Annotated in this window: 53 protein-coding genes, 1 tRNA gene and 6 pseudogenes (2 of these 60 cut by a window edge); 34 read left to right on the top strand and 26 right to left on the bottom strand. The window is 70.2% G+C overall.

The genetic code is table 11. The features are described 5' to 3' along the window. A protein-coding gene (locus AC07AW_RS16915) for a LysE family translocator (RefSeq protein ID WP_478816197.1) crosses the window boundary here: on the bottom strand, positions 1-469 show its 5' portion. 185 nt of this gene lie to the left of the window's left edge; only the first 469 of its 654 coding nucleotides appear in the window; its start codon is at positions 467-469; the stop codon falls past the left edge of the window. A 341-nt stretch (positions 470-810) separates the two neighbouring features. On the opposite strand from AC07AW_RS16915, the gene AC07AW_RS16910 reads away from it, so the two are divergent. Further along, positions 811-1428, top strand: a complete 618-nt coding sequence (locus tag AC07AW_RS16910) for a hypothetical protein (protein ID WP_478816196.1) — start codon at positions 811-813, stop codon at positions 1426-1428. A 343-nt stretch (positions 1429-1771) separates the two neighbouring features. Here AC07AW_RS16910 and AC07AW_RS16905 read toward each other — a convergent pair whose 3' ends face one another. Then, positions 1772-1999 carry a hypothetical protein gene (locus AC07AW_RS16905; protein WP_478816195.1) on the bottom strand — a complete coding sequence of 76 codons (228 nt, stop codon included), beginning with the start codon at positions 1997-1999 and terminating at the stop codon, positions 1772-1774. 382 nt (positions 2000-2381) lie between these two features. Continuing rightward, a complete protein-coding gene (locus AC07AW_RS16900) occupies positions 2382-3038 on the bottom strand; it encodes a class I SAM-dependent methyltransferase (RefSeq protein ID WP_478816194.1) in 657 nt (218 codons plus the stop codon). 561 nt (positions 3039-3599) lie between these two features. Between AC07AW_RS16900 and AC07AW_RS16895 the strand changes: the two genes are divergently transcribed. The 5 genes and pseudogenes from AC07AW_RS16895 to AC07AW_RS16875 form a co-directional block, all read left to right on the top strand. Further along, positions 3600-3956, top strand: a complete 357-nt coding sequence (locus AC07AW_RS16895) for a DUF805 domain-containing protein (RefSeq protein ID WP_478816193.1) — start codon at positions 3600-3602, stop codon at positions 3954-3956. A 406-nt stretch (positions 3957-4362) separates the two neighbouring features. Further along, positions 4363-4815: a hypothetical protein gene (locus tag AC07AW_RS16890; RefSeq protein WP_478816192.1), complete on the top strand. Its 453-nt coding sequence runs from the start codon at positions 4363-4365 to the stop codon at positions 4813-4815. A gap of 102 nt (positions 4816-4917) precedes the next feature. Further along, positions 4918-5076, top strand: a pseudogene (locus tag AC07AW_RS16885) (IS701 family transposase); the annotation flags it as partial. Positions 5077-5159: 83 nt separating this feature from the next. Further along, complete coding sequence (locus tag AC07AW_RS16880; RefSeq protein WP_478816191.1) at positions 5160-5354, top strand: transposase; 195 nt, start codon at positions 5160-5162, stop codon at positions 5352-5354. A gap of 52 nt (positions 5355-5406) precedes the next feature. Next, positions 5407-5704: pseudogene (locus AC07AW_RS16875) on the top strand (transposase); the annotation flags it as partial. A 102-nt stretch (positions 5705-5806) separates the two neighbouring features. Here the strand turns inward: AC07AW_RS16875 and AC07AW_RS16870 are convergent. From AC07AW_RS16870 to AC07AW_RS16835, 8 genes and pseudogenes are all read right to left on the bottom strand, one after another. Then, on the bottom strand, positions 5807-6358 hold the full coding sequence (locus AC07AW_RS16870; RefSeq protein ID WP_478816190.1) for a DinB family protein: 552 nt from the start codon (positions 6356-6358) through the stop codon (positions 5807-5809). 331 nt (positions 6359-6689) lie between these two features. After that, positions 6690-8122 (bottom strand): annotated as a pseudogene (locus AC07AW_RS16865) (RNB domain-containing ribonuclease). 441 nt (positions 8123-8563) lie between these two features. Then, positions 8564-9364, bottom strand: a complete 801-nt coding sequence (locus tag AC07AW_RS16860) for a hypothetical protein (protein ID WP_478816189.1) — start codon at positions 9362-9364, stop codon at positions 8564-8566. 150 nt (positions 9365-9514) lie between these two features. Then, positions 9515-9979 carry a carboxymuconolactone decarboxylase family protein gene (locus AC07AW_RS16855; protein WP_478816188.1) on the bottom strand — a complete coding sequence of 155 codons (465 nt, stop codon included), beginning with the start codon at positions 9977-9979 and terminating at the stop codon, positions 9515-9517. A gap of 337 nt (positions 9980-10316) precedes the next feature. After that, positions 10317-11585 (bottom strand): serine hydrolase domain-containing protein, encoded by a 1269-nt coding sequence (locus AC07AW_RS16850; RefSeq protein WP_478816187.1) that lies wholly within the window; start codon positions 11583-11585, stop codon positions 10317-10319. 22 nt (positions 11586-11607) lie between these two features. Next, positions 11608-12504: an alpha/beta hydrolase gene (locus tag AC07AW_RS16845; RefSeq protein WP_478816186.1), complete on the bottom strand. Its 897-nt coding sequence runs from the start codon at positions 12502-12504 to the stop codon at positions 11608-11610. A gap of 207 nt (positions 12505-12711) precedes the next feature. Further along, on the bottom strand, positions 12712-12927 hold the full coding sequence (locus AC07AW_RS16840) for a hypothetical protein (RefSeq protein ID WP_478816185.1): 216 nt from the start codon (positions 12925-12927) through the stop codon (positions 12712-12714). A gap of 97 nt (positions 12928-13024) precedes the next feature. Continuing rightward, a complete protein-coding gene (locus tag AC07AW_RS16835; RefSeq protein ID WP_478816184.1) occupies positions 13025-13363 on the bottom strand; it encodes a thioredoxin family protein in 339 nt (112 codons plus the stop codon). A 175-nt stretch (positions 13364-13538) separates the two neighbouring features. On the opposite strand from AC07AW_RS16835, the gene AC07AW_RS16830 reads away from it, so the two are divergent. The 5 genes from AC07AW_RS16830 to AC07AW_RS16810 all read left to right on the top strand — a co-directional run bounded on the left by AC07AW_RS16830 (position 13539) and on the right by AC07AW_RS16810 (position 17270). Next, the gene (locus AC07AW_RS16830; RefSeq protein WP_478816183.1) at positions 13539-14291 is read left to right on the top strand and encodes a class I SAM-dependent DNA methyltransferase; all 753 of its coding nucleotides are present in this window, start codon (positions 13539-13541) and stop codon (positions 14289-14291) included. A 99-nt stretch (positions 14292-14390) separates the two neighbouring features. Further along, positions 14391-15089 carry a nucleotidyltransferase domain-containing protein gene (locus tag AC07AW_RS16825; protein ID WP_478816182.1) on the top strand — a complete coding sequence of 233 codons (699 nt, stop codon included), beginning with the start codon at positions 14391-14393 and terminating at the stop codon, positions 15087-15089. Between the two features lie 93 nt (positions 15090-15182). Further along, complete coding sequence (locus AC07AW_RS16820; protein ID WP_478816181.1) at positions 15183-15692, top strand: hypothetical protein; 510 nt, start codon at positions 15183-15185, stop codon at positions 15690-15692. A gap of 158 nt (positions 15693-15850) precedes the next feature. Continuing rightward, positions 15851-16228, top strand: coding sequence for an FKBP-type peptidyl-prolyl cis-trans isomerase (locus tag AC07AW_RS16815; RefSeq protein WP_478816180.1), 378 nt, complete (start codon positions 15851-15853; stop codon positions 16226-16228). A 148-nt stretch (positions 16229-16376) separates the two neighbouring features. Beyond that, the gene (locus AC07AW_RS16810; protein WP_478816179.1) at positions 16377-17270 is read left to right on the top strand and encodes an AraC family transcriptional regulator; all 894 of its coding nucleotides are present in this window, start codon (positions 16377-16379) and stop codon (positions 17268-17270) included. A 232-nt stretch (positions 17271-17502) separates the two neighbouring features. On the opposite strand, the gene AC07AW_RS16805 is transcribed toward AC07AW_RS16810, so the two are convergent. Next, complete coding sequence (locus AC07AW_RS16805) at positions 17503-17961, bottom strand: group II truncated hemoglobin (RefSeq protein WP_478816178.1); 459 nt, start codon at positions 17959-17961, stop codon at positions 17503-17505. Between the two features lie 285 nt (positions 17962-18246). On the opposite strand from AC07AW_RS16805, the gene AC07AW_RS16800 reads away from it, so the two are divergent. From AC07AW_RS16800 to AC07AW_RS16790, 3 genes and pseudogenes are all read left to right on the top strand, one after another. After that, entirely contained in the window at positions 18247-19128 is an 882-nt protein-coding gene (locus AC07AW_RS16800; RefSeq protein ID WP_478816177.1) for an alkaline phosphatase family protein, read from the top strand. Between the two features lies 1 nt (position 19129). After that, a pseudogene (locus tag AC07AW_RS16795) lies at positions 19130-20401 on the top strand (MFS transporter); the annotation flags it as partial. A gap of 233 nt (positions 20402-20634) precedes the next feature. Beyond that, positions 20635-21669, top strand: a complete 1035-nt coding sequence (locus AC07AW_RS16790; RefSeq protein WP_478816176.1) for a TolB-like translocation protein — start codon at positions 20635-20637, stop codon at positions 21667-21669. Positions 21670-21767: 98 nt separating this feature from the next. On the opposite strand, the gene AC07AW_RS16785 is transcribed toward AC07AW_RS16790, so the two are convergent. The 4 genes from AC07AW_RS16785 to AC07AW_RS16770 form a co-directional block, all read right to left on the bottom strand. Next, positions 21768-22013: a hypothetical protein gene (locus AC07AW_RS16785; RefSeq protein ID WP_478816175.1), complete on the bottom strand. Its 246-nt coding sequence runs from the start codon at positions 22011-22013 to the stop codon at positions 21768-21770. Between the two features lie 411 nt (positions 22014-22424). After that, a complete protein-coding gene (locus AC07AW_RS16780) occupies positions 22425-22958 on the bottom strand; it encodes a TetR/AcrR family transcriptional regulator (protein WP_478816267.1) in 534 nt (177 codons plus the stop codon). A 131-nt stretch (positions 22959-23089) separates the two neighbouring features. Further along, positions 23090-24565: a hypothetical protein gene (locus AC07AW_RS16775; RefSeq protein WP_478816174.1), complete on the bottom strand. Its 1476-nt coding sequence runs from the start codon at positions 24563-24565 to the stop codon at positions 23090-23092. A gap of 302 nt (positions 24566-24867) precedes the next feature. Continuing rightward, positions 24868-25650, bottom strand: a complete 783-nt coding sequence (locus AC07AW_RS16770; RefSeq protein WP_478816173.1) for an SAM-dependent methyltransferase — start codon at positions 25648-25650, stop codon at positions 24868-24870. Positions 25651-26011: 361 nt separating this feature from the next. Here AC07AW_RS16770 and AC07AW_RS16765 point away from each other — a divergent pair, with 361 nt between their 5' ends. Next, positions 26012-26575, top strand: coding sequence for a dihydrofolate reductase family protein (locus AC07AW_RS16765; protein WP_478816172.1), 564 nt, complete (start codon positions 26012-26014; stop codon positions 26573-26575). A 181-nt stretch (positions 26576-26756) separates the two neighbouring features. Here AC07AW_RS16765 and AC07AW_RS16760 read toward each other — a convergent pair whose 3' ends face one another. Continuing rightward, positions 26757-27218 (bottom strand): hypothetical protein, encoded by a 462-nt coding sequence (locus AC07AW_RS16760; protein ID WP_478816171.1) that lies wholly within the window; start codon positions 27216-27218, stop codon positions 26757-26759. Positions 27219-27650: 432 nt separating this feature from the next. Here AC07AW_RS16760 and AC07AW_RS16755 point away from each other — a divergent pair, with 432 nt between their 5' ends. From AC07AW_RS16755 to AC07AW_RS16735, 5 genes and pseudogenes are all read left to right on the top strand, one after another. Next, positions 27651-28463, top strand: a complete 813-nt coding sequence (locus AC07AW_RS16755; RefSeq protein WP_478816170.1) for a hypothetical protein — start codon at positions 27651-27653, stop codon at positions 28461-28463. Positions 28464-28546: 83 nt separating this feature from the next. Then, a pseudogene (locus AC07AW_RS16750) lies at positions 28547-29626 on the top strand (IS630 family transposase). Positions 29627-29883: 257 nt separating this feature from the next. Further along, a complete protein-coding gene (locus AC07AW_RS16745; protein WP_478816169.1) occupies positions 29884-30717 on the top strand; it encodes a class I SAM-dependent methyltransferase in 834 nt (277 codons plus the stop codon). Between the two features lie 276 nt (positions 30718-30993). After that, positions 30994-32205 carry a methyltransferase domain-containing protein gene (locus AC07AW_RS16740; protein ID WP_478816168.1) on the top strand — a complete coding sequence of 404 codons (1212 nt, stop codon included), beginning with the start codon at positions 30994-30996 and terminating at the stop codon, positions 32203-32205. Between the two features lie 263 nt (positions 32206-32468). Further along, on the top strand, positions 32469-33053 hold the full coding sequence (locus tag AC07AW_RS16735; RefSeq protein ID WP_478816167.1) for an NUDIX hydrolase: 585 nt from the start codon (positions 32469-32471) through the stop codon (positions 33051-33053). Between the two features lie 409 nt (positions 33054-33462). Here the strand turns inward: AC07AW_RS16735 and AC07AW_RS16730 are convergent, their stop codons facing one another. Beyond that, positions 33463-33984 (bottom strand): NUDIX hydrolase, encoded by a 522-nt coding sequence (locus AC07AW_RS16730; protein ID WP_478816166.1) that lies wholly within the window; start codon positions 33982-33984, stop codon positions 33463-33465. A gap of 33 nt (positions 33985-34017) precedes the next feature. On the opposite strand from AC07AW_RS16730, the gene AC07AW_RS16725 reads away from it, so the two are divergent. The 5 genes from AC07AW_RS16725 to AC07AW_RS16705 all read left to right on the top strand — a co-directional run bounded on the left by AC07AW_RS16725 (position 34018) and on the right by AC07AW_RS16705 (position 36757). Then, entirely contained in the window at positions 34018-34596 is a 579-nt protein-coding gene (locus AC07AW_RS16725) for a phosphotransferase family protein (RefSeq protein WP_478816165.1), read from the top strand. Further along, entirely contained in the window at positions 34593-35108 is a 516-nt protein-coding gene (locus tag AC07AW_RS16720; protein WP_478816164.1) for a GNAT family N-acetyltransferase, read from the top strand. Before AC07AW_RS16725 ends, AC07AW_RS16720 begins: the two co-directional genes overlap by 4 nt. A 131-nt stretch (positions 35109-35239) precedes the next feature. Continuing rightward, on the top strand, positions 35240-36007 hold the full coding sequence (locus tag AC07AW_RS16715) for an NUDIX domain-containing protein (RefSeq protein ID WP_478816163.1): 768 nt from the start codon (positions 35240-35242) through the stop codon (positions 36005-36007). Positions 36008-36124: 117 nt separating this feature from the next. Further along, positions 36125-36373, top strand: coding sequence for an antitoxin MazE7 (locus tag AC07AW_RS16710; RefSeq protein WP_392160495.1), 249 nt, complete (start codon positions 36125-36127; stop codon positions 36371-36373). A gap of 3 nt (positions 36374-36376) precedes the next feature. Beyond that, entirely contained in the window at positions 36377-36757 is a 381-nt protein-coding gene (locus AC07AW_RS16705) for a toxin Doc (RefSeq protein ID WP_478816162.1), read from the top strand. A 116-nt stretch (positions 36758-36873) separates the two neighbouring features. Here AC07AW_RS16705 and AC07AW_RS16700 read toward each other — a convergent pair. Beyond that, positions 36874-36948 (bottom strand) — tRNA-Trp (locus AC07AW_RS16700). Between the two features lie 141 nt (positions 36949-37089). Further along, entirely contained in the window at positions 37090-37497 is a 408-nt protein-coding gene (locus AC07AW_RS16695) for a DUF6193 family natural product biosynthesis protein (RefSeq protein ID WP_478816161.1), read from the bottom strand. A gap of 437 nt (positions 37498-37934) precedes the next feature. Between AC07AW_RS16695 and AC07AW_RS16690 the strand changes: the two genes are divergently transcribed. The 7 genes and pseudogenes from AC07AW_RS16690 (at position 37935) to AC07AW_RS16660 (ending at position 46568) form a co-directional block, all read left to right on the top strand. Then, positions 37935-39209 carry an extracellular solute-binding protein gene (locus AC07AW_RS16690; RefSeq protein ID WP_478816160.1) on the top strand — a complete coding sequence of 425 codons (1275 nt, stop codon included), beginning with the start codon at positions 37935-37937 and terminating at the stop codon, positions 39207-39209. A 147-nt stretch (positions 39210-39356) separates the two neighbouring features. Beyond that, positions 39357-39955: pseudogene (locus AC07AW_RS16685) on the top strand (hypothetical protein); the annotation flags it as partial. A gap of 500 nt (positions 39956-40455) precedes the next feature. Further along, positions 40456-42831 carry a SpoIIE family protein phosphatase gene (locus tag AC07AW_RS16680; protein WP_478816159.1) on the top strand — a complete coding sequence of 792 codons (2376 nt, stop codon included), beginning with the start codon at positions 40456-40458 and terminating at the stop codon, positions 42829-42831. 331 nt (positions 42832-43162) lie between these two features. Further along, complete coding sequence (locus tag AC07AW_RS16675; RefSeq protein WP_478816158.1) at positions 43163-43999, top strand: SAM hydroxide adenosyltransferase; 837 nt, start codon at positions 43163-43165, stop codon at positions 43997-43999. A 52-nt stretch (positions 44000-44051) separates the two neighbouring features. After that, the gene (locus AC07AW_RS16670) at positions 44052-44930 is read left to right on the top strand and encodes an ABC transporter substrate-binding protein (protein WP_478816157.1); all 879 of its coding nucleotides are present in this window, start codon (positions 44052-44054) and stop codon (positions 44928-44930) included. A 58-nt stretch (positions 44931-44988) separates the two neighbouring features. After that, a complete protein-coding gene (locus tag AC07AW_RS16665; protein ID WP_478816266.1) occupies positions 44989-45828 on the top strand; it encodes an amino acid ABC transporter permease in 840 nt (279 codons plus the stop codon). After that, positions 45825-46568, top strand: coding sequence for an amino acid ABC transporter ATP-binding protein (locus AC07AW_RS16660; RefSeq protein ID WP_478816156.1), 744 nt, complete (start codon positions 45825-45827; stop codon positions 46566-46568). Before AC07AW_RS16665 ends, AC07AW_RS16660 begins: the two co-directional genes overlap by 4 nt. A gap of 29 nt (positions 46569-46597) precedes the next feature. Here AC07AW_RS16660 and AC07AW_RS16655 read toward each other — a convergent pair whose 3' ends face one another. From AC07AW_RS16655 to AC07AW_RS16630, 6 genes are all read right to left on the bottom strand, one after another. Beyond that, on the bottom strand, positions 46598-47623 hold the full coding sequence (locus tag AC07AW_RS16655; RefSeq protein WP_478816155.1) for a LacI family DNA-binding transcriptional regulator: 1026 nt from the start codon (positions 47621-47623) through the stop codon (positions 46598-46600). An 85-nt stretch (positions 47624-47708) separates the two neighbouring features. After that, positions 47709-48029 carry an L-rhamnose mutarotase gene (locus AC07AW_RS16650; RefSeq protein ID WP_478816154.1) on the bottom strand — a complete coding sequence of 107 codons (321 nt, stop codon included), beginning with the start codon at positions 48027-48029 and terminating at the stop codon, positions 47709-47711. Positions 48030-48099: 70 nt separating this feature from the next. Continuing rightward, a complete protein-coding gene (gene rhaS, locus AC07AW_RS16645) occupies positions 48100-49185 on the bottom strand; it encodes a rhamnose ABC transporter substrate-binding protein (RefSeq protein ID WP_478816153.1) in 1086 nt (361 codons plus the stop codon). Positions 49186-49280: 95 nt separating this feature from the next. Continuing rightward, the gene (locus AC07AW_RS16640; protein ID WP_478816152.1) at positions 49281-50318 is read right to left on the bottom strand and encodes an ABC transporter permease; all 1038 of its coding nucleotides are present in this window, start codon (positions 50316-50318) and stop codon (positions 49281-49283) included. Further along, a complete protein-coding gene (locus tag AC07AW_RS16635; RefSeq protein ID WP_478816151.1) occupies positions 50311-51366 on the bottom strand; it encodes an ABC transporter permease in 1056 nt (351 codons plus the stop codon). Before AC07AW_RS16635 ends, AC07AW_RS16640 begins: the two co-directional genes overlap by 8 nt. After that, positions 51363-52892: a sugar ABC transporter ATP-binding protein gene (locus tag AC07AW_RS16630; RefSeq protein WP_478816150.1), complete on the bottom strand. Its 1530-nt coding sequence runs from the start codon at positions 52890-52892 to the stop codon at positions 51363-51365. Before AC07AW_RS16630 ends, AC07AW_RS16635 begins: the two co-directional genes overlap by 4 nt. A gap of 304 nt (positions 52893-53196) precedes the next feature. On the opposite strand from AC07AW_RS16630, the gene rhaI reads away from it, so the two are divergent. Beyond that, entirely contained in the window at positions 53197-54363 is a 1167-nt protein-coding gene (gene rhaI / locus AC07AW_RS16625; RefSeq protein ID WP_478816149.1) for an L-rhamnose isomerase, read from the top strand. Between the two features lie 87 nt (positions 54364-54450). Next, a protein-coding gene (locus AC07AW_RS16620) for a bifunctional aldolase/short-chain dehydrogenase (protein ID WP_478816148.1) crosses the window boundary here: on the top strand, positions 54451-56135 show its 5' portion. 355 nt of this gene lie beyond the right edge of the window; the window shows 1685 of its 2040 coding nt (coding positions 1-1685); its start codon is at positions 54451-54453; its stop codon lies beyond the right edge, outside the window.

Genomic DNA, 56135 nt, shown 5'->3' with positions numbered 1-56135 from the left:
GCAGATGCGGGGCTTCGCTCGGGATGAACTGAGGCAGCATCGCCATGTAGAACACGCCGTTCTTCGGGTTCAGCAGGCTGGTCCCCAGCCCGCGCGCCCAGGACCGTGCCCACGTCGCCTCCGCGGTCGTGGCTCCCACTCCGTCCGCCGCATCCCCCGAACCGGGCCGGCCGCGCTCCTTGATCGTCCGGCGCAGCATGCTGATACCCAGCCACGCCAGGTACCCGGCACCGGCCACCCGCATTGCGTCGTACAGCAGGTGGGATGCCGTGAGCACCGCCGAGGCACCGGCCGCAGCTACCACGCCCCACACGAGCACGCCGGACAGGATCCCCAGCGCGGTCGCGAAGGCCCGGCGCCTGCCCAGGGTGATGGCGGAGCGCAGCACCAGAGCGGTGTCCAGTCCCGGCATGATGGTGAGCATGCCTGCCACTACGGCGAAGGAGGCTATGGAAGAGGAAACGGTCATGCGGCCATCCTGAAGCCGCTGCCGCGATCACGTCCAATGCGGTCTGCTTCACTGCGCATCAGCAGGACTGATACGTGGGCCTTCGGTACGCTCCGTCAGCACCACTCGCCTCGCCGCATCACGCGCACCGACACATCCGCCTTCAGGATGTCCTCCCGCGCGGAGCGTACGACAACACGGTGGCCTGCCGGCACGGGGAGCAGTGCTCGGCCCTGGGACAGATGTCTCCCGTACGGGTGAGGAGCAGGCCCCGTCGAGCGGCCATATGGCTAGAGCGATCCTGATGGGGCCTCCACAGGAAATAGATCTTCGTCCGCTGTCGGCCGTGGCAAGGTGCTCGCATGTCCAACCCCATCGCGTACCCGATCTTCCGCACCACCGACCGGTCACTGGCTCTGCGCGTGGCGCGTGAGCTTGTGGCAGTGGGTGACCGGCAGTACGCGGAGGTGTCAGTGGACGTCGAGCTGTGCACCGTCCCGGAAGTGTTGCGGATACGCGAGGTGCTGCCGGATGCCTGGTTCCGGAAAGAGGATGTCGAGGACTGGGCGCGGGATCCTTCCGACCCGACGGGTTTGCACGGTGGAGTCCACGCGCCCGAGCTTTCCAGCGATCCGGACTTCCTCTCCTCTCACCTACCGCTCTGGGCGTCGATGGAATACCGGCCCGTGGGCAGCATCGAGGAGCACTTCGCTGCCGTGGTGGGCACGAACATCGGCGAGATCTGGTGGTCCAGCTTGATCTGGCCCGATGTACCAGACCGTGACATCCACGGCGAAGCCAACAACGCCCGGGTCTCTTTGCTGTTCAACTGCCGAACCCAAGGCCTCGACCAGCGCTCCGATGACCACACCGTGCTCGTCCACGTGCGCCGCAGGAATCGCGACGGGTCCGAGGAACGGCACGCCTCCTGGTTGGCAGAGCAGATCGGTCAGTCCGTCATCGGCCCACCCCAGGATTGATCACCGATCGGCCCCAGCCACTCCAGGTCGATCACGTGACTCCTCCGGCCACGCTTCGCTTCAGGTGGACGCGAGGCGGGGCGAACTGAGTAATGCAGAGTGGGAACGGCTGCGGCCGTTCCTGCCGGTACGTCGTAGGCATGGCCCGTGGACCGGCAACACTCACCAGACCTCACACGACTCAGCGGCCAAAGCGACCGGAACCCCGGCCATCCCCGCGCGACCGCGCGATCAGGCCCGCTCCCCCGTCCCCGGCGGAGCCCGTACGCGCAGCAGGCGGCGAACCGGAGGCACGTACAGCCGCGCCTGATGGAACCTTGATCAAAGTGGGTCGCGTGTCCGCTCAGGTGGCTGCCCACAGTTCGGTGCGCAAGGTCGTCAGCTCTTTGTCCAGCCATTCCTCGACGGTCCGCCGCCAGGGGTCGGTGGGGTCACTCTCGAGGCTGTCGGCCCCAGCGTCCTCCGCGAGGTGCGGGTCGACGACAGGAGTGTCGAAGTAGGCGTCGACGTCGTCAGCCGCTTGGTAGAAGGCCCCCTCAGGCAGGTATCCGGGGAAAGGGGTGCCCCTCACGAAGGCATACAGCTTTCCGTGGGTGGACGAGTTCCGGTCCGGGAGGAGAGTGTCGCCGGCGCCGTTGCGGGCGATCGGAAGACGGCGCTGAGTGAGACCTCAAATGTCCGAGGCGAGTCTCCCCGTACGTCGCCTCCAGGAAGGACCGGAAGGAAGACGGCAGGGGCAGTCCGATCTCCCCCTAGCGCGCGTCGACCTCACCCCGTCTCGAACGGCTTGAATGGGGCTCCCCGACAAGCCAGGCCGATCCCCACGCGACAACTCCTCAGGCACAGCCGGGATTTGTGACACCCCGCCACCTCCGGAACCCTCCGCACCCGCGGCAGCGGACACCAGGCCAGAACGGCCGACCCCATGAAGATCCTGCTCCGTCACCGGCTACTCAAGACTGCTTCCATACAAGCGTATAGCGCCAGAACAGCCGTCGTCGCAAGCGTGCGCCAGGAAGGACCTCCCCGGCTTCACGGACGATGTCGCCAAAGGACATGTCCGCTGAGCGAGTGGCAGCCATCATGGAAACGGGCCGCCGTGAGGGACGGCCCTTGTTCTTCAACCAGCCCATGACGGCATTCGCCGGGATGGCGATGGCGCCGAGCAGGTGGTCCACCGGCGTCTGGGCGCGGGACAGGCCGACGATCACCAGGGTCCCTCCCGGCGCCAGATGACGGCGGCAACGGGCCAGCGTCTGGGCGAACGGCAGGTGATGGATCGTGGCGACGCACGTGATCACGTCGTACAAGCCGGCGGGAAACTCGGCCGTCGCATCCGCGACGATGAGAGTGACGGGAAGCGCCGAAGGGGTCAGCTTTCGGGCCTGCGCGGTGATCAGCGGATCGGAATCGACGGCCCGTACAGCGTCGGCCCGTCCGGCCAAGAGCCTTGCAAGATCGCCACTGCCGGAACCGACATCCAGGGCATGGTGGAATCGCCGGGGCAACTGCCGCAGGATCCAGCGGTGGTAGTGGGCGTTGTGATCCCAGGGATAAGTGGCATTGAACCGTTCAAGGGCACGTAGTACACGCGGTGACAAGATCTTCACGGCCCCAGTCCATCAAAGTCCCCGCGGCATGCACACCCCGGCAACACTCACCACGCCCGGCACAACACAGTGACTCCAGCGACCCGAGCACGGACGACCATCCCCACGAACACGGGGAGCAACAGTGGCCGGGGCCAGAGCCCTTGCCGAGTCCAGCCGCCGCGGCCATCCCCTCACAAGCGGGGAGCAGATCGACCAGCCGGCGACAGCTGGACCTACATCTCCGCCGACTGCTGGTCCACTGCCGAGAGCAACGGCCACGGCGGCGAACTCGTCCCCTCACCGCACCCGTCCACGACGAACGGTTCGCCGCTCTCCTCGCACACGAACACGAACACGGCCACGATGCCCTTGAACTGCTCATCGACAGGCGCGTGATCGCACAGACCAGAGCAGCCGTGGTCGCAACACAGCGACCGGAACACAGATCACGGCCTCGTGGGTACGCGAGACGACCCCACCGGGATTCTCAGAAGCGAAAGCAATCTGATCGATCCTGCGCAAAGCTTGCCCCACAGGGAGCCAGACTCCCGCTCGCAAGACCTAGCCATTAGGGGAAAAGTGAACTGGTACCTCGAAGTTCTCAAGAAGTACTTAGTGTTCAGTGGCCGTGCGCGCCGCAAGGAGCACTGGATGTTCTTCCTGTTCAACATCGTCGCGGTGATCGTCGTCGCGACGATCGACCTCGCGATCGGCACCTTCCCGCTGCTGTACCCGATCTACTTCCTGGCCGTGCTCCTGCCACACCTGGGCGTGACCGTCCGCCGCCTGCACGACACCGGCCGCTCCGGCTGGTTCATCCTCTTCGGCCTGATTCCCCTGGTCGGCTGCATCATCCTGATCGTTTTCCTCGCCAGCGAGGGCGAACAGCGCCCGAACGCCTACGGCCCGAACCCGAAGGCCGCCGCGGCCTACTGACGGTCCGCGTCCCCGCGCCGCAACCCCGAAGGTCCCCTTTCCTCGGGTTTCGGCGCGGGGAGAGAGCCCACACGGAGCGATGGGCGGCGGGGCGCACCGCCGAAGTTCACAGGACCGCGCAGGGACCAACCCTTGCGAGTGCAGAGCCGCTCCCCCGGTACCGTGGCGCGAATTCAGTAGAGGCTGTTGTCAGTACCCGGCTCGGTGATCCGGCCTCTCGGCTCTCGTCTCGACACAGCGCTGAGGTCAGGTGGCCTCTACGCCATGCTCGACGTGGCGGAGGAGTCCACACCGGCGGCAGATGACAGCAGATGACACCGTTCATGCCGTGGGGGAAGCGCTGCTGAGCGAACTGCCGGCCCCGACCGCCGCCTCGGGCATGGTCGCTCGTCGGTAGCCTGCGTCTGTGGTTGAGACCAGGGACGAAGTGCAGCTCATCGCGGACGGCTTTGAGCGCGTGCACGTCGAGCTGGAGTGGTACAGCGGACCGCGCGCCGGCCTCGCAGATGTCGACGGCCAGCCTCACTACTTCCAGAGCAACGACTGGGATGACGCTGACGAAGCCGACGAGTACATCGTCTGGCCCGCGAGCAACGCGGCAGTGGAGTTGGAGCGCGAACAGTGGGCGATCTTCGCACGGTGGAACGCGCGCTGTGAGGCGGGGACGGTGGGGCGGGAGACCCATCCCGGCCAGGGCGGGGTTGACGCCCGCTACGACGAGCTGGCCCTGCTGCTGGCGCCGTACCCGCGGGTTCCTGACCACGTGAGGCGGCTGGTGGGCGAGGTGCGGTTCGACGCCGGAGCCCGTTACCGGGTCGAAGGCCTGGACTACTGGTTCCGGTGGCGTCCAAGCCGGTGAGGCCGCTGTTGACCATGAGGTGTTGTGTGAACAATCAATGATCACGCGGCGACCTCGGACGCGAGCGTAGTGCCTGCCCACTGGCAGGAGGCATTCGAGGCTCTGACGAGCCGGATCGCGGGCCGTTTCTCCCAGGTTGAACCCCGCCGCCGGGCGCGGCAGTTGGTCTCCGGGCTGCTGTCGGACCTGCCGCGGAAGAACTGCTGGACCCTGGCCGAGCACGTGGGCGACGCCACTCCGGACGGCATGCAGCACCTCCTCGTGTACTTCTGCCGCCGGATCTACGGCTGGGGTACTAGGCCGTGCATCGAAAGTGGATCTTGAGCGATGAATGATCTCGGTTCATGGGGCGGGGAGATGTCACGGACGAGCAGCGGGTGGTGTTGGAGCCGTTGTTGCCGAGGAGCACGAGGGCGTGGCGGCCGCCAGCCCGGCCTCGGCGGCGGTTGATCGACGGCATACGGCTCCGGTTCCGGGTCCGGACCGGTGTTCCGTGGCGGGACGTGCCCGCAGAGTACGGGCCGTGGGGCCGGGTCTAAGACCTGTTCCGCCGGTGGCAGCGGAACGGCACCTAGCAGCGGATCCTCACCCGTCTCCAGCAAGCTGCACCTGGCCGTCGAGCAGGGACAGAAAGCCCATGTCGGTCGTAGTGACGGCCGGACAGCGCGGGGACTCGCCGCAGTTCGAGCCCGTGCTGGGGAAGGTCCGCGTGCCCCGCATCGGGCCAGGCCGGCCACGCGTTCGTCCCGATCGGGTGCGGGCCGACATGACGTACGCCTCCCGCAGGAACCGAGCCTACCTGCGCCGCCGCGGGATCCGCTGCACCATCCCGGACAAGGCCGACCAGGCACGCAACCGCCAGAAGCTCGGCTCCCGCGGCGGCCGGCCGCCGCGCCGTCGATCCGGTCGACTATGGCGAGCGTCATGCGGTCGAGTGCGGGATCGGGTGAGCATGATGAAGGCCGACCATTCCTCCACGGCGTACTTCAGTTCACCTCGGCGGGTCCTCGCCTGTGAGCCCGTCGACGGATTCACGGATGAGGTCGGCGTGACCGGCGTGGCGGGCGTACTCCTCGATGAGGTCAAGGAGGATGCGGCGGAGGTTGGGGCGTTCGCCGCTACGGGTGGTGTAGGCGCCCAGCTGGTCCAGCCCGCCAGTGCTGAGCGCCTTGTCGACGATGGCACGGGAGCGGGCGACTGATTCCTGCCAGAGAGCGCGCAGTTGCTCGGGGGTGTCCTGCGCAGCGGAACGGTAGTCCCAGTCGGGGGTGCGGTCCCAGTCGACGCTGTCCCAGGGAGCCCCGACGGGGGAGCCGAGCCACAGCCGGGCGAAGTGGCTGTCCTCTACGTGCGCCAGGTGCTTGAGGAGGCCGCCCAGAGTGACGGTGGACGTGCCGAGTGTGGCGCGAAGCCCGGCGGCGTCCAGGCCGGAGCACTTCCAGGCCAGAGTGGCCCGCTGCCGTTCGAGGGCGCCGAGGACGGCTGCTGCCTCGGTGCCGGCGAGAGGAGGTTCCGGCCAAGCTTCTGTTGTGCTCTCAGTCATGGCCGCAGACCTTAGCGAACGAAGCTGACAGTGCCGCCGACGGGTGAACCGCAACGAACCGATCACCCAGAACCACAAGATCCGCCGGACAGGCTGTAAGCCTCTTCGGTAACGCCGCACCGAAACAACGTCGGCGCGGCACGGGAGGCGGGCCGTGTTCGTGGGCGGGCGCTTCGCTTGTGTCGTTCTTGTAGCCCTGGGCCTTCCAATGGGAGTCGCTGGGCGTGGCCGCCACGGGCATGACCGTACTGCTTCCGCGCCGAGGGCTTGGCGGCCCTCGGCGCTGCAATGCTCGCCTCGTGACCGCGGGGCCGCGTGAGGCGACGGGTCACTACACCGTGTTGAAGAGGATCTTGTGCTTGGTGGAGAAGAGGGGGTCGGCCCGGATGAGCTTGGCCCGGACGCTCGCGCCCAGGTTGAGATCGGCGCCGGACGTGATCCTGCCCATCACAGCGGGTTCCGCCAAGTGCACCGTGCCCTCCTTGGGCTTGCCGTCCTCTGCGTCGGTGTTGACAACCGTGCCGCCGAAGACCTCGCCCACCCGGTTCTTCAGCACCGCGGCCTCCACCAGGTCCACCGTGCGCCGGTCCGCCACTCTCCCCTTCCCCCGCGCCATGTCGCACGGCAGGCAGTTCAAGGCGTCGAGCACCCAGTTCGGCGGGGCCTGGTCGGCGCACGCGGCCACGCACAGCTCCCCGGTGTACCGGTCGATCAGGCGCCGCAGCGGGGCCGTGCAGTTGGCGTACGGGGCCACGAACGCCGCGTGGCCTGTGTGCTCAGGGATGTGGCGGTCACGGAAGGTGGTGTACTTCGCCTTGAGCAACATGGCCGTGGCCTCGCTGAGGAAGGCCATGTGCTTCTGGTCAGCCGGGTTGAGGGAGTTGACCGGCGCGGCGTACGAGACGCCGGGCTTCCAGTCGATGCCCAGGAGCTTCGCGATGTCGTGCACGCGCTGGACCACCTGCTGGTCGGTCTGCTCCGGCTGGGTCCGCAGGATCCCCGTACCGCTGTCCAGCATGATCTGGGCCGCGGCCATTCCGGTCATGAGGGAGATCTGCTCGTTCCAGCACTCCACGGGCAGTATCGCCACGTAGCGCAGTCGGAACGTTCCGTCGTCCAGGGTGACGACCTCCTGGTCCGGCAGGTTCACCGAGATCCCGCCGCGCGCGGCCTCGACGGCCTCCCGCAGCGTGCCGATCTCGCGCAGCCGGGCGACGGACGCCTCCGCCGTGCCGGCGTCGATGTCCTGCTGGACACCCTGGTAGTTGAGCTTGGCCCGGCTGCGGACCTTGGCCCGCTCACGGTCGAGTCGGTCACGTTGCCGTCAGCGTCGAGGTCGTGCTGCCACAGCAGGGCGGGGACGACCTGGTCCGGGAGCAGGCTGGCCGGGCCCTCGGAGATCGAGGGCGGGTGCAGGGGCACCTTGAGGTCAGGGAAGTACAACGTCTCGATCCTGTCGTGGGCCTCGGCGTCCAGCGGGCTCCCCGCTTTGACGAAGGCCGCCACGTCGGCGATGGCGTAGTGCACGCGCTACCCGCCGCCGGGCCGCCGCTCCAGGAACATGGCCTGGTCGAAGTCCTTCGACGTCGGCGGTTCGATGGTGAACAACGGCAGATGGGAGGCGTCCTTGTCGGGCAGCCGGAGCCCGGCTTTGGCTGCCTCCGCCGCTTCGAGCACATGCGCGGGAAATTCCGCGGAGGCCTTCAGCTCTGCCCGGAGCTGCTGCATTGCCTGGAGCAGGGCGTCCTGGGCCTCGCGGGACATGCGCATCTGGGGGGCGTCGCATGTCCCGAGCGGAGGGCGGCGACCACGCTGCGGCGCTGTGAGAGGGTCCGGGCGGGGGAGGTGGGGACGACCGAGGGTGTCGGGCGGGCATGGGGCTGGGGTGAGATGGCCGGGCCTGGTCTCGTGGCTACGTCGGGCTGCATAGGGCAGTACGCAGTTGCCGTCCGCCTCAGTCGGGGCGTCGGGACCGGCGGCCCCCGGCGCTTCCTGGAGTACCAGGGCCCGGGTCCTGGCCGAGATCGGCGACGAGCGAAACCGTTTCGCGACCGCTGGTTCGACATATTCCTACGCCAGCAGTGCACCAGTCGCCCAGTAAGCGGAAAAGTTCTGGTCAGCGCGATGGCAGGCGCCCCTCAGGCATGCGCGAACCATCCCCGTGCGAACAGGCCCGCTCCCCCGGAGCGGGGGAGCAGGTCTCCGTCAGTGCGCCCAGGGCAGTCGCACCGCCTCGATTTCTACGTCGTTCAGCAACGCCTCGATGAGGGCCGGGGGCCCGGCGACCTTTGTGGCCCACAGGTCGTAGTCGGTGCACAGGACCCAGGAGCGGTCATCGGCCCAGAGGTTGGACGGGCTGAAGTCGGCCTCGGAGTGGTCGTAGAGGAACTCGGCGTCGCCGAGCCGTCCCGCACGCACGTGCGGACGGTCGAAGTCGGTCGCTCCGAGCATCAGCGGGTTGTAGTAGGCCAGGCAGCGGGTTCCCGGGCCTGCCGGGCTGTACTGGGTGAGGACGGCGATCAGCCGGTTCCAGGTCTCGCGGTCCAGGCTCCCCTCGGTCGGCGCGACCATGCCGAGCGGCCAGCTGCCCTCCTTCTTGGCCGAGGGAAAGCAACGGTAGGAGGGCATCAACCCGTCGGGCACGACCGGGTCGCCGGTCCTCCCGGCAAGCTCGGCCCAGCGGAGCCGTAGCCAGCCGGGGCCCGGATGCTCGGCACGGCCCAGCCGTCCACCCGTGACGACACCCACGGCATCGAGGTCGATGCCCGCGACGACACGGGGCGAGGCGCTTCCGTCTGCCAGACGTGCCCGGCGGTACTCGTGGTACGACACATCCGCCGGCCCCTGCTCATGCTCGTACATGGCGTTCAGCACCCACACCGCGTCGGGCATCGCCGGTGGCATGAAACCGGTGATGCCGTCGCCGCACAGCTCCAGCAGCCACTCGGCCGCCCCGGACGGCGCGAGCGGCCACAGGGTTGACAGCAGGTTCGGCTCCTCGGACATGCGCTCATACTCCCAGGCCCGAACCGGCCCTCCCGCGAGCGGTAGCGTGCCGCCTCCCGAGCACCTCCGTGTACGTCACCGGGAGGCGAGGCGCAGCTCAGGAAGCGGCGAGCCGGCCACCGAGAAGCGGTCCACGCCCTCACACAGTGGTCAGTCCCACTGCTGGGCGGCGAGGGACTCGACCGGCTGGGGCTTGCCGATCACCGCCAGGGCGATGAAGAAGTTGATCTGCCCGATCGCGATGGTCAGCGTGGCCAGCGCCTTCTGGTCGTAGTGCCGGGCCGCCTCCGCGTACACCTCGTCCGTCACACGCTCACGTCCGTGCGGGGCGGGCTGCAGCGTCGCCTCCACCAGCGCGAGAGCCGCCCGCTCAGCCGGGGTGAAGTACGGGGCGTCCTGCCAGGACGCGACCGCGGTGATCCGCTCCTCCGACTCCCCCGTCTTCCGCAGGAAGCTCGTGTTCAGCACGGTCAGGTACGTGTTGTGCACGATCTGTCCCGCCCGCAGATGCACCAGGTTGATGGTCGTACGCGGGACGGACTGGTTACCGGTCGCGCGGAAGAGCGCGGCACTGACATCGGCCAGCTCGGGCACGAACTCGCCCGGGTTCGGCATGCGGGAGATCGAAGCAGCAGCATTGTTCGACATAGCGGGTTCTCCATCGTCCGGTCGATCCGTGGCACCGGCGCTCTCGCCGGCGTCTTCACAGCACTGACGGAACGGCCGACGGGAACGTGACAGCCTCCGAGGAGAAAGTTCTGCCGCCGGGGCAACAGGTGGGCGCGGTTCTTGCCGGGCTTGGTGAGGCGTCGCTCATCCCGCAGCCGTCCCCTCGATGCTCGTCAGCCGGGTGGTCTCACTGTCGTACGAGTGGGCCCGCCCGGGGTGTCGGATCCGAGCGGGCCTCGTCCTCACATGCCGGACGGTCCGAGGGTACGAGCAGGTGTCGCCGTCACCCGCACATCGCCTCCTGCTGCCACTCCTTCAGCGCGCCGTCGATCGGATGAGGCTGCGGATTCCCCTGCCCGTCCGGCTTGCTCCACCTCATCAGGTTGAGCGCCATCGACATCTGACGGCCGCCGTCGGAGCGGGTCCAGGACATCGTTCCGGCGCCCCAGACGGTCCCCGTGTTGCCCCAGAAGGTGCCGCAGCCCGGGATGTCGACCTTCTCCAGCCCCAGGCCGTAGGCGGACGTCGAGCCGTCCAGTTCGATCACGGGAGTCGTGCGCTGCATCTCCTTCAGCGACGCGCGGCTCACGATCCGTCCGTCCAGCAGTTTGCCGAAGAACCGGTTGAGGTCGTTCATGGTGGACACCAGGTCGGCCGTGCCGGCCACCCACGACATGTTGTAGACGCTGTAGTCACGCGGCGGGTCGATCAGGCCCCACAGCGACTCGTACATCCGGGCGTGCGGTCCCTTGATCTGCGTACCCGTCGGGAAGTAGGTGTGCTTCAGGCCCGCCCGCAGGATCACGTTCCTCGTGATGTAGTCCTCGGCCCGCTCACCGGTCACCTTCTCCAACAGCTCGCACAGGATGAGGTAGTTGGTGTTCGAGTACACCCCGGGCACGGTGCCCGGCTCGGCCACCGGTGGTGCCGACACGCCCAGTTCGATCAGCTCGGCCCGGCTGAACTGCCGGAACCGGTTGTCGTCCAGGCTCTTGGGCGAGGGCACCTGGAGCGACGGGAAGGCGTACCGGATGTGGTCGGGGATGCCGCTGGTGTGGTTCAGCAGCATGCGGACCGTGATCTTCCGGCCGCGTTCGCCGGGGACCAGGTCGGGGAGGTAGTCGGCTATCGGTGCGTCGAGGCGGATCCTGCCCTGTTCCGTCTGCTGCAGGATCGCCGCTGCCGTGAGGGTCTTGGTGATGCTGCCCACGCGTTGCAGCATGTCCGGGGTGACCGGGCGGCCGGTGGCCGCATCCGCGACCCCCGACGCACCGCGCCATGTCCGACCGGAGTCCCGCACCTCCGCGAACACTCCTGGCACGCCCGCCTCATGGACGCCCGCCAGGGCGGACCGCAAGCCCGCCGCCTCGGCCGAGGTGGTGTGCGGCGGAGCCGTCTCGTCCGCGGTGCTCTGCAGCAGAGCCGCCTCGTCAGCGATGCTCTGCTGCAGAGCCGCCTCGTCCGCGATGCTCTGCGGCGGAGCCGCCGCCAACGTTCCCGCCCCGAGTGTCAGCGCGGCGATGCCCCCGCACAAGGCCCTTCGGATCTTCATGACTGTCGTCCCTTCTTCCTCATCAGTCGGTCAGCGCGCGCCGCAGCGCGTCCGCGATCGCCGCCATCTGTCGCTGCGAGACCTCGGCGGAGAGAATCGCCTGCGAGCCGTGGAAGGTGCCCGGCCACTGGTGCAGTTCCACCGACACCCCCGCCTGCAGGAGCCGCAGCGCGTACGCGATGTCGTCGTCGCGGTTCGGGTCGTACTCCGCCGTGGCGACGTAGGCCGGCGGCAGGCCCGACAGGTCCTCCGCCCGCCCGACCGCCGCGTACGGCGTCGCGGTCGCCGAGCCCAGGTAGTGGCGCCACGACTGGGTGGCGATGTCCCGCGTGACCCACGGCGTCTCCGTGAAGTTCCGCTGCGACCAGGTCTCCTGGCGGTCGTCGAGCTGAGCCTCGTTGAGCAGCTGGAAACAGATCCGCGGGCCCTGCTCGTCCCGTGCCCGCAGGGCGACGGCCGCCGCGAGACCTCCGCCCGCGCTGTGCCCGGCGACCGCGAGCCGTTCGGGGTCGAATCCGAGTTCGGCGGCGTGTCCGGCGGCCCAGAGCAGCACCGCGTACACGTCGTCCAACGCGGCGGGGAACGGGTCCTCGGGGGCCGTCCGGTAGCCCACGGAGATCACCACCGCGCCGGACCCCTGAGCCACCCGGGCGGCCCAGGCGTGCTCGGTGTCCACGTCGCCGACGACGTATCCGCCGCCGTGGAGCCAGATGACCGCGCCGCTCGCCGCGCGCGGACGGTAGATCCGCACCGGCACGTCGGGATCGGCGGGCACCACGCGGTCCTCGACCTGGAGGTCCGTGGTGTCCGGGGCGGGCCGGGCGGCGGCCAGCTCGGCGTACTGCTTGCGTTCGGCGACCGGGTCGGTCAGGTCCGCCTTGGGGAACAGGGGGACGAATGCTTGGAGTTCGGGATCCATGACGGCCATCCTGGCGGCCGCCCGTCGGCGAATCATCCGCCATCCGTCGCGCAAACCGGCCCGATCGCGCGCCACCCGGCGCGCACCCGTCCGTCCCCTGTACGAGAGGGCCGAGCCCCTCCTCAGGTCGTCGGCCTGTAGGGGCTATCCCCGCGCAGGCGGGGCGCCGAGCCCCCGTTGGTGCCGTCCCCGCGGGGCGGGGCGCAGTCAGCCTTGCGCTTGCTGAAGGCGGGTGACCTGCTCGCTGATGAGCGCGGGCGGGAAGGCACGTACGTCGCGGCCGGCGATCGACAGTTTGCTGACGTTCACCACCGTGTTCGCGGCCCGCACCACGGTGCACTCGGTCACGGCCGGGCCCAGCTTCACCGAGGCGGCGATCTCGAAACGTACGGCCCCCTCACCGACCCTCGAAGCAGCAAGCACAGTGACGGTTCCCCTGTACGTACGTGCCGGCCGGGCTCTGCCGCTCGAAGGACCTGCAGGTCTTCAGGCCGGTTCGCCCGCGTGCCGCGGCGGCCGCTCAGAGGTGGCCCTCGAGGAACTCCCGTACCTCGGTGACGGTCATGGGCCCCGCGCCGTGCGCCACCGTCTCTCCCTCCTTCAGCAGCACGTAGGACGGGGCTCCGGTGACCTCGTATCGCTTGGTTGCGGCCGGACAGCGCGTGATGTCGGTGCGGACGACCGCCAGGCGGCCCGTGTATTCCTCGGCGATGCCACCCACGACGAGGTCCATCGCCCGACAGGGTTCGATCGCCTTCGGCCATGTCCCGGTGAAGTACGCGAGGACCGGGACCCTGCTCATCCGGAGGATGAAATCGAACTCCGCGTCCTCACGGGGTTGGTGAAACCGCTTCGCCATGGAAGCTCCTGATCTCGCGTTCCGTCGTCTACGTCCCCATCTTCCCCCGCTGGACGAGCCTGGGTGCGACCGGAGCAGGCGCCCGTGCAGCCTCGAACGGCACCGTGAGTGTGGCCGGAAGCGGTGGAAGTAAATCCGTCGACAGACCCGTCGGCACCCGGCAGAGTGGCCGCCCGTGACGAGCAGTGAACTGTGGACCCGTGCGACCGCCGACCGCTACGACGCCGAGGAGACCGAGATGTCCTCGGCCGCCGTCCTCGGACCGACCCTCGCGTTCCTCGCCGACCTTGCCGGAGACGGCCGGGCACTGGAGTTCGCCATCGGGACCGGACGAGTGGGTGTCCCGCTCCGGGAACGCGGCGTGCCGGTCGTGGGCATCGAGCTGTCCGAGCACATGGCGGCGGTGCTGCGGCGCAAGGTCGACGAGGAGACTCTCCCGGTCGCCATCGGGGACATGGCCACCACCTTCGTCCCCGGCCGGTTCGCCCTCGTCTATCTCGTCTACAACACGATCACGAACCTGCTCACGCAGGACGAGCAGGTCGAGTGCTTCCGCAACGCCGCACGTCATCTGGAGCCCGGCGGCCGATTCGTCATCGAGCTGGGCGTGCCGCCCCTCCGGTTCCTGCCGCCCGGTCAGGTCGCGGTGCCGTTCGACGTCTCCGAGCGGCATCTCGGCTTCGACACCTTCGACCTCGTCGAGCAGATTCTCGTCTCGCATCACCTCACCCGCGAGGACGACGGCGAGGGTGGCGACGGCCGCTACCGCCGCGACGCCTCCCGGCACCGGTACGCCTGGCCGGCGGAGCTCGACCTGATGGCACGGATCGCTGGTCTCGAGCTGGAACGTCGCGTGGCGGACTGGGACGGGGCGCCGTTCACCCAGGACTCCGCGAAGCACATCTCCGTGTGGCGCAAGCCGGCCTGAGTCCGGCAGCGGATGCGCAGGCGGCCGCCGGAGCCGTACGCAGCCGTACCCTGTGCACCAGCCCTCCCGCGAGACCCACGCGGCACGTACGCTGCGATCATGAACAACCCCGTCCTCACCGCCCGCGAACTCGTGCGGGACCGATTCCCCACCGCCCGGGCGGCCTTCCTTGCCGGCAGCGTGCTGACCGACCGCCGGACGCCCACATCCGATCTGGACCTGGTGGTCCTCCTGGACGGGCCGCCCGCGCCGTACCGGGAGAACCTCGAGTACCGCGGCTGGCCGGTGGAGCTGTTCGTACAGACGGAGGCCGCATGGCACAGCTTCGTCGACCAGGAGACCGCGAAGCGGAGATCGCCCCTGCTCGCCATGTGTGCTGACGGCATGCTCCTGGTGGACACCGACGGGCTGGGCGCCTCGCTCCAGGCTGAGGCTCGCAAGCGCCGGGCCGCGGGCCCGCCGCCGCTGTCGGACCATGAGCGTGACTACGAGCGGTACATCCTGACCGACCTGCTCGATGACCTGTATGGCTGCACGGACACCGCGGAGCGGGTGTACCTGGTCTCACACATCCTCCAGCGTGCCTCGGAACTGGTTCTGCTCATCGGCGGGCATTGGCTCGGTGCGGGCAAGTGGCTGTCACGTCGCCTGGCCGAGGCCGAGCCGGCGACGCACCGCGCGTTGTCCGAAGCCGCCCCGCAGGCGATCGCCGGGGACACGACGGGTTTCACCGCGGCCGTGACACAGGTACTGGACCTGGCGGGCGGCCCGCTGTGGGACGGGTACGCCATCCGATGACCGATCGCTTCGCGATGAGGCGATCGCCGGCCGTCCGGGGCCCCGGCGGAAATCGGGGTGATCCCTGCGGGCCCGGACTGGGACGCTGTGCGGGTGACTGAGACGACCCCTTACGACGCCGACCGTGCCCGATTCACCCGCCAGGCGCTGGCACGCCTGGTCCTGTGCGATCACGCCGCGGACGTCGCCGATGGCGCGGCGGGACTGGTCGCGACCGGGAACGACCTCGACTCCGGCCCCGGGGGCCGGGTCAGCCAGGCATTCCAGCTCATCGAACTCGCGGAGCGCGCGTTGGTCTCGGCCGTGACCTACGAACGGGAGCGGGGCAGCTCCTGGGCGGAGATCGGCCAGTATCTGGGGATCGGCGCGGCGGAAGCGGAAGAGCGCTTCGCCGCGGACCTGGACGGCTGGAACACAGCCTTCGACGTCCCGTACCGGCTCGACGAAACCGGCCGCACACGCGTACCCCAGCTGCCCACCGCCGCGTACGACCCCGTCTGGGCGTGCGGCCGGCTCGACACCTGGGCACGGAACCGGCTCATCCTCCTCAACGACGAGCACCCGGTCAGCTCGGGCCTCTCCATGGTGACACCGGAGGCGTAGCACGCCCGGTCACGCCGAGCGCCGTGCTCCGTCGGGTTTGATGCACTCATCGGGATCAGCGTTCAGCGTTCTCGGTAGCGTGATCACCTGCCGCATGGAGCGACCATGCGCCCGGCCGGCCCGTACGAGGGCTTCCGGCGGAGAGTAACGAGGCTTCCATGAGTGAACTGACCAAGCCCGAGATCGAGCTTCCGGAGGGTGACGCTCCCACCGAGCTGACCATCCGCGACCTGGTCGTCGGGGACGGGCCCGAGGCGAAGCCGGGCAGGGTTGTCCAGGTTCACTACGTCGGGGTCACCTTCGCGTCCGGAAAGGAGTTCGACGCCTCCTGGGACCGGGGCCAGCCGTTCAAGTTCGCCGTGGGCGGCGGCAGGGTCATCAAGGGATGGGACCGGGGCATCAGGGGGATGAAGGTCGGCGGCCGGCGCGAGATCATCGTTCCCCCGCGCCTCGGCTACGGCAAGCAGTCCCCCTCGCCGTTGATCCCGGCAGGATCGACGCTCGTCTTCGTGGTGGACCTGCTCTCGGTGGTCTGAGGCGGGCCGTCGTAGGCGGGGTGCTCGTACGGAGGGTGCCCGTGGTGACGCAGTCGCTGGTCACCCGATCGTTCCGGGCACAGATCATCGGGCCCTGGAAGGGTGGTGATTCCTACGGTGAAGACATCAGAAGGAAGGACACGCACCCGTGCTGGAGCAGCTCAACCAGGCGCTCGACCACATCGAGCGCTGCCTCGAAGCGGAGGCGGACCGGGAGGTCGACGTCGCCGCAGCCGCCCGGATCGCCATGACGTCGGAGTACCACTTCCGGCGCCTGTTCTCGGCGCTCGCGGGGATGCCGCTCTCCATGTACGTACGGCGCCGGCGCATGACGCTCGCCGGGGCCGAGGTGCTGGGCGGGGAGCGGACGCTGCTCGACGTGGCCGTGCGGTACGGGTACGGCTCGGGCGAGGCGTTCGCCCGGGCGTTCCGGTCGGTGCACGGCATCGGGCCGGGCGAGGCCCGGCGCACGGGTGCGGCGCTCACGGCGCAGCCGCGCATGTCCTTCCGTGTCGTCGTCGAAGGGAGTACGACCATGCGGTACCGGATCGTCGAGAAGGAAGCGTTTCGGGTCGTCGGCAGGAAAGCGCGGGTCCCGCTCGTGCACGAGGGCGTCAACGCGGCGGCCGCGGCACATGTGGAGAGCCTGGACGAGCAGGCGATCGTACGGATGAAGGAGCTGGCCGACGGGGATCCGAACGGGGTCCTGTCCGCGGTGGTGCACCTGACCGACAGTCGGGAGGAGGGCGCCGAGGTGGACTACTGGATCGGTGTGGTCGCCGGCACGGAGGCCGCCGCGGAGGAGCTCGACGCCCTCGACGTTCCGGCCGGGACGTGGGCGGTCTTCGACAACCACGGCCCCTATCCCAGCGCCCTCCAGGAGCTGTGGCGGGACGTGTTCACCCAGTGGTTCCCCTCCAACCCGTACGCGAGCCGTCCCGGTCCGGAGCTGCTTCGGACGCAGCCGGTGGAGATCGGCACTGAGACCGATTCCCAGCTGTGGATCCCGGTCGAGCGGATCAGCGGCGACGCCGAGGCCTGACCTACCGGCTCCTGGTGGCGCCTTCCGCCCGGAAGGCGCCACCAGGAGCACAAGCACCAGCAAGAGCACGGACGCCGGAACCCGGGGGCTCCGGGTCTCGTGGCGGGTCAGGCAAGGCCGTCCTAGCGGCTAGCCGTCCCGTGCCGGGTCAGGCGAGGCCGTCCCAGCCCCAGCGCCGAGCCGTGCCGGGTCAAGCGAGGCCGTCCCAGCCCCAGCGCCGAGCCGTGCCGGGTCAGGCGAGGCCGTCCCAGCCCCAGCGTGGGGTGGGCCCGGGCTCGCCGAGGTCCGTCCCCGGGGCCGAGGCCGAGACGTCCTTGGCGATCCGCGTGCCCCAGTCGAAGTACTCCACCACCCGGCGACGCAGCAGGGCGTCGTCCGGCAGCTCCTTCTCCACGGCCGCCGTCATCAGCTCCATCCAGCGCAGCCGCTGTTCCTCCGTGATGCCGAGCCCGAGATGGGCACGGAGCAGGGCCTGGTGCCCGCCGAGCTCCGCCGTGAACTCCGCCGGTCCCGAGAACACCTCCGCCAGCCACACGGCCACATGCTCCACATGGGTGGCGGTGAAGTCGGCGAAGACGGGCGCGAGGAGCGGGTCCGCCAGGACGGCCTCGTAGAACGTCCCGGAGAGCCGGCGCAGCGCGTCGGCACCGCCCACAGCCTCGTACAGAGTGTTCGCGTGCTCGGCACTCATGGAAGCCCTCCAGTGATCCAGGTTGTGTCCTCCCACCTTCACACAACACAGCCCGGATCCGGGCATGTTCACTCTCGCTGTGCGGCTGGGGCCGGACGGACGGACACTGGTGGAGAGGGCAACCGGGGAGAACGGAGGGCGGCGAGGAGGCAGGCGCGTGTGTCCGTGTCATGGCGGCAAACGTTTGCCGGGTCTTCACGCGGAAGACCTTCCAGGTTGACATGCCCACTTCTAGCCTGCCGGTTGCACCGCTCCCGTAGTCAATACCCTCAACCGGAGGTAGTCGTGTCCGGCGCGCCCAGAAAACGCCGCACCGCCCTTCTGTCCGCCCTCGGTCTCGCGGCCGCGTCGATCGGCCTGTGGGCCGGATTCGGCGGCACGTCGCAGGCCCAGGCCGCAGCGACCGTCCCCACCCCCGACCACGTGGTCGTCGTGGTCTTCGAGAACCACGCGTACAACCAGATCATCGGCAGCTCCAGCGCCCCGTACATCAACTCGCTGAAGGCCGGCGGCGCCAACCTCACCCAGTCGTACGCCGAGACCCACCCCAGCCAGCCCAACTACTTCGCGCTGTTCTCCGGCTCCACCCAGGGCATCACGGACGACAGCTGCTACACGCCCGGCTTCTCGTCCGCGCCCAACCTGGCCTCCGAGCTGATCGCCGCGGGCAAGACCTGGAAGAGCTACAACGAGACGCTCCCCAGCCAGGGTTCGACCACGTGCAGCAGCGGCAAGTACGCGCGCAAGCACAACCCGTGGTTCGGCTTCTCGAACGTCCCGACCTCGTCGGCGTACACCTTCGCGCAGTTCCCGACCGACTACACCACGCTGCCGCAGGTGTCCTTCGTGGTCCCGAACCTGTGCAGCGACATGCACGACTGCTCCGTCAGCACCGGTGACACCTGGTTGAAGAACAACCTGGGCGCCTACGCCACCTGGGCGAAGACCCACAACAGCCTGCTCGTCGTGACCTTCGACGAGGACAACCGGCTCGCCGGCAACAAGATCGCGACCGTCCTCTACGGCCAGCAGGTGGTCCCGGGCTCGACGTCCGCGACCACGTACAACCACTACAACCTGCTGCGCACGATCGAGGACATGCACGGCACCACGCACGCCGGCCAGGCCGCCAACGCGACCCCGATCACCGGCATCTGGACGCCCTGACGTGTACGTAGCGGACAGTCGCAGCACCCCCGCGACGGCCGCGACGGCCGCCGCCCGGGACCTCGGTCCCGGGCGGCGCACCGCCGTCGCACCCACCGTGCTCGCGCTCGGCACGGTCAGCCTCGTCACGGACGTGTCCTCGGAGATGGTCACGGCGGTGCTGCCGCTCTACCTGGTCGCGGGGCTCGGCCTCTCGCCGCTCGGCTTCGGCCTGCTCGACGGGGTGTACAACGGTTTCAGCGCGCTCGTACGGCTCGTCGGCGGCCATCTCGCGGACCGCGGCGGCCGGCACAAGACGGTCGCGGCGCTCGGCTACGGGCTCTCCGCGCTGTGCAAGCCCCTGCTTCTGGTGGCCGGCTCGCTGCCGCTGATCGGCGCCGTGCTCGCCGCGGACCGCACCGGCAAGGGTTTGCGGACCGCGCCGCGCGACGCGCTGATCTCGCTGGCGTCGCCGCAGGAGTCACGCGGCCGGGCCTTCGGAGTGCACCGGGCGATGGACACCGCGGGGGCTCTGATCGGCCCGCTCGTCGCCTTTCTGATTCTCCGTCAGACAGTGGACGGCTACGACGCGGTGTTCACGGTCAGCTTCTGCGTGGCCGCGGTCGGCGTGCTCGTCCTGCTGCTCTTCGTACCCTCACGCCCTCGCCCCCTGGCGGCCCCGGCGTCCGACGGCGCGCCGCGCGCCTCCCTCAAGGCCGCGCTGGCCCTGCTCCGCGTGCCCGATGTACGCCGACTCGCCCTGTGCGCCCTGCTGTTGGGGCTCGCGACGGTCAGCGACTCCTTCGTCTATCTGCTGCTGCAGCGGCGGCTCGGCGTCGCCGACCGCTGGTTCGCGCTGCTGCCGATCGGCACCGCCGCCGCCTTCCTGCTGCTCGCCGTCCCGCTGGGGCGGCTGGCCGACCGGGTCGGCCGCTGGCGGGTGTTCCTCGGCGGCCACGTCGCCCTGCTGCTCGTGTACGGGGCCCTGCTCAGCGGCTGGCAGAGCCCGGCGCTCCCCTGGCTGGTCCTCGCCCTGCACGGCGGCTTCTACGCGGCGACGGACGGCGTACTGATGGCCGCGGCGGCCGGATTCGTACCGCCCGAACTGCGGTCTTCCGGACTCGCGTTGATCCAGACGGGCCAGGCGCTCGCCCGGTTCGCCTGCTCGATCGCCTTCGGCGCGGCGTGGACCGCGTGGGGAGACCGCTGGGCGGTCGGCGCGGCGACGGCCGCGCTCGCGGTGTGCGCGACGGCGGCGTTCGCACTGCGGCCCGCGGCCGAGGGCGCGACGCCGGGGACGGGGGCGGACGCGATCCCGGGCGGGGGTACGACGCCGGGTACGGCCACGGCCACGGGGAAGGGGAAGGGTACGACCCCGGGCATGGGTGAGCCCTCGCCCACCGCGACGACCACGACCACGGCCACGGGTCCGGACCCGGACCCGGACACGGGCACGACGGACGCGGACACGGCTTCGGCCACGACCACGGACACGGACACGGACACGGCTTCGGAGGATAGGCCCGCATGACCCCGCTCACCCTGCGCGGCAAACTGCTCGTCCTGCTCGCTGCGCTCGCCGTACTCGGCGGTGTGGCCGCCGCGTCACTGCTGCACGCGGCCGACCGGGCTGCCGAGAAGGACCGGCCGCAGGCGGGCGGCCCGGCGATCGAATCCGGGCGGGTCTCGCTCACGGCCGGCACCGACCGCCGGATCGTCTTCCGCAACATGGCCTGGGGCCCGCACCGCGACGAGCTGGTCACCGTGCCGGCGGGCGCCCCCGCCGGTCCGCGGACCGCGTCCGGGGTGAAGTGCCTGCGCTTCTACGCGGCCGGCGGCACCGGCATCTGCCTGCAGGCCGTACGCGGCACGGTGGAAGACGCCTACCGGGCGGTCGTCCTGGACTCTGCGCTCAAGGAGCGGGCCCACTACCCGCTCCCCGGCATCCCGACCCGCGCCCGGGTCTCGCCGTCGGGTCGGCTGGTCGCGTGGACGGTGTTCGTCGGCGGCGACTCGTACGCCAGCGCGACCTTCTCCACACGTACCGCCGTCCTGGACACCGCGACAGGCCGGCTCACCACGTCTCTGGAGGAGTTCCGGGTCGTCAAGGACGGCAAGGACTACCACGCCGCCGACACCAACTTCTGGGGTGTCACCTTCTCCCGCGACGACCGGCACTTCTACGCCACCATGGCGACCGCAGGCCAGACCTACCTGGTGCGCGGCGACCTGACAGCCCGTACCGTCACCACTGTCCACCAGAACGTCGAATGCCCGTCCCTCTCCCCCGACGAGACCAGGGTCGTCTACAAGAAGCGCGTCGCGGGCGCCCCCGCCGACGCGCCGTGGCACGAGTACGCCCTGGACCTCGCCACTCTGCGGGAGACCGCGCTGGCCGAGCCCCGCAGCGTCGACGACCAGGCCGTCTGGCTCGACGACCACACGGTCTCCTACTCCCTGCCGGGCGACTACGGCGCCGACCTCTACACCGTCCCGGCCGACGGCTCGGGCGCCCCGAAGCGCCTGATGACGGCGGCACTGGCACCGGCATTCCTGGAGTGACGCCCCGGCCCCGGCGGCCGCCGTCCGGCCCACGCGCCGCCTCCCCGATCGTCGTACGCGGAACGACGGCCGCACCCATAAATCGGGTCGGGGAAAATTCAGGCGCGGCGCACGAGGGCGGCGCCGAGTGCGGCGATCCAGACGAGCAGCAAGGGCAGCGAAAGGAATGCCGTCGGGGTCAAGGTGGCGGACAGCAGCAGGTAACCGATGCCGGACGCTGTGATCGTGGCGGCGAGGGCCCAGCCGACGACGACCTCCCAGGGCCGCAGCAGTGTGCCGCGGCGGGAGGCTGCGCAGGCAGCGGCCGCGAGTACCGCGAGCGCGAGGATCTTGACACCGTCCACACGCTGGACCACCTCGAACAGGGTGCCGCTCCTGCCTGGTGACGCCGGATCAGCTCCCAGGATCGCGATCAGTTCCAGGACGAGTTGCAGGCCCGCGAGCGCGCCCGCGACTCTCCCGGCCCATCCGGCCAGGCGAGCCGCGGCGTTGCCGGTAAGTACGGCGGGCCCGGTCGAGCAGTCCGGATCCGACGACCACAAGGCAGACGCCTGCCACTCCGTGAACGAGCAGCGACTGGGTCAGCGCCTGGACCGGCCGCTCGGCGTACGCAGTCGTGATCGCGGCGTGTGTGTCACCGACTTCGGGCGTGGCTCCCCATGCGGCGGCGAGCCCGAGTATCCATGCCCCGGCGTGTACGTATCCCGCGGCGCGGGCGACGCCGATGCCGCCGACTGGCTCCTTGGCGATGACGCTCATGCGATGCCTTCCGCCACCTTGTTCCGGTTGTTCCGGATCGTCTGGGCGAACGCCTCGCAGCCGGTGCGCCATGCGGCGTCCAGGTCAGCGCCGGGCGGGAATCGGCCGTCGAGTTCGAGCACGACCATGCCGTGCGCGAAGGCCCAGAACGAGCGCGCGACGTCGATGTCGCCGTGGACCGCGTGGGCCAGCGGCGTGGCTGCGCGTTCTTCGAGCCCCTCGGGGAGTGCGCTGCGGGCCAGCGGCCGACTGTGGGTGATGCGGTAGAGGTGCGGACTGGCGAGAGCGTGCCGGCGGTAGGCGCGGGCGAGCACCAGCAAGGGCGGTTCGACGCCGATCTCCGCCTCGGCGGCCTCCAGCTCCTCCGCCAACCGGGTCATCCCCTGGGCCTGGAGCCCAGCCTCGACAGCGGCCTTGTCGGGGAAGTGCTTGTACAGGGAAGGCGCCCGGATGCCGACGCGCTCGGCGATGCGCCGCATCGACAGCGCCTCCGGCCCTTCGGTATCGAGCAGTTCCCGGGCAGCGGCCATGATCTGCTGCGCCCGGTCAGCCACGGCGTACGACCTGGGCGAGCGCGATGCCGGCGCACCGTCCGGATCCAGAAGCGTGCATGATCCGGCCGGCCTAGTCTGAACGTACAGTCCCGGGGGGTCAGTGAGGGTCAGTCCCCAACGGGCCGGAGGAATTCGGCGCCGATGGACCGGGCCGTCTCCTCGACCGCCTCCCGGTTCTTGTCCTCCGCCGTGAACAGGACCATGCCGATGCTGCCCTTGTCGGCCCACACGCACATGGCCCGGAGCGTGCCGCTGGCCACCTCGGTGTACCGGAGGCAGCGCATCCAGCCCTGGTACGGGCCGGCCCCGGCGCGCCAGGTGTCGTGGATGATGCCGACCCCGTCCGTGTTGGTGGGCACGAGTCCGTTGGCGTCGTACACGTACGACTCGCCCAGCTGGTGGAAGTCTCCGGTCATGACGGCCACCAGGTACTCGGCGGCGGCATCCGGGGCGGCGTCCTCGGCGACGTACACCCGTGCCGTCGACGCCTGCTGCTCACTGTCGGGCACGGAGCCGAACGGATCGAACTCCTCACTGAGGTCGAAGCCCTTCATGCCCCGGAAGGTGTCGTGGCTGACGATGTCGTAGCGGGGGTACGCGAGGGAGGAGCCGTACGCAGCGACGCCGACCACCAGCAGGAGGGCGAGGCCGGCCCCGGCAAAGGCGTACTCGCGCGGGGTGACGCGAGGCACGGGCGGCAGCTCCGGCGGCCCGAACCCGTCGCCCCCGGCGTCGGCTTCGCTCTCCGGACCGGTTTCGGCCACGGCCGCGACCATCCGCTCGCCAGCCCGCGTACGGGCGGCCCGCAGCTGCTTGCGGAGGCCGAGGAAGGGCAGCCCCAGCAGCAGCCCCACCCCCGTCGCCACGCCGTACGGCACCTCCGGCAGGACGGTGAGGCGCAGGACGACGAGCAGAGCGACGACCACACCGACGACGAAGCGGTACTCGAGACCCCGGCGCAACAGCAGGCGCGACCAGCGGCGGCCGGGGGCGGCGAGCGCGGCGGTCGTCTCGGCAAGGACGGCGAGGCGCAGGTCGCGCGGGGCTGCGGCGGCCCACTGGCCGGCCTGGGCGGCGGCGTCCTGGGGCGCGGGCGCGTCGACGAAGACACGGGCCGCGTCGAACGACTGCACCCGGCGCACCGAGGCGCTGTCCTTTGCGCCTGCAGAGACGGAGCTCCCCGCGGTCTCGGCGCGCTGCAGCTCCAGGGAGTGCGGAGCGAGCTCACGCAGACGGGCGATGAGCACGGGACCCTGCGCGTGCCGCCCCGGTCGGTCCATGGCGTCGGTGCGGACGCAGAGCTCCGCGTACCCGGCGAGCAGACCGATGTCGTCCGGAAAGGCGTCCAGGCCCTCGCGAAAAACCCGCTCGGCAGCGTCGTCGTGGTCGTCGTCGTCCTCGGCCGTGTGCGCGCGGGCGAGCGCGAGGAGGAGTCCGGCGTCGGGCCCGTCCGCGTCGAGCGCGCGCCGCGCTGCTGCTCGCGCCTCGGCCGGACGGCCGGCGGCGACAAGAGCGTCGACCCGCTCTCTCGGGCCGACACGCATGTGGTCGTTGTTGTCGTTGTTGTCGTTGTTGTCGTTCAAGAGTCCCCACCCCTGGTGCAGCACGCCGGACGAACGCAGCGGCGAGCGTCACTATCACCGGTACCGGAACCCTCGTCAACCCAGCGATCTACCCTCTGACCTCACGCCTTGTCGCACAACGGGGTGCAACCGGACGTAACACGGACACCTCCCAGGAGGCTTGGTCTCCTTCCCTTTGAAGCAACCGCGGACCCGTGGGCTGGCATCGGGTCGCCGACCAAGCCCGACATCGGCAAACTCGCCGTCGTCGACCTCAGCCGGACAGCGCCCGGGCGGTCAAGCATCGGTTCAGGAGCCCGCCGTCACTTGCGGCCGACGCCCGCGTACATCGCGACGTCCGGCGTCGGCGTCTCCGGCCGCCACGCGGAGCAGGACACCACTCCGGGCTCGATCAGCTCCAGGCCGTCGAAGTAGCGGGCGACGGCAGCCGGGGTGCGCTGCGTGAGCTTCGGGGTGCCGTGCTCGTTCCAGAACGCCACCGCCGCGTCGACGTCGGGCATGTCGGGATGGGTGACCGTGTGGGACAGGACGAGGTGGCTGCCGGGGGCGAGCGCGTCCATGAGCCGGCGGACGATCGCGTACGACTCCTCGTCGTCCTCGATGAAGATGACGACCCCGAGCAGCATCAGCGCGACCGGCTGCGAGAGGTCGAGCGTCTTCGCCGCGGCGGCCAGGATCGTGTCGACGTCCCGCAGATCGGCGTCCAGGTAGTCGGTGCGACCCTCGGGCGTCCCGACCAGCAGGGCACGCGCGTGCGCAAGGACGAGCGGGTCGTTGTCCACGTACACGACACGCGCATCGGGAGCGACGCGCTGGGCGACCTCATGCGTGTTGTCGGCGCTGGGCAGCCCCGTGCCGATGTCGAGGAACTGCCGGATGCCCTCCTGCTCCGCCAGGTACCGCACCGCCCGCCCCAGGAACAGCCGGTCCGCCTTCGCGTACTCCCCGATCCCGGGATGCAGCTCACGGATCCGGTCGCCGGCCTCGCGATCGACCGGGTAATTGTCCTTACCACCGGTCCAGTAGTTCCATATCCGGGCGGTGTGCGGCCGGGACGTGTCAATGCGCGATTCGATGTCGGTCACGTCTCCAACGTATCGCAGCACTCCTGCAACTCCCTTACGGCCATGGCGCATTGACCACGCCCGCGACAGATCACGGGTCGGCTCAGGTGACCGGTCTCCCCTGTCAGTGGTCGCCGCAAGCGAGAACGCACGCGGTGAGAACCCCGTCGATCCGTCTCCCCGACCGATGCCGGGCCAGCCCCCAGGTCGACCGCGCACATCAGCAGGGTCAGCAGGGTCAGCCCGCAAGAGACATCGTTCACGTCAGCTGCCTCAACGAAATGCTGCTGTGAGGTGACTCGGTCCAGGGGCCCCGCGAGCCGCGATGAGTCCCGCGGTCAGGCGGTCGTACTGTCGAAGCCGTCACCGAGGAGGACTTCTGATGCGCAGCGTGACCTATTCGATGAGCATGTCTCTTGACGGCTACATCGTCGGGCCGGACGGCGAGTTCAACTGGACCACGCCCGACGAGGAGGTCTTTCGCTTCTGGATCGACGACATTCGAAACGTCGACGTCCACCTGTTGGGACGACGGCTGTACGAGACGATGCTGTACTGGGAGACCGCCGACCAGGACCCATCGCTGGACGACTCCATGCGCGAGTGGACCGCGCTCTGGAAGCCGCTCCCCAAGGTGGTCTTCTCCACCACCCTGTCGGAGGTGCAGGGCAATGCCCGCCTGGCTTCCGGCAGCGTTGCGGAGGAGATCGCCCGGTTTCGAGCCGAGCCGGGTGAGGGCGAGATCGCGATCGGCGGCGCGACGCTGGCTGCCGAGGCGGCCGCGTCGGGTCTGATCGACGAGTACCGGGCCATGGTCTGTCCCGTGCTGGTCGGCGGTGGCACTTCGTTCTTCCCCCAGCACGAGCGCCGGGTGGATCTCGAACTCGTCGAGACCCGCACTTTCAGCTCGAAGGTGGTCTACCTCCGCTACCGCGTGGTGCGTTAGCCGACTGGTACGCCCACCCCTGAAACGAGCCCGTCGAGCGCAGAGGGCGCGCCGGCGACGGCGAGGAATCCCCCAGCTGTAGCGCGTCCAGGGCTCGGCGGAGATCGTCATGTCAAGGCCGCCGAGGGCGTCGTGCGCCGTGATCGACGCCGCCCTGGCGGCCGCAGGATGGGACCGGCCGTCACTTGAGGGTGAGGCAGGTGGACGTCCGCTCGTCCTTGTACTGGGTGCAGACCTGAGTGCCCTTGGGGACCTGCGGTCCGGTGTGTCCACCACGCCCCCACCAGACGGCGGCGAAGAAGCCGCTCGAGCCCTTGGTGAGGTTGGCCTTCTTCCAGCCGCCGCCGTTCTTCCACGCCTGGCCAGGAGCCTTGTACGTCCAGCGCGCGTAGTAGACGGTGCCCTTGCGCGCCGGCTTCTTCGACGCGTACACCCAGCCGATACCCCGCTGCGAAGCACCCTCCTTGTGCCAGTACTCCACCACGATGCTCCGCTTGCACCCCCCGCCGGGATACGCGACGCAGTTGCGGGCGCGCAGGTCTGTGGAGGGGGAGGCGGTCGCTGCCGGGACCGTGGCCATGAGCGCCGCCGTGGCCGCGGCAGTCAGGACGGTCGCGCGGGCTCGGTTCGGTGAAGTGATCATGCGGGGTACAACGACTGCTCACGTACGGCGTTCCGGCCGGGGGCGGTACTGAGATCGTTTTCCACCCCGCAAGCGGCCGTGCCTCCTCCGCTGTCAGATACAGGGGCAAGGATGGACTGCATGACGAAGACCGGAGCGGACTACGCATGGTTCGAGGACGAGATTGAACGCGTGGTGTCGTGCGGTTGCTCGCCGATGTCGACGAGAGCGGGGCGCTCGCCTTCGCGGGAGTCGTCACCGCCGCCCTTCTCGACACCTCGGCGCCCGACGGCTCCGCACTCGTCACGACCAGCGCGCCCCGAGCCCCGGAGCCACGCCGGAGCCGCCGGCCGGGCATCGCGGCGGCCCTCGCCGCCCTCCGCCCCCGGAAGGCCGGACGAGCGAGGACCCGAGGGGCTGACCGGGACGGCACCCCGCTCTACGATCATGCCCATGTCGACCTCCATTTCCTCCCTCCCGGTGCTCCGAGGCCGGGGCGGGGCCGTCCTGTCCGCCGAGGACATCGGACTGGTCCTCGACCTCCCGCCCGAGCAGGTCACCTTCACCCCCGACGGGCTGGGCCGGATACGCGCCGAGGGCCACTCGGTCCTCATCGAACTCCGGGCGAGGGCCGGGACGACGCCGCGCGTCCACCGCATCGACGACGTGGACGAGGCGGCGGCCATCGCCTTCGCCGACGGGGTCAACGCGATCCTGGCGAACCGGACGGACAGCGACGACGTCGACGGGGCCCCGTTCGCCGTGGTCCGCTCGCTCGCCCCCACCTGGCGGACGAGGTTCCACCGCCGGATCCTGCGGGGCACGCTGTGGCACCTGCTGGCGCTCATCGTCCTCTGCGTGGTGGCCGGCTCGCTGGGCAGGTGGGACCTGGTACTCCTCACGGTCCCGATCGGCGGCCTCGCCTGGCTGGGCCTGTGGCTGGGCCTGTACGGGGTGATCCGCGCGCGGCGGGAACGCTGGCTGTACCGGCACGGCGTCGTGGTGACCGCCACCCGGGCCACGATGTCCCGCGGCGCGTACATCTACCCGGACGCGACCGGGACGTACCACGGCTTCCTGCACGGCGAGGCCGGCCCCACGATCACGGTGGCCCACCCCCCGGAGGACCCGGCGGACGTGCTGGTGCCGGCGTCGCCGTTCACGCACCTGGTGAACACCTACGCAGGCGCCGTCCTGGTCTTCGGCTGCAGCGCCATGATCGTCCTCCACGCCGTGATGGCGGTGAACTTCCTCCTCGACGGCTGACGAGCTCGTGCATGGTTGTCGAGGCTCGACTCGTGGTGTCACAGGGGCTGACGGCTGCTCGTCCTCTGCGACACCGCCGGGGCATGCGGTATCCACAAGGAGGCGTCTGACCGCCGAACGACAGCAGTTCCGTGAGGGGTTACGGCTGCGAGCTGCGGAACGGTTCGCCCTGGGCGAGGCCAGCGCGGCGATCGCCGAGGACCGGCGGGGCAGCGTCCGGTGGTGGCGGGTGTGGAACAACGGCGGTCGGAGAGCTCTGCGGCCGCAGGGGCCTGCGTCACTAACGCGACTGAGTCACAGGCAGTTCGCACAGCTGGAGGCGGAGCTGGCCAACAGGCCAGCCGCGCACGGCTGGGAGGACCAGCGGTGGACCCTGATTCGTGTGAAGACGGTGATCGGCCGGCGCTTCCACCCGACCTACGCCGGCGCTTCCACCCGACCTACACGGTCCAGGGCATGCGCAAGCTCCTGGTTCGCAACGGCTGGCCCTGCCAGGTGCCAGCCCGACGCGCCATGGAGCGGGACGACGACACGGTGGCTGGATGGGTGAAGGAGGTGTGGCCCTCCTCGGAAGGCTCGCGGCGGCCCGTGCAGCCTGGCTGGTCTTCGAAGACGAGGCCGGATTCTCCATGACGCCGCCGCAGGCGAGGACCTGGTCGCAGCGCGGCAGGACCCCGGTGGTGAGGGTCCGTGGCTGATCCCGCAGACGGTTATCCATCGCAGCGCTGACCTGCTACAAACCCGGCCACCGCTCCAGGCTGGTCTACCGGCCACGCCGCGACGACGGCCGGCGCGACGGGCGCAAGAGCGTCTCCTGGCGCGACGACCGAGACCTGCTGATCGCCGCATATCAGCAGCTCGGCGGCCCGATCGTGCTCGTCTGGGACAACCTCAATGTCCACAAAGCAGCTGACCTCCGAGGATGCGCGAAAGCCCGGGACGACTGGCTGACCATCTCCTACCTGCCGCCCTACGCACCCGACCTCAACCCCGTCGAGGGAATCTGGTCCCTCCCGCGACACGGCCGGCTCTCCAACGTCGCCTTCAGCATCCCCGAACACCTCGTCCAGCGCTTCCGACGCGGTCTACGGCACATCCAGTACCGCAGCCACCTCGTAGACGGCTGCCTTGCCGAGACCAGCCTGGCCATCAGACCCGCCTGAGCAAACGCACGACAGCACGAGTTCAATCTCAATAGGCCCAGAGGCGGTCCGCCGAGTTCGAGTGCACAGCCGTCGGCGTTTCGGCCAACCCCCAGGGCCTGCACATCTGTTGTGAGGGCTGGGTCCATGCATTCCCCATCCTTCGAAACGCGCTCTATCTCGGGGTTCAGGGACCGACCGAAATACATGTGTTCGATATCCCGGTCCGGTCGTTGAGCTTCACGAGCAGGCCCGACGACCGGCAAGGGGGACCCACATTGACCTCGGATGCATCGAACCAACAGCAGGCCGTCGCACCCGACGAGGTGGCGACATCGAGCGACTTCGCCGACGTCGGTGCCGCCTACGACACGCACTCGCGCAGTGCGCGGGGCCGTCTGCGTCACGACCTCGTCGAACGCCGGCTGCGGGCGGAGCTCCCCGGCCGTCCGCTCCGGGTCCTGGACGCCGGATGCGGTACCGGCGAGACGACCCTGCGGCTTGCCTTGGCCGGACACCTGGTGACCGCGGTGGACGCGTCCGACGGCATGCTCGCTGCCGTGGTCGACCGGCTGGCCGCCCACCCCGATCTGGAGGCACGGGTCCGCCTCCTCCAGGCGGACGTCGAGGACCTGGACATCGACGAGCGGTTCGACCTGGTGTGCTGCCACGGCGTGCTGATGTACCTGGCCCGACCGGACCAGGCGATCGCGCGGCTGGCGGGCCTCGTGGCGGACCACGGTCTGCTGAGCATCCTGACGAAGAACCGGCAGGCAATTGGCGTTCGAGAGGCCCTCCGGGGCGAGCATGCGACGGCGCGCAAGCTCATCGAGTCCGGTACGGGCGTGACCGTCGGCAACCTCGGCGTCCGCACCCGCGGGGACACGGCCGAGGATGTGGACCGACTCGCGGCCGCCCACGGGCTGTTGCCCCTTCCGTGGCAGGGAGTGCGCATCCTCAACGATCACCGCGTCGACTGGGCGCCGGAAGACGAGGAGTACGCCTTGGCGCGGGAGGCGGAGTGGGCGGCTTCTACGCGCGACCCGTACCGGCAACTCGCCCCGCTCGTACACACCCTCGCCCGCCGCGTACCGGCGCGGAGCACCCGGTGACGGCCCCCAGCGTCACCGAGGCCGTTGGGACATCGACTGCGGTGGCGCACGCCGTGCGCGCACTGTGGTGGCACGCGACCTCCTGCCTGGTGAGCTTTTGCGGCTGACGGGCCCGGCCCAGCTCCCCTACCGCGCGTAACAAGCCTCCGCGTACCTCGTGGCCGGCGGGCGTCCGTCCGGCGCCCTGACCGCTACCCGATCCCTCTCGAGCTGCTGTCCGCTACATGCCGCTCCGCCGACTCACCACCACGCCGACGCCCCAGGAAGGCGGCACCCATGTCCCCCGACCTCGACATCACCACGACCGAGCGGCGCGCCGAGATGGTGCACCGCCTCGAGACCGCAGGTGTCCTCACCGACTCCCGGCTGCGCGAGGCGCTGCTCTTGATGCGCCGGGAGGTCCTTCTCCCCCACGCGTACGTGCGGGTCAGCGGTCCGGGCGCGGATCCGATCGACTGGCGCCTCCTCGACGGCTCGCATCCGGACGACCGGGAGGAGTGGCTCGCCCTGATCCACAGCGACGAGTCGATCCTGCTCCAGCGGGACGGCGAGCCCCTTGACGCTCCCCCCCGTGGTCCCGTGACCGGCGGCCACATGACCTCCATGTCCACTTTCACCCCCGCTACCGTCGAAGCCCTCCAGGAGCTCGGGCTCGCGCCGGGCCTGCGGTACCTGGAGCTCGGTCCCGGGCCGGGGGTCTCCCTCGCTCTGGCCGCCGCCATCACCGGCGTCGGACTCGCGACCGGCGTGGAGCGGGACGGGCATATGGCGGCCTTCGCGCAGCGGCACCTCGACCGCCTCGGCGTCGGCGCTGCGGTGGTCGTGGGTGACGCGCTCCGAGGGCATGCGGCCCGGGCTCCATACGACCGGATCCACTCCGGAATCGGTGTGCCGTGCGTTCCGTCGGCGTGGGTCGAGCAGCTCGCGCCCGGTGGGCGGTTGCTGACCACGCTCACGACCCGGACGCCCAGCTGGCCCGGACAGCTGCTCGTGACCCGCGCCCGCACCGGCCGGGTCGAAGCCGTCCTGCGGGGCAGGCCGCGCGGGTACCGGCCGATGCTCGGCTACACATGGCTCAGCGCCGTGGATCACCGCGTACGGATCAAAGCCGATCCCGGCACGGCGCGGCCCACCCGGCTCGCACCGCCGGCGGACGACGCCTACGGATTCTGGATCGCCGCCGCCCACCTCGCGCCGGGCCTCGTACGGGACTTCCAGGCGGAGACGATGACGATCGTCGCCCCCGATGACGACTCCTGGGCCGTGGTCGGCCCCGGTGAGGGCACCGTCCGCGTCCACGGACCGCGGGACGTGTGGGCCGAGCTCGAGGACCTGTACAGCCACTGGGTGCGGGCCGGCTGCCCGGAGGCGTACCGCGTCTGCCTCTCCGACAACACCGGCATCCAGCCGGTAACCTCCGGCACCGGGCCCACGGCGCTGAGCTGGTCGCTGCCGGCACTCGCCGCCGTCCCCCGGCAGATGCCGTGACCACGCACCCGCAGGGCGGACATCGACGAGGCGGGGATCGTCCGCGCGGTCGCGTGCCGCCTCGGCAGGTTGTCCGGCGAGGCCGGTCGTCTACGAGCACAGCCGCCGACTCTGACAGCCCTCTGCATCACTCACCCACACCAGCTGCCTTACCTCAGACAGGAGTTATTCGTGCCCCAGCCGCAGACCCCTCTTCGTCCTCGTGTCGACAGCCACGTCACGGTGTGCAGGACAGCGCTCTCCCGGCGGTCGGGAGGAGGCGCGTGAGCGGCGGGCGGCACACCGTGCCGGTGGACGTACATCTGATCGCCGTACGCGACGGCGAGCAGGGGCCGGAGGTACTGCTGTCCCGGCGGGCCGGCGACGTCTACGCCTCGGGCCTGTGGCACGCGCCGTCGGGCCACCTGGAGCGGGAGACCGTCGTGGACGCCGTCGTGCGCGAGACGCTGGAAGAGACCGGCCTCGTCGTGGAGCCGGCGGACGTACGCGCGGCTGTCACGGTGCACCACCGGCCGCCGGGCGGGAAGGAACGGGTCGGGTTCTTCTTCGAGGTCCGCCGGTGGCAGGGCACCGCGCAGGTCATGGAGCGGGACAAGTGCGACGCGATGCGGTGGTTCCCGCTCGACCGGCTGCCGGAGCCGATGGTCGCCTACTGCCGGGCCGGCCTCGACGCCTACCGGGCCGGTGTGCCGGTCGCACTGCACTTCCAGGGCCCTGACGACCCGATCGCCTACGACCCGCAGGTCGACCGCCTCCGTCTCGTACGCGGCCCGGGGCCTGCGGACCCGGGGCCGGAGCCCGCCGTGCGCGACTTCGCCGAGCGTGCCGTCGGCCGCATCACCACATGAACGGACGTGTCCTGGGCCCGGGAGACCAGCCGTGTGTGGCGCGTGCGTGGGGCGGCGGGTGGCGAGTGGCGAGTGGTTCGTGAAGGTTAACCAGAACGTTTTACCGAACGCGCCTTGGTTGTCCGCGTCATTCGTAGGCAGGGGCTTCGGCGTCTTCGCATGTCCCTTTACCGACCGGCCTGGTTGTTGCTTTCACGTACATCGGCGTGGAGGTAGCGGAGTGCGAAGTGTGATGGTGCTGGAGGACTTTCGGGTTCAGCAGATGCCGAGGGCTGGAGGCGGGTGGTCGTACACGATCTGGCGTGCCGATGGCGGGGTGGAGGAGGAGTCGGATCGCTTCCTGCGGTTGTCGAGCTTCAGCACCACGCCCACTCCGTCCCCAGGACCATCGAGTGACGGGTGCTTCGTATCAGCGGCCGGAGACCTCACGCAGCCATCGCGCATGCTGGCGGACCCGCGATGCGTCCTCGGGGAAGTAGCTGGCCCAGTCCTCGTTCAGGGACGTCCAGGCCGCCGGCTGTCCACTCTCTGTGACCAGAGGCGTTGCCGCACTCGCAATCGCGACGAACGACAGCCCAAGAGTCGCCGGCCAGTCCCGGCGATAGGAGCGCACCGTGGCCGCGGCTGGTTCCGGCAGCAACTCGGCCTTGACGCCGGTCTCCTCGAAGAGCTCACGACGTGCTCCCTCTCGGGGCGTTTCCCCCGGCTCGACGCGTCCTCCCGGTGGGACCAAGCCCCGCCACCGGTGATGAACGAGCAGCACCCGAGCGAGATCCTCATCGAAGACCCACACCTCTGCGGCAAGCGGCTCCGAAGGCCCCTGGCGGGCGACGGCCAGCCACTCGCCAGCACCGTCAAACTCCACCTTCGCCAGCCGGACATCGGCGGCTGCGGCCTCTGCCACCCGTTGATCAAGCGCATCGTGAATCACCGGGACAACATAAGGCGAGGGTCTGACAACAGGATGGCACCGGACAACGCCCCGGACACCCACGCGACGCCCCAACGCAGGATCCACGCGAGCGCTCTCCCCGAGGCGCCGGCCGTTGCCGCTCCCCCGGGGCCGTACGACCGGATGGACCGTCACCTGGACTCCGCGCGGCCGCTGCTCGAACCGGGGGACGAGGTGTGCGTCCGCTCGGCCGTCGCCGCTGCCCGCGAGCTCGGGCCGCTCACGCCGGTGGTGACCCACGGCGACTTCCCGCTGCGCAACCTCCTCCTCGGTGACGACGGCACGGTGCTGGTCATCGACTTCGAGCGCAGTGAAGCCCAGCCCTTGGTACGGGACTTCGTCCGCGTCCTGGCACACTTCGAGGGTCGGCCCGACCTGGCGGCAGCATTCTTCGCCGGCTACGGGCGCCCGCTGACCGGCTCGGAGGAGGCGCATCTGATCGCGAGCGCCGCCGTGGACTCGGTCTCCGGCATCGCCTTCGGAACTCGGGCCGGGGAGCCGGAACTCGTTGAGCGCGGACGCCGCACCCTCGCCCTGCTCCGTACCGGAATGACATGGCCATTCCTCCGTCCGCAAGGAGTTCCGCGATGAATCCCGACATCGGCGCGCCCGCTGTCACAGGACCGGTCCTCCCGAGAGCGGCGACGCCGGACGACGCTGCCGAGATCGCCCGGCTGCGCTCCGAATTCGTCCTCTCCGAGCCGCTCGACGCCACCTGGCTGGGCATCTGCCGCGATCAGATCGCCGCCCGACTTGGGCCCGGCGCAGATGCCCGCGCCTACGTGATCGACGCCCCGGCCGGTGGCCTCGCCTCGTGCGCGCTCGCCTTCATTCACCCTGTCCTGCCCGCCCCGAGCTACCCCCGCGGGCTGGCCGCCCGCATCCACGCCGTCGCCACCGAACCCGCGCACCGGCGGCGGGGCCTCGCCCGGGCCGCGCTCGCAGCGCTTCTGAGGCGGCTGGAGGAGGACGGTGTCACCCTCTACGAGCTGCACGCGAGCGAGACCGCCGCACCGCTGTACGAGCAGCTGGGATTCCGGCGCGATGCGGCGCTCATGCGGATGACGAAAGTGCCCTCCGTGGCGGAGACGGCCGCCTCGTGAGTGCCCACCGTGCCCGCGGATCGGGGGCTCAAGGGGTTCCGGCTGCCCGGGGACAGCACCGCGCACGTACTGGAGGCGGTCTGGCCCAGGATCCTCCTGGCGTTGAGCGCCCGTCGCTGGAAGGTGAACGCATGCCCGGCCCACCCGCCGTCGAGTTTCTGGACGACACCGAGATCACGTTCGTCGAGTACCCGCCACCGATTCTCACCTCGCGCGAGAAGAGAGAGGTGGACCGCATCTGGCGGGAGACCCAGGAGCGCAACCCGGCCACGTTCGACGGACCGATCGCAGCCGCTCTCGGAGTCGACCGGCCCCGCAACCGCCCGCTGATGGTGCGGTGGGCGCCGATGACGTACCGAGCCCGGGCCCTTCGGCGGCTCCGCCCGCACCACCAAGTCCCCGGGTCCATGTACGTCACCGTGCTCCTGCCGACCGAGAACGGACTGTTGGTCGGTCGCGGGGCGCCCAGTACCGCGCATCCCGGGTACTGGACCCTGCCCGGCGGAGCCGTCGAGCCACCCCCTCCGGGCAGGGGCCTGGACCTGGCCGCGTTGCGCCGTCACGCCGCCCGGGAACTGGTCGAGGAAACCGGTGTCCGCGTCCCCTCCGAGGAGCTGGAGCTGTGGACGATGACCCGGGGAAGGCGGTACGGCAGTCTCGGGTTCCACTTCACGTCCCTCACCACTTCCAGCGAGCTCGTACGCCGACGCCATGCGGGCCTCCCGCTGGCTGAGTGCGACGACCACGGCATGGGGCCGGAGCTCGACGAGCTCGCCTTCGTCGCCTCGCCGAACGAGCTCGCGGGCTTGGGACCGACAGTGGACTACCTGCCCCAGGTTCTCGGCCGGTACTTCGCCGCGGACCGGTCGGACGTGGGGCATCCGTCGTCGCGCAGCTGATCTCGGGCGTTGGCGCCGTCCGGCTCCTCGCTGCGCGCCGTACCCGTCGCCCCGTCCGGTATGACCGGCAGGACTTGCATCTGGTCACGCCTGCATGCTCTGCTGCATACTTTCCGTATGCCAGACACCAGCGTCAGGATCGACGAGACCACGCGGGACCGGTTCAAGGCCCTCGCCGACGCCGCCGGACTGTCCGTGAAGGACTACCTGGAGCGCGTCGCCGACGAGAAGGAGCGCGAGCAGCTCCTCGACACCGCCACAGCCGCCTTCCGGCGTGCCATCGGCGCCCCTGGCATCGTGAGCCGCTTCGACGCCGACTTCGGCGGGCTGCCGCCGGCCAAGCACGAGACTCCGCGGGCGGCCTGACCCGTGCAGCTGCTCGTCGACGCCCGCTGGCTGCTCGACCGCCAGGAAGACATCCTCCGCAGGGACCTCACGGTCAGCGACTACTCGGTCCTGGCCGGCATGGCCGCCCGCCACCGGGTGAACACGCCGCACATCGACCAGGCCGATCCGGACGCCTTCTGGCGCGCCGCGGTCTTCCTGCAGGAGTGCGTCCTGCTCCGCCCGCTGCCCGCCCGCAATGAGCTGTACGGCTACGGGGTCGCCATCGCCTACCTGGAAGCCTCCGGCCACCGTGTCGACACCTCGTACGAGCCCTGGCGCGACCTCATCCGCGACATTCAGGCCCTGCGGCTCACGAGCTACGACATCGCCGACCGGCTTCGGTCGTTCGGGCAGCAGTCCTAGTTCCGGGCCGGCCGCCCCCGTCGCGCCTCGGGCAGCAGGGACACCGTGCGACCCAAGGTCGTCACGGACGCGGAGGCTCCCCTCCGCTCCTCTGCCCTCCTGGGTCGACCGGTAGGCGGAGCCGGCCGGATTCGAACCGGCGTCCTCGCGATTTTGGAGACCGCGCGCGTCGACCTCTGCGCTACGGCCCCGCCCAGCGGATCGTACGGGACAGCACCAGTACTGCGGCGGTCTTTAGCGCCCGTCTCCAAAGCGGCTGATGGAGCTGGTTTCTGCTTCCGTGAAGAGGCTGATGGAGCTGGTTTCTGCTTCCGTGAAGAGGAAGGCCACTTCTACCTGCCGTCTCGTGCCCTCTCGTAGGCGGCCAGTTCCCCTGCATTGCCGACGAAGGCCGGGCCGCAGTGTGTCGGCAGACGATCCATGACCATCGCTACTGCAGCTTGCGCGCTGTCCGTCTCGGCGATCCGCGGACTGTTCCGGCTCGGCCCTTCGACGTCGTACCGGCCCTCACCCAGTGTGCCGATGTAGGGGAGGTCCCACGTGTAGCGGGCCTCCGTGCATCTGCTGAAGTGCAGCTCCCACATACCGGTCCAGGGGTAGAGCCGGCGAAGCAGCGGCTCGGCATGCGCCACCCGCACCAGCTCGCCGAACGGAGCGAAGAGCGGCCAGTCCTCCCGCCGGCGAGGTTCACCCGCCGTGGTGAGGATCTTGTGCCAGGCTGCTTCGACGGTATGGGTCATACCGTGATTGTGCATGCCCCTGCTGCCCGTCATGGGCCCTCAGCCCATCACGCGGAGGGCTGACCACCAAGCTCCACCTCGCCGGCGACGGCGGAGGCAGGCCCACCGCTTGGTCAGCACGTCCAGCGGTCTGCGCGGGCCGTGGAGAACGACTCCGCCGGCGACGGGGCCAGGATCGCCCAGATGCCCGCCGGCGGCTCGGCCGGGCAGGGATCGGCGATCTTCGCCGTGTGATGTCAATGCTCCCCGCCGGAGCCGTTCTGGACATCGCGGAGAGGTCTACGCGCGAGGAAAGAAGTGCCCTTATATCGGAAGGCACCATTCGACAACGTCCTCTTTAGATCTTCGACCACAACCGTTCATCGAGGAGCCCAATCCAGCCCAGGCCGGGAGAGACTTTCGGACGCACTGTCCAGAAAGAACCAAAGGAACGACCCATGCGCCCAAGACCTTTCGGCATGACCGCCTCCCTGGCCGCATTCGGACTACTCGGCTCCCTCGTCACCGCCTGCGGCTCGTCCGAGAGCGACGCGACCACGCTGCGGCTGGTGGTCCCCGAGTACGGCACCAGCCCGGCGACCAGCTCCAAGGCCTACTGGGACAAGCTGACCACCGCCTTCACCGCCGCCCATCCCGACAACAAGGTCGAGGTGACCGTCTACCCGTGGGCCGACGTCGACCACGAGGTCACGCGCATGGTCGAGGCGGACAACGCCCCCGACGTGGCTCTGATGGGCGCGTACTCCGACTTCGCCGCGCAGGGCAGCCTCTACACCGCCGATGAGGTGATGTCGGTCAGATCGGAGGCGAATTTCCTGCGGCCGCTCGCGGACGCGGGCTCGGTCGACGGCAGCCTCTACGGCCTGCCGTTCGTGGCCAGCAGCCGGCTGCTCTTCTACAACGAGGAGCTGTTCGACAAGGCCGGAGCGAAGCCGCCGAAGACCTGGTCGGAGCTGAAGGAAGCGGCCCAGGCGCTGAAGAAGGAGGGCGTGCGCTACCCGTACGCCCTGCCGCTCGGTCCTGAGGAGGCGCACGCCGAGGCCCTGATCTGGGAACTGAGCAACGGCGGCGGGTACACCGACGACAGCGGCGGCTACAACATCGCGTCCGAGCAGAACACGCAGACGTTCCGCTGGATCAAGGAGAACCTGGTCGTGCCGGGGCTCATCGGCCCGGTGGCGCCCGCCAGCCTCAACCGGCAGGACGCTTTCGACGCCTTCCTGCGCGGCGACGTCGGCATGCTCAACGGCTATCCCTCGCTCCTGCACGAGGCGAGGGCCAAGGGCATGAAGGTCGGCACCCTGCGCATGCCTGTCTCGGACTCGCTGGGTACCGAGGAGCCCCCGCCGGCGGCGGGCGTCGCCGACTGGATGATGGCTTTCCGGCACGACGGCAATCGCGAACTGGTGAGCCAGTTCCTGGACTTCGTCTACCAGGACAAGAACCTCAACGAGTTCGCGGGACGCTACCACCTGCTGCCGGCGACGGTGTCGGCCACCGAGGCGTCCCAGTACGCGGCGGACGACCACGGCGCCGAGCAGTTCCTGGCGGCCCTGCGCAGTGCCCAGCTCTACCCGGTCGACGAGCCCTCGTGGCTCGAGATCAGCAACACCATCAAGCGGAACATCGGCAAGGCCGTCGCGCCCTCCGCCGACCCCAAGGCGGTGCTGGAGCAGATCGCCCAGCAGGCCAAGGACGCAACCCAGCGGTAGGAGCGTCTCCGCAGTCCCCGGGCCCATGAAGCCCTTCTCGTCGCTCACGAAGCACCCACAAGGTGCGCGAGCGACGACCATCCGCCTCCCGGCACAGCAGTCCGCGCGTCGCGGAGCCTCCCGTCAAGGTGAGCGCACACCGACGCCCTGCCCGCCCAGGAGGGTTACGAGTACGACCAGCCGGACCTCCGGGTTCTGTTGGTGGTCCACAACGTCACCTCGGCAGGCCGCCTGTTGGACCTGCTTCCGCTCTTCCACGACGACTTCCGTATCCAGACACTGGTGACGTCGACGGGGTCCTCGGCATTCCAGGGCGAAATCCGCGAACTCTTCGCCGAACTGGAGCTTCCCGAGCCGCCTTGGGCGCAGGCTCTTTCGACCCCGGTGGATCTCGCGATTTCCGCGAGCTCCGGCGGAGAACTCACCGCAATTCAGGGTAATTTGTCCGTTCTTTCCCATGGTGCCGGATACACTAAGAAACTCAGCCAGCCGCAAGCCGGGAGCCGACGTTCGGGCTGTCGCCTGAGTGGCTGCTGGCCGACGGGAAGCCGTTCGTCGACGGTCTCGTACTGTCCCACCCCCAGCAGCTGGAGCGGTTGGGGCGGGTCTGCGCGGAGACGGTTCCCTCCGCCGTACTCGGTGGCGATCCCTGCTTCGACCGCATGCTCGCCGCGCGTCCGTACCGGGAGCGGTTCAGGCGAGCCCTGGGGGTGCGCCCCGGTCAGCGACTCGTCGTCCTGAATTCTGCCGCTCCTCGGTACCGGCCGGGAGGGGGGTCTCGCGCCCAGGGTCCTTCACACCGGGGCGCCTGCCGACAACGTGAGGTTCTTGCCGATCTCCCCCGCCGCCCCGTTCCCCACACCCAGCAGGAACGTGGTGAGCGCACTGAGCGCCACGACCTCCAACACGTCGGCCCCTCGCCCTGATGGCCACCCGGTCCTGGCCGGGACTGTAACGCCGCGGCTCACGCTCGCGGAAACGTCGGAAGTCCGACAACATCCCCTCCCGGCCAGAAACATGCGGACGACGGGCGCGGGGACGAGCGACACCTGTCCGCCGAATGTGTCACCTCGTCGCCGTCGGCGTGGCGCTCGGCCCCGGCGGCTTCCGGCTGGTCTCGATGACAGTGTCGTGCCTCCTGCGCACCGGACCCGTTCCGTGTGCGGGCGTCCTGAGGTGCCCGTCGGGCCGACTGGGCGCATCCTGGCACCAGGGGTGGATACCTCCTGGCCGACGAGGAGGCCGTGTGGGACCGAGGGACCAGGCGGGGAGCGACGGCTCCCGTGCTGAGGGCGGCCCCGCGCTCAAGGGCGTCGCGGCCGCGCTGCTCGACGCCCGGGGCCGGATCGTGTGGTGGTCGCGGTCCGCGCGGCGGTTGCTCGGCTGGAGCGGCGAGGAGGTGGCCGGGCGGCCCACCCCTGACGTCCTCGGTGAGGTCGAGGCGTACCCGGAATCCTCGGGGCGCGTCCGCCGCGTACGGCTGCGGCACCGGGCGGGGCACGTCGTCGAGGCGGACGTCCTGGTCTCGGAGGCGGACGGCTCGGCCGAGCGGCTGGTGCTGATGCGGCTGCCCGGCGAGCCCGGCGGCTGGGACCAGGAGCGGGACATCGCCCGGGCGCTCCTGGCCCAGGACGGCATCGGCGTCGCCCAGTACGACACGGCCGGGCGACTCGTACGGACGAACGCGGCCATGGATTCGCTCCGCCCACCGGGGGCCGGGGACGACTGGCTGGGCGGGCTCGCCGCCCGGGACGGCGGCGAACCGGCGCGGGCGGCGTTCGAGCAGGTCACCGCCACGGGGACACCGCTCGCCGCGCGCCTCTACGACCTGGGGTCCGACGGCGGCGCGGCCGCGCTGTCCGTGTCCTGCTTCCGGATCGACGACGGCGTCGGCGAGCCGCTGGGCATCATGGTCGAGGCCTCCAGGGTCATGGACACGGGCCCGCACCTCGACGCCGCGTACCGCACGGCCTTCGAGATCGGGCAGTCGCTCGACGTGGTCCAGGTGGCGCAGGACCTCACCCGCGTCCTGGTACCGGCCCTGGGCGATTACGCGACGGTCGACTACCCGGAGGACGTACTCGAGGGCCGGGACCCGCCGGACGGCTACCCGGGGCAGGAGGCGTCCGCCCCGCGCCGGGTGGCGGTGCGGGCCGCCGACGGGGCGTGGCCGGCCCGGCTGATCCAGGTGGGCGAGCCCATCCCCCGGGTGGCGGAGACGCCGGAGATCGCGGCCAGGCTGGTCGGCGACGTGCTCGTCGCCGACGCGGAGCAGGCCCGGCGGAACCTCGGGGGCGATCCGGAGCAGATCGCCAGGTTCCTGCCGGAGGGCGCGCACGCCTCCCTCGGCTGCCCGCTCTACCGGCGCGGGCGGTTCTTCGGGTACGCGGCGGTGTACCGCACGCGTACCGCCGCGTCCTTCGACGAGGCCGACGTCAAGCTGATGCACGATCTGTGCGCGCGTACGGCGACGGCCATCGACAACGCCTTCCGCTTCGCCCGCGAGCACCAGACGGCGGTCGTCCTCCAGCGGAGCCTGCTGCCCCCGGCGGCCACGCGCAGCACCGCCGCGGAGACGGCCGGCATCTACCTGCCCGCCGGTGGTTCGGTCAGCGTGGGAGGTGACTGGTACGACGCCTTCGACCTGTCCTCGCTGCGGGTCGGGCTCGTCGTCGGGGACGTCGTGGGGCACGGCCTGGAGGCGGCGGCCACCATGGCCCGGCTGCGTACGGCGGTGCAGACGCTCGCCGAACTCGACCTGCCGCCCGACGAGTTGCTGACGCGGCTCGACGACCTGGTCCGGCGCATGCAGATCGAGGCCGAGCAGCCGGACACCGTGGGCGGCTCGTGTCTGTTCGCCGTGTACGACCCGGTGGGCCGCACATGTCGGATGGCCTCGGCCGGCAATCCTCCACCGGCGCTCGTCACACCCGACGGCAAGGTGTCGTTCGTGCCCCTCACGCCGGGGCCGCTGCTCGGGGTGGGGGACAATCCGTTCGAGGTCACGACGCTGACCCTGCCCCCGGGAAGCACGCTGGTCTGCTACACCGACGGCCTTCTCGGGCGGGACGTCACCGCCGGGGCGGAGCGCCTGAAGGCGGACCTCGCCGCGCTGAGCGGCGCCCATGGGACCCCGGCGGCCCTGGGCGACGCGCTCGTCGCGCGGAGTCCGCACACGGAGAATCCTGTGGACGACATCAGCGTCCTGCTCGCCAGGACGCGGGTCGTGGCCGAGGAGTCCATGGCGGTGTGGGAGTACCCCGCGGACCTGTCAGCGGTGCGCGAGGCACGCGCGCAGGTCCAGGCGCGGCTGGAGGAGTGGGGGCTCGACGAGCTGGTGTTCAGCACCGAGCTCATCGTGAGCGAGCTCGTCACCAACGCCATGCGGTACGCCGGCGGGCCCGTCACCCTGCGGCTCGTGCGGGACCGCGTGCTGGTGTGCGAGGTGTCGGACCCGAGCAGCACACAGCCCCGCCTCCGCCGGGCCCTCGCCACGGACGAGGGCGGCCGGGGGCTGTTCCTCGTCGCCCAGCTGACGTCCCGCTGGGGCTGCCGCTACACGACGCGCGGCAAGACGATCTGGACGGAGCAGAACCTGCCGGAACCAGAGCCCTCCGCCTGACGCGTGGGGTCGCCCGCCTGGGTCGTGCGCGGCGGGCGTCCTTGCAGGTGGGGCGGCGGACGGATGCCTGGCTGTCCACTCTGTGGACAGATGTTTGGGACGCTTCCGACGGGTGCTAGCGTGCCACCCATGCAGCACATCGCCGACCTCGCCATGATGCGAATGATGCCCCGAACCTCGGAGGCGCTTCGCTAGCGAAGCCGTGTGCGCACAAGATGCGACGGACCCTCCGGAAACGGAGGGTCCTTTTTTGTTACCCCAAATCAGTCACCCCGGGGCCTGGGTGCCGACAGCCCCAGTCCTCATTCGACAGAAATGCGAAGTATCTGCCATGACCCTGCTACCGGTCGTCTCCCTCACCGACTGTGCCGACGCCAACGCGCTGGCCCGGCAGTCCACCCGGATCGCCACCCTCTTCGGCGCCACTCCGACGGTGCTGCCGCTGAGCGGTCCCGACCCGGAGGGCGCCGCCGCCCTGACGCTCCTCGACCTGCTGCGTTCCACGGATCTGATCGGCGGGCCGACGCAGCCGGTGGTGGTCCTGGTCAACATCGCGCCGAGGGACGGGCACTGGCCCAACGGTGTGCCGTTCTGCTGGTTCCGCCACGGCGACCACCTGGTCATCAGCACCCTGAACCACCGGGTCCTCGCCCCCCTCGCCACCTACCTGGGCATCACCGAGGTCCACGTCACCGACGTCCGCGAGGTCCTGGAGGCGGCCGCCGCCGGATGGGCCGAGCTCGCGCCGGCCGAGATCGAGGAGATGGTACGGACCCAGTTCCGCAGCCTGTGGTACGTGCCCCTCCTTGCCCGCTGGCTCGCCGACGGCCGCGACGTCCCCGCCCGGCCGACGGCGGTGCCCCAGCCCGTCACGCACGACGTACGGGTCGCCGTCGTGGACAACTTCGGCAACTGCAAACTCGACCGGCCCGCCACCGAACTCCCCGGCTACACCACGGCCAAGAGCCTCCTCGTCCACAACCGGCACGAAGGCCGCGCCGTCCAGGTCCGCTGTTACGACCGGCTCCCCGACGTTCCCCTCGGCGAACCCGGGATCACCATCGGCAGCTCTGGCGTCGGCTTCGCCGAACTCGTCGTCCGCGGCGGCTCCGCAGCCGAGGTCTTCGGCCTCAACCAGGGCGACCAGGTCCTCAGCCTCGCCGGCTGACACGCCACCCGTTCCTTCACCCTCCCGGTCTTCCCTTTCTTAAGGACTTCTGATGTCCCGTACCCGAATAGCTCTTTCGGCCTCCGCCGCCGCCGTCGTCGTGCTGGCAGCAGCCGCCTGCGCACCCCAGCCGCAGGCCGACCCGAAGGCGTCCGGCTCCGCCGGAACCGCTGCTGCCTGCACAACGGACAGCGCGAGTCTTCACAAGCCGGGTCAGTTGACGATCGCGACGGATTCTCCGGCGTACGAGCCGTGGTTCGACAGCAACACCCCGTCCAACGGCAAGGGCTTCGAGAGCGCGGTGGCCTACGCGGTGGCCGGGAAACTGGGCTTCGCGAAGGACCAGGTGAAGTGGGTCGTCGAGCCCTTCGCCCATTCCTACGCCCCCGGCGCGAAGGCCTTCGATTTCGACATCAACCAGATCTCCATCACCCCGCAGCGCGCGAAGGCCGTTGACTTCTCCACCAGTTACTACACCGCCAACCAGGCCATCCTGACCCTGGACGGATCGAAGTTCGCCGACGCCACGTCCCTCAGCGCGTTCAAGGACGCGAAGATGGGCGTGCAGGTCGCCACCACCAGCTACCAGGCCGTCCTGGAGCGGCTGAAGCCCACGCAGAAGCCGAGCGTCTTCAACACCACCAAGGACGAGGTCACCGCGCTGACGAACGGTCAGATCGATGCCATCGTCACCGACCTGCCCACCGTCTTCTACCTGGCGGGCGCGGAGCTGGACAACGGAAAGATCGTCGGCCAGTTCGGCTACGCGGGCGGCACGCCGGAGAACTTCGGCCTGCTCCTGCCGAAGAACAGCGGCTACACCTCCTGCGTGAACCAGGCCCTCGACGCCCTCAAGGCCGACGGGACTCTGGCGAAGCTGACGTCGACGTGGCTGTCCGCCTCAGCGAACGTCCCCGAGCTGAAGCAGTAACGGGCCTGTCGTGGAACTTACGAAAACACCCGCGCCCCCGGCGGCGGACGACGCCTACATGCCCAGTGATCACGAACTGGAGCGGCAGCGTTTCCGGCGCTCGCGCAAACGCCGTCAGACCTGGGCCGCCTCTCTGTGCACGCTTCTCGCGCTGGTCACGGTGGGGGCCGGGGCGGTCGCCTCACCCGGCTGGGACCGTGTCAGGAGCCTGTTCCTGGACTGGGCCGAGCTGCGGGCCGCGTTCCCCGAGCTCCTTCACGGCTTCTGGCTCAACATCCAGATGTTCCTCGTCGCCGAGGTACTCATCCTCGTCCTGGGGCTGCTGATCGCGCTGGTACGGGTGACCCGTGCGCCGGGTCTGCAGCCGCTCAGGCTCGCCGCGACCGTGTACGTGGACGTCTTCCGGGGTGTTCCGACGCTCCTGCTGGTCTTCCTCGTCGGGTTCGGCCTGCCGGCCCTGCAGCTGCAGGGCACCCCGTCCGACCCCTGGGTCCTGGGCGTCATCGCCCTCGTCCTGTCGTATGCCGCCTACGTCGGTGAAGTCCTGCGCGCAGGGCTCAACTCGATCCATCCCGCCCAGCGCAACGCCGCCCGCGCGCTCGGCCTGAACGAACGGCAGACCCTGCGGCACGTCGTCCTGCCCCAGGCCGTGCGCAACGTCCTGCCGCCGCTGCTCAACGACTTCATCGCCCTGCAGAAGGACACCGCGCTCGTCTCCGTCCTCGGCCCGCTCGAAGCCCTGCGCGCCGCGCAGATCAAGGCCGACTACGACTTCAACTACACCCCTTACCTCGGAGCGGCCCTGTTGTTCATCGCCGTCACCATCCCCCTCACCCGCTTCGCCGACCGTCTCCAGCGACGCGCGGCCCAGCGCACCTGGGCGGAGGCCGGCCGATGAACCAGCCCCTCCTGCGCATCCGGGGCCTTCGCAAGCAGTACGGATCGCGCCTCGTCCTGCGCTCGATCGACCTCGACGTCGCCGAGCACCAGGTCGTCTGCCTCATCGGCGGTTCCGGATCCGGCAAGTCAACGCTCCTCCGATGCGTCGACCTCCTCGACGTCGTCGACGACGGCACCATCCACCTCGGCGACAGCGAACTCACCGACCCGCGCCTGGACCCGGACATCGCCCGCCGCCGCATCGGCATCGTCTTCCAGGCCTACAACCTCTTCCCCCACCTGACCGTCCTCGACAACATCACCCTCGCCCCACGCCAGGTCCACCGCACCCCCCGCAAACAGGCCGAGGCCACGGCTCGTGAGCTGCTGGCCCGCCTCGGGCTCGCCGACAAGGCCGACGAACACCCCGACCGCCTCTCCGGCGGACAACAACAACGCGCGGCCATCGCCCGCGCCCTGGCCACCGAGCCGGAGCTGCTGCTCTTCGACGAGATCACCTCGGCCCTCGACCCCGAACTCGTCGGCGAAGTCCTCGACGTCGTCGCCGACCTCAAACAGCGCGGTCTGACCATCCTCATGGCCACGCATGAAATGGACTTCGCCCGACAGGTCGCCGACCAGGTCTGCTTCCTCGAGAACGGCGTCATCGTCGAGCAGGGCACCGCCGAACAAGTCCTCACGGCCCCCCGGGAACAGGCCACCCGACGCTTCCTCGCACGGGCACTCGACCGCACCTGATCACGGCGCGGCTGCGGGGCGCCCGGGCCTCAGCGGGTGAGGCTCGACTGTCGGACGACCAGTTCCGGTTGCAGGATGACGTGTTCGTGGCGGTGCAGGTGGGCGTTCTCGCCGGTCTCCTGGAGGAGGAGGCCGGCGGCGATGGATCCGATGGTGAGGGCGGGGCGGCGCACCGAGGTCAGTGGCACGGTCGCCGCCGCCGCGAACTCGATGTCGTCGTAGCCGACGAGGGCCATGTCGTCGGGGACCCGGACGCCCGCAGCGTACAGAGCCTGGAGGACGCCGAGGGCGAGCAGGTCGTTGGCGCAGAACACGGCGGTGGGGCGCTCGGCCAGACCGAGCAGCCGGGCGCCCGCGTCGCGTCCGGCGGCGACGTCGAGCCGTTCGGCGGGGATCTCCTGGAGCGCGTCGGCGGGAAGTCCCGCCTCGGCCAGGGCGAGGAGGGCGCCGTCGCGGCGGTCCCGTATCTGCTGGAGGTGTGCGGGGCCGCTGACATAGGCGATCGAGCGGTGTCCGGCGGCGGTCAGATGACGGACCGCCAGCGATCCGCCGACCACGTCGTCGACGGAGACCGAGCAGGCGTCCGTGTCGGCGGCCACCCGGTCGACGAGGACGAAGGGGATGCCGTGCCGGCGGAACTCCCCGAGGCCGGCGCCGCTCGGGTCGGCGGGGGTGACCAGGACGCCCCGGACGCGTTGTTCGGCGAACAGGGACAGGTAGTCGGCCTCCTCGCGCGGGTCCTGGTCGCTGTTGCAGACCATGACGCCCAGGCCGGCGGCGCGGGCGGTGCGCTCGGCGCCGCGGGCGAGGTCGACGAAGAAGGGGTTGCCCATGTCCAGGACCAGCAGGGCCATGATGCGGCTGCTGCCGGCCCGGAGCTGGCGGGCGTACTCGCTGCGCACGTAGCCCAGGCGGGAGATGGCGCCCTGCACCTGGCGCCGGGTCTCGTCCGAGACCTGGTCGGGCCGGTTGATCACGTTGGAGACCGTGCCCACGGAGACGCCCGCCTCGCGCGCCACGTCCTTGATGCCGACCGTCCGTGCGCCTCGTGTCATCCGTTCCACCTGCTCTGTCCTGCGCCGTGCTCGTCCGCGCGTGGTGTCGCCGGGAAGAGCCGTCCTGTGCGGCCGGCCTCGCCGTTCATGCGAGGTGGAAGACCTCGACGAGCGGACGCATGGCGGCGTCGGGCGCCCGGCCGTCCAGCTCCTCGAAGTACTCGGCCATCTCCGCCTGCCAGCGGGCGTTCACCTCGGTGGCCTCCATCGCGGCGCGGGCCCGGTCGAAGTCCGGGGTCTCCAGGTAGCCGACGAGGAGGCCGTCCTCGCGCAGGAAGAGGGAGTAGTTGTGCCAGCCGGCCGTGGACAGGGCGGCGCGCATCTCCGCCCAGACGTCCTCGTGGCGTTCGCGGTATTCCGCGGCCTTCTCGGCCCGGACCTTCAGCAGGAAGCAGACGCGCTGCATCGGTTACCTCGTTCCCTGTGGGGGCAGGGGGCCCGCACCTCACGGCGCGGGCCCCGCTCGGCCTGACGGATCAGAAGTCGAACCGGTCGATGTTGGACTTGTCGAAGACGGTCGGCTTGCCGAGGGAGACGACGCCGTCGTCACCGATGGTGTACGTGCCCAGGTCGCCGGCTTCGAGGGTCTCGCCCTTGGCGCCCGTGATCCGGCCGGACTCCAGGGCGACGGCCGCGTGGGCGGCGAGCGCGCCGAGCCTCGCCGGGTCCCACAGCTCGAAGCCCTCGACGGTGCCGTCCTTGACGTAGGCGCGCATGTCGTTCGGGGTGCCCAGGCCGGTCAGCTTGACCTTGCCCTTGTACTGGGAGCCGGACAGGTACTGGGCGGCCGCCTTGATGCCGACCGTGGTGGGCGAGATGATCCCCTTCAGGTTCGGGTACTCCTGGAGCAGGCCCTGGGTCTGCTGGAAGGACTTCTGGGCGTCGTCGTCGCCGTAGGCGATCTTGACGAGCTTGATGTCCTTGTACTCCGGCTTCGCCAACTCCTTCTTCATGAAGTCGATCCAGGTGTTCTGGTTGGTGGCCGTCTGGGCCGCCGAGAGGATCGCTATCTCGCCCTTGCCGCCGATCTGCCGGGCGAGCAGCTGGACCTGGGTGCGGCCGAGGTCCTCGGTGCTCGCCTGGGAGACGTAGATCTGGCGGCAGTCGGCCTGGGTGTCGGAGTCGTACGTGACGACGCTGATGCCGTTCTTCATGGCCTGCTTGAGGGCCGTGCACAGGGCGCCGGGGTCCTGGGCGGAGACGGCGATGCCGTCGACCTGCTGCTGGGTGAGGGTGTTGACGTAGGAGACCTGTCCGGCGGTGTCGGTGCCGCTGTTGGTGCCGACCTCCTTGTACGTGGAGCCGAGCTGCTCCAGTGCCTTCCTGCCGCCGTTGTCGGAGGTGGTGAAGTACGGGTTGTTGACCTGCTTCGGCAGGAAGGCGACGGTCAGGCCCTTCTTGGTGGCCGCGTTCGGGTCGGCCTTTCCGGTGACGGCCGGTCCCGCGTCCGCCTTCGCGGAGTCCTTGGTCGTGCCCGAACATGCGGTGGCACCGAGGACGAGGGTGGCGGTGACGGCCAGCGCGGCGGCGAGACGGCGGCTTCTGGCGGAGGTGTCGTACATCGTGCTTCCTTTCGCTGCCGCGGGGCAGCAGGGCGGGACCGGCGGACGCCCGGGCTCGGGGCGACGCGGGTGTGGGGAGGGCGGTTCTCGTGGGGTCAGGGGGTGGTCGCGGCGCTGCTCGGGGGCGGGGGCGCGGTGGTCTTCCTGCGTGCCCGGGCCTGGGAGAGTTGTCGGCCGACGCGGGGGGCGAGGACGGAGACGACCAGGAGGACGCCGGTGACGACGATCTGCGACTGGGCGGAGACGTTCACCAGGCTCATGACGTTCTGCAGGGTGCCGAGGAGGAACACTCCGGCGATGGCGCCGCCGAGGGTGCCCTTGCCGCCGTCGAAGTCGACGCCGCCGAGGAGGACCGCGGCGATGACTGCCATCTCCAGGCCGGTGGCGTTGTCGTAGCGAGCGCTGGCGTAGTGCAGGGCCCAGAAGACGCCGGTCAGCGCGGAGAGGACGCCGGTGGTGACGAACATCGACAGCTTGAGCCGCTTGACCCGGATGCCCGCGAAGCGGGCGGCTTCCTCGCTCGCCCCGGTGGCGAACAGCGAGCGCCCGACGGGGGTGGCGTGCAGGACGACGACGGCGACGGCGGCGAGGACGGTGAAGGGGAGGGCGGCGTACGGGATGAAGGTGTCGCCGATCCGTCCGGCGCCGAAGTCCAGGTACGGGGCGGGGAAGTCGGTGACGGAGTCGGAGCCGAGGACGATCTGCGCGATGCCGCGGTAGGCGGCCATGGTGCCGATGGTGACGGCGAGGGACGGCAGGCCGAGGCGGGTGACGAGCAGTCCGTTGACGAGTCCGCAGACGACGCCGAGGAGCAGGCAGAGCGGGATGATCGTCTCGATCGCCATGCCGGCGTTCCACAGGGCGCCCATCACCGCGCCCGAGAGTCCGGCGGTGGAGCCGACGGACAGGTCGATCTCGCCGGAGACCACGAGCATGGTCATGGGCAGGGCGATCAGGGCGATCGGCAGGGTGTTGCCGATGAGGAACGACAGGTTCAGCGCGTTGCCGAAGTTGTCGACGAAGGAGAAGGAGCAGATCAGCAGGGTCAGCAGGAGGGCGCCGACGGCGGTGTCCCAGCGCACCGCGCCCTGGAGGCGGGCGAAGGTGGAGGGCTGCTCGGTGGTGTCAGGCATGGCGGGCACTCCTCAGCTGTGCGGCCTTCTTGCGCAGGGAAGCGGCCACCCGCAGGGCCAGGATCCGGTCGACGGCGATGGCGAGCAGCAGCAGGAAGCCGTTGATCGCGGTGACCCACACGGAGCTGACGCCGAGGGCGGGCAGGACGCTGTTGATCGAGGTGAGCAGCAGGGCGCCGAGCGCGGCTCCGTGGACGGTACCGGAGCCGCCGGTGAAGGCGACGCCGCCGACGACGACGGCACTGACGACGGTGAGGTCGTAGCCGGTGCCGGTGGCGGAGTCGACGTTGCCGAAGCGCGCCAGGTAGAGCGCGCCGGCGAGGCCGGCCAGGGCGCCGCAGAGCACGTACGCGGTGGTGATCCGGGCCCGGACGGGGACACCCGCGAGGCGGGCGGCCTCGGGGCTGGAGCCGAGCGCGTACATGTCGCGGCCGCTGTGGTAGTTGCGCAGGTAGTAGGCGACGGCGGCGAGGACGGCGCCCGCGAGCAGGGCGAGGTAGGGCACCACGGCGATCCCGTCGTGGCCGAAGTCGACGAAGCTCTTCGGCAGGGCGTCGGCGGTGATCTGGCGGGAGCCGACCCAGATCGAGTCGATGCCGCGGATGATGTAGAGGGTGCCGAGGGTCACCACCAGGGCGGGCACTTTGCCGAGGCTGACGAGTGTTCCGTTGAGCAGGCCGAAGGCTGCTCCGAGGACGGTCGCCAGGAGGATCGCGAGGAGCGGGTTGCCGCCGTCCTGGAGGTAACTGCCCGCGGCGAAGGCGGAGATGCCGAGGACGGAGCCGACGGAGAGGTCGACGTTGCGGGTGATGACCACGACGGCCTGGCCGGTGGCGACCAGGACCAAGATGGTCGCGTTGAGCATCAGGTCCTTGATGCCCTGCTCGGAGAGGAACTCGGTGTTGGTCAGCTGGGTGGCGCCGAGCATGACGACGAGGACGGCGGCGACGGCGAGTTCGCGGGCCTTGAAGACCTTGGCTACGAGACTGCGCGAGGCGGCGGGGTGGGGTGCGGTCTCGGCCCGCACCGGGCCGGCGGTCGTCGTCATGCCGCTTCCCTTCCACGGTCGGCACGGCCGGTCGCCGCTGCCATCACGGTCTCCTCGGTCGCCTCGGACCGCGGGATCTCGGCGGTGAGCCGCCCCTCGTGCATCACGAGGACCCGGTCGGCCATGCCGAGGATCTCCGGGAGGTCGGAGGAGATCATCAGCACCGCGACGCCTTCGGCGGCGAGCGAGGAGAGCAGGCGGTGCACCTCGGCCTTGGTGCCCACGTCGATGCCGCGGGTCGGCTCGTCGACGATCAGTACGTGCGGGGAGGTGGCCAGCCACTTGGCCAGCACGACCTTCTGCTGGTTGCCGCCGGAGAGCGTGCCGACGACGTCGGAGAGGCGCGCGTACTTGACCTGAAGGCGTACGGCCCAGTCCACCGCGCGGCTGCGCTCGGCGCGGCGGTTCATCAGCCCGGCGCGGGAGGTGGTGGCGAAGCCGGTGAGGCCGATGTTCCGCTCGATGGACATGTCCATCACCAGGCCCTGGGCCCGGCGGTCCTCGGGGACCAGGGCGAGACCGGCCGCCATGGCCAGGCTCGGCGCGCCCGTCGTCAGCTTCCTGCCGAGGACCTCGACCTCGCCGCCGTCGAAGCGGTCGACGCCGAACACGGCCCGGGCCACCTCGCTGCGGCCGGCGCCCACCAGGCCCGCGAGCCCGACGATCTCGCCGCGACGCACGTCGAAGGAGACGTCGGTGAAGACGCCTTCGCGGGTGAGGCGGCGCACGCTGAGCGCGACCTCGCCGATCTCGGTCTGCTGCTTGGGGTAGAGCTCGGCGAGGTCGCGGCCGACCATGCGGCGGACCAGGTCGTCCTCGCCGAGGCCCTCGACGGGCTCGCTCGCGATGTGGGCGCCGTCCCGCAGGGTGGTGACCCGCTGGCAGAGATCGAAGATCTCCTCCAGGCGGTGCGAGATGAACAGCACCGCCGCCCCCTGCTCGCGCAGCGTCTTGACGACGCGGAACAGACGGGCCACCTCGCTGCCGGTGAGCGCGGCCGTCGGCTCGTCCATGATGAGGACGCGGGCGTCGAAGGAGAGTGCTTTGGCGATCTCGACCAGCTGCTGGTCGGCGATGGACAGACCGCGGGCGGGCTGGTCGGGGTCGAGGGCGACGCCGAGGCGGGCGAAGAGGTCCGCCGCGGCCTGCTGGACGGCCTTGTGGTCGACCCGGCCGAGCGAGCGGCGGGGCTGACGCCCGACGAAGATGTTCTCCCCCACCGACAGGTCGGGGAAGAGGGTCGGCTCCTGGTAGATCACGGCGACGCCCGCGTCGCGGGAGTCGGCCGGGCTGTGGAAGTCGACCGGCTCGCCGTCGAGCAGCACCGTGCCCGTGTCGGGACGGTGGACGCCCGCGAGGGTCTTGATCAGGGTCGACTTTCCGGCACCGTTCTCGCCGGCGAGGGCGTGGGCCTCTCCGGCGTACAGCCGCAGCGAGACGCCGCGCAGCGCCCGGACAGCGCCGAAGGACTTGCTCACCCCCTCCAGCGCGAGCACCGGAGTGGCCTCCGGTTCAGAGTGCGTCATTGCGTGTCTCCATGGGTGTGGCAGGGGTCTGCGGGGGTGGGCGCGTCGGCGGGGCACGACAGAAGGCGCCAGAGAAGTCACCCGGACTGAAATGTTTCATTCGGGTTGCCTGGAAGCTAACCCCGACCGCCCCGGCGGTCAAGAGCCCTCACCCGGCCACCCTCCTGCACAGCACCTTGACGACCACCTGCACGCGAGCTAGCTTCCCTCTCGAAATGAATCGATTCATTGCATCGGTCGGTTCCCTGTTCACCGGCCCCGGTCCCCGGGGCTCTCCCGTTCTCCCAGCCACCCCGAGGTGACCATGCCTGACATCGCTGCCGTGAAGGCCGCACTCGCCGGCCAGCGGATCGAGACACCCTCCTGGGGCTACGGAAACTCCGGCACCCGGTTCAAGGTGTTCGCGCAGTCGGGCGTGCCCCGCACCCCGTACGAGAAGCTCGACGACGCCGCCCAGGTGCACGCGTTCACCGGCGTCGCCCCCAAGGTGTCCCTGCACATCCCGTGGGACAAGGTCGACGACTACGCCGCCCTGGCCGCGTACGCGAAGGAGCGCGGCCTCGAACTGGGCGCGATCAACTCCAACACCTTCCAGGACGACGACTACAGGCTCGGCAGCGTCTGCCACCCCGACCCGAGGGTGCGCCGCAAGGCCGTCGACCACCTTCTGGAGTGTGTCGACATCATGGACGCGACCGGGTCGACGGACCTGAAGCTGTGGTTCGCCGACGGCACCAACTACCCCGGCCAGGACGACATCGTCGCCCGCCAGGACCGGCTCGCGGAGTCCCTGGCCGAGGTGTACGGGCGGCTCGGCGACGACCAGCGTCTGCTCCTTGAGTACAAGTTCTTCGAGCCGGCCTTCTACACCACCGACGTGCCGGACTGGGGCACCTCGTACGCCCACTGCCTCAAGCTGGGCCCCAAGGCCCAGGTCGTCGTGGACACCGGCCACCACGCGCCCGGCACCAACATCGAGTTCATCGTGGCCTTCCTCCTGCGGGAGGGGAAGCTCGGCGGCTTCGACTTCAACTCGCGCTTCTACGCCGACGACGACCTGATGGTCGGCTCCGCCGACCCCTTCCAGCTCTTCCGGATCATGCACGAGGTCGCCAGGAACGGCGGCCTGGGCGCCGCCGCGAACGTGGCCTTCATGCTCGACCAGTGCCACAACATCGAGGCGAAGATCCCGGCCGTCATCCGCTCGGTGATGAACGTCCAGGAGGCGACCGCCAAGGCCCTGCTCGTCGACCCCGGCGCGCTCACCGACGCCCAGCGGGACGGTGACGTCCTCGCGGCCAACGCGGTGCTGATGGACGCGTACAACACCGATGTACGGCCGCTGCTGCGGGAGCTGCGCGAGGAACAGGGGCTCGACCCCGACCCCGTCGCCGCGTACGCCGCCTCCGGATGGCAGGACCGGATCGCGGCCGAGCGCGTCGGCGGTGAACAGGCCGGCTGGGGAGCCTGACCGACGCGCTCGCCGAGGCCCCGCCCCCTCCGGGCACCTGAGGGCACTCCCCCTCCCGCAATCTCGACTCCGAAGGACTGATCGCACATGGCCACCCACCCCGAAGTCGCCGCGCTCCTCGACCGCGCGCACCGGCTCGGCTCCGACCCCCGCAACACCAACTACGCCGGCGGCAACACTTCCGCCAAGGGCACCGTCACCGACCCGGTCACCGGCTCCGACACCGAGCTCATGTGGGTCAAGGGGTCCGGCGGCGACCTCGGCACACTCACCGAGGACGGCCTCGCCGTGCTGCGGCTCGACCGGCTGCGGGCGCTCAAGGACGTGTACCCGGGAGTGGAGCGCGAGGACGAGATGGTCGCCGCGTTCGACTACTGCCTCTATGGCAAGGGCGGCGCCGCCCCCTCCATCGACACCGCCATGCACGGTCTGGTCGACGCCGCGCACATCGACCACCTCCACCCCGACTCCGGCATCGCCCTCGCCTGCGCGGCCGACGGCGAGGCCCTGACCAAGGAGTGCTACGGCGGAAAGGTGGCCTGGGTCCCGTGGCGGCGCCCCGGATTCCAGCTGGGCCTGGACATCGCGGCCGTCAAGGAGGCCCACCCGCAGGCCGTCGGCGTGGTCCTGGGCGGCCACGGCATCACCGCCTGGGGCGCGAGCGCCGAGGAGTGCGAGACGAACGCCCTGTGGATGATCCGTACGGCAGAGCGCTTCCTCGCGGAGCGGGGCAAGGAGCAGCCGTTCGGCGCGCCCCTGGACGGCTACGCGGCGCTGGACGAGGAGGCACGCCGGCAGCGGGCCGCAGCGCTCGCGCCGGTGATCCGGTCCCTGGCCTCCCGGGACCGGCCGCAGGTCGGCCACTTCACCGACTCCGAGACGGTCCTCGACTTCCTCGCCCACGACCAGCACCCGCGCCTCGCCGCCCTGGGCACCTCGTGCCCGGACCACTTCCTGCGGACGAAGGTCCGTCCGCTGGTCCTGGACCTGCCGGCCACGGCGGATCTCGGCGACGTGACCACCAGGCTGACCGAGCTGCACGCGGAGTACCGCGAGGAGTACGCCGCCTACTACCACCGCCACGCCACCGAGGACTCCCCCGCGATGCGCGGCGCGGACCCCGCGATCGTCCTGATCCCCGGCGTCGGCATGTTCTCCTTCGGCAAGGACAAGCAGACCGCGCGGGTCGCGGGCGAGTTCTACGTCAACGCCATCAACGTGATGCGCGGGGCCGAGGCCGTCTCCTCCTACGCCCCCATCGAAGAGTCGGAGAAGTTCCGCATCGAGTACTGGGAGCTGGAGGAGGCCAAGCTGCGGCGCATGCCGAAGCCGAAGCCGCTCGCGACCCGGGTGGCCCTGGTGACGGGTGCCGGCTCCGGCATCGGCAGGGCCATCGCGCACCGGCTGGTCGCCGAGGGCGCCTGCGTCGTGGTCGCCGACCTGAACGGCGACAACGCCGCCGCGGTCGCCGAGGAGCTGGGCGGCCCGGACAAAGCCATGGCGGTCACCGTGGACGTCACCTCCGAGCAGCAGATCGCCGCCGCGTTCCGCGAGGCGGTCCTCGCCTTCGGCGGTGTCGACCTCGTCGTCAACAACGCGGGCATCTCCGTCTCGAAGCCGCTCCTGGAGACCACCGCCCGCGACTGGGACCTCCAGCACGACATCATGGCCCGCGGCTCCTTCCTCGTCTCCCGCGAGGCCGCCCGGATCATGATCGAGCAGAACCTGGGTGGCGACATCGTCTACATCGCCTCCAAGAACGCGGTCTTCGC

The organism is Streptomyces sp. NPDC044003 (assembly GCF_056435185.1).
This window is presented reverse-complemented; position numbering and strand designations above follow the sequence as displayed.

Bases quoted from the DNA above. Each gene is read 5' to 3' on its own strand.
- AC07AW_RS16850 (WP_478816187.1), bottom strand. From the start codon at position 11,585: ATGAAGATCCGAAGGGCCTTGTGCGGGGGCATCGCCGCGCTGACACTC.
- AC07AW_RS16780 (WP_478816267.1), bottom strand. From the start codon at position 22,958: ATGGCCGCTGCCCGGGAACTGCTCGATACCGAAGGGCCGGAGGCGCTG.
- AC07AW_RS16710 (WP_392160495.1), top strand. From the start codon at position 36,125: ATGCCAGACACCAGCGTCAGGATCGACGAGACCACGCGGGACCGGTTC.
- AC07AW_RS16765 (WP_478816172.1), top strand. From the start codon at position 26,012: ATGCGCAGCGTGACCTATTCGATGAGCATGTCTCTTGACGGCTACATC.
- AC07AW_RS16835 (WP_478816184.1), bottom strand. From the start codon at position 13,363: ATGGCGAAGCGGTTTCACCAACCCCGTGAGGACGCGGAGTTCGATTTC.
- AC07AW_RS16675 (WP_478816158.1), top strand. From the start codon at position 43,163: ATGACCCTGCTACCGGTCGTCTCCCTCACCGACTGTGCCGACGCCAAC.
- AC07AW_RS16845 (WP_478816186.1), bottom strand. From the start codon at position 12,504: ATGGATCCCGAACTCCAAGCATTCGTCCCCCTGTTCCCCAAGGCGGAC.
- AC07AW_RS16635 (WP_478816151.1), bottom strand. From the start codon at position 51,366: ATGACGACGACCGCCGGCCCGGTGCGGGCCGAGACCGCACCCCACCCC.
- AC07AW_RS16755 (WP_478816170.1), top strand. From the start codon at position 27,651: ATGTCGACCTCCATTTCCTCCCTCCCGGTGCTCCGAGGCCGGGGCGGG.
- AC07AW_RS16630 (WP_478816150.1), bottom strand. From the start codon at position 52,892: ATGACGCACTCTGAACCGGAGGCCACTCCGGTGCTCGCGCTGGAGGGG.
- AC07AW_RS16725 (WP_478816165.1), top strand. From the start codon at position 34,018: ATGGCACCGGACAACGCCCCGGACACCCACGCGACGCCCCAACGCAGG.
- AC07AW_RS16695 (WP_478816161.1), bottom strand. From the start codon at position 37,497: ATGACCCATACCGTCGAAGCAGCCTGGCACAAGATCCTCACCACGGCG.
- AC07AW_RS16670 (WP_478816157.1), top strand. From the start codon at position 44,052: ATGTCCCGTACCCGAATAGCTCTTTCGGCCTCCGCCGCCGCCGTCGTC.
- rhaI (WP_478816149.1), top strand. From the start codon at position 53,197: ATGCCTGACATCGCTGCCGTGAAGGCCGCACTCGCCGGCCAGCGGATC.
- AC07AW_RS16870 (WP_478816190.1), bottom strand. From the start codon at position 6,358: ATGACTGAGAGCACAACAGAAGCTTGGCCGGAACCTCCTCTCGCCGGC.
- AC07AW_RS16815 (WP_478816180.1), top strand. From the start codon at position 15,851: ATGAGTGAACTGACCAAGCCCGAGATCGAGCTTCCGGAGGGTGACGCT.
- AC07AW_RS16855 (WP_478816188.1), bottom strand. From the start codon at position 9,979: ATGCCGAACCCGGGCGAGTTCGTGCCCGAGCTGGCCGATGTCAGTGCC.
- AC07AW_RS16740 (WP_478816168.1), top strand. From the start codon at position 30,994: ATGTCCCCCGACCTCGACATCACCACGACCGAGCGGCGCGCCGAGATG.
- AC07AW_RS16655 (WP_478816155.1), bottom strand. From the start codon at position 47,623: ATGACACGAGGCGCACGGACGGTCGGCATCAAGGACGTGGCGCGCGAG.
- AC07AW_RS16660 (WP_478816156.1), top strand. From the start codon at position 45,825: ATGAACCAGCCCCTCCTGCGCATCCGGGGCCTTCGCAAGCAGTACGGA.
- AC07AW_RS16715 (WP_478816163.1), top strand. From the start codon at position 35,240: ATGCCCGGCCCACCCGCCGTCGAGTTTCTGGACGACACCGAGATCACG.
- rhaS (WP_478816153.1), bottom strand. From the start codon at position 49,185: ATGTACGACACCTCCGCCAGAAGCCGCCGTCTCGCCGCCGCGCTGGCC.
- AC07AW_RS16650 (WP_478816154.1), bottom strand. From the start codon at position 48,029: ATGCAGCGCGTCTGCTTCCTGCTGAAGGTCCGGGCCGAGAAGGCCGCG.
- AC07AW_RS16720 (WP_478816164.1), top strand. From the start codon at position 34,593: ATGAATCCCGACATCGGCGCGCCCGCTGTCACAGGACCGGTCCTCCCG.
- AC07AW_RS16910 (WP_478816196.1), top strand. From the start codon at position 811: ATGTCCAACCCCATCGCGTACCCGATCTTCCGCACCACCGACCGGTCA.
- AC07AW_RS16805 (WP_478816178.1), bottom strand. From the start codon at position 17,961: ATGAGTGCCGAGCACGCGAACACTCTGTACGAGGCTGTGGGCGGTGCC.
- AC07AW_RS16880 (WP_478816191.1), top strand. From the start codon at position 5,160: ATGGGGCGGGGAGATGTCACGGACGAGCAGCGGGTGGTGTTGGAGCCG.
- AC07AW_RS16640 (WP_478816152.1), bottom strand. From the start codon at position 50,318: ATGCCTGACACCACCGAGCAGCCCTCCACCTTCGCCCGCCTCCAGGGC.
- AC07AW_RS16690 (WP_478816160.1), top strand. From the start codon at position 37,935: ATGCGCCCAAGACCTTTCGGCATGACCGCCTCCCTGGCCGCATTCGGA.
- AC07AW_RS16790 (WP_478816176.1), top strand. From the start codon at position 20,635: ATGACCCCGCTCACCCTGCGCGGCAAACTGCTCGTCCTGCTCGCTGCG.
- AC07AW_RS16665 (WP_478816266.1), top strand. From the start codon at position 44,989: ATGCCCAGTGATCACGAACTGGAGCGGCAGCGTTTCCGGCGCTCGCGC.
- AC07AW_RS16825 (WP_478816182.1), top strand. From the start codon at position 14,391: ATGAACAACCCCGTCCTCACCGCCCGCGAACTCGTGCGGGACCGATTC.
- AC07AW_RS16760 (WP_478816171.1), bottom strand. From the start codon at position 27,218: ATGATCACTTCACCGAACCGAGCCCGCGCGACCGTCCTGACTGCCGCG.
- AC07AW_RS16860 (WP_478816189.1), bottom strand. From the start codon at position 9,364: ATGTCCGAGGAGCCGAACCTGCTGTCAACCCTGTGGCCGCTCGCGCCG.